Source organism: Paracoccus acridae, from assembly GCF_014642735.1.
GTDB lineage: Bacteria > Pseudomonadota > Alphaproteobacteria > Rhodobacterales > Rhodobacteraceae > Paracoccus > Paracoccus acridae.
The window spans coordinates 220934-275266 of sequence record NZ_BMIV01000001.1 but is presented as its reverse complement, the minus strand read 5'-3'; the positions used below and the strand labels follow the sequence as shown (position 1 = coordinate 275266).

Annotated in this window: 58 protein-coding genes and 1 tRNA gene (2 of these 59 only partly in view); 18 read left to right on the top strand and 41 right to left on the bottom strand. The window is 67.1% G+C overall.

What is annotated here, in order from left to right; all coding sequences use genetic code 11:
- Positions 1 to 129, top strand: the final stretch of a protein-coding gene (leuC, locus tag IEX25_RS01420) for a 3-isopropylmalate dehydratase large subunit (protein WP_188713725.1). Its footprint begins 1308 nt before the window's first position; only the last 129 of its 1437 coding nucleotides appear in the window; its start codon lies beyond the left edge, outside the window; the stop codon is at positions 127 to 129.
- A gap of 45 nt (positions 130 to 174) precedes the next feature.
- Here leuC and IEX25_RS01415 read toward each other — a convergent pair whose 3' ends face one another.
- Positions 175 to 759, bottom strand: a complete 585-nt coding sequence (locus IEX25_RS01415; protein WP_229664989.1) for a hypothetical protein — start codon at positions 757 to 759, stop codon at positions 175 to 177.
- Positions 760 to 858: 99 nt separating this feature from the next.
- On the opposite strand from IEX25_RS01415, the gene leuD reads away from it, so the two are divergent.
- Positions 859 to 1464: a 3-isopropylmalate dehydratase small subunit gene (gene leuD / locus IEX25_RS01410; protein ID WP_103171828.1), complete on the top strand. Its 606-nt coding sequence runs from the start codon at positions 859 to 861 to the stop codon at positions 1462 to 1464.
- 89 nt (positions 1465 to 1553) lie between these two features.
- Here the strand turns inward: leuD and IEX25_RS01405 are convergent, their stop codons facing one another.
- The 5 genes from IEX25_RS01405 to IEX25_RS01385 form a co-directional block, all read right to left on the bottom strand.
- Positions 1554 to 2684 carry a site-specific DNA-methyltransferase gene (locus IEX25_RS01405; RefSeq protein ID WP_188713724.1) on the bottom strand — a complete coding sequence of 377 codons (1131 nt, stop codon included), beginning with the start codon at positions 2682 to 2684 and terminating at the stop codon, positions 1554 to 1556.
- Between the two features lie 92 nt (positions 2685 to 2776).
- The gene (rnhB, locus tag IEX25_RS01400) at positions 2777 to 3409 is read right to left on the bottom strand and encodes a ribonuclease HII (RefSeq protein ID WP_188713723.1); all 633 of its coding nucleotides are present in this window, start codon (positions 3407 to 3409) and stop codon (positions 2777 to 2779) included.
- A complete protein-coding gene (locus tag IEX25_RS01395) occupies positions 3406 to 3885 on the bottom strand; it encodes an ureidoglycolate lyase (RefSeq protein WP_188713722.1) in 480 nt (159 codons plus the stop codon). The genes rnhB and IEX25_RS01395 overlap by 4 nt, the downstream gene beginning before the upstream one ends.
- A gap of 22 nt (positions 3886 to 3907) precedes the next feature.
- On the bottom strand, positions 3908 to 5608 hold the full coding sequence (locus IEX25_RS01390; protein WP_188713721.1) for a glycosyl transferase family 90: 1701 nt from the start codon (positions 5606 to 5608) through the stop codon (positions 3908 to 3910).
- Positions 5605 to 6813 (bottom strand): MFS transporter, encoded by a 1209-nt coding sequence (locus tag IEX25_RS01385; RefSeq protein ID WP_188713987.1) that lies wholly within the window; start codon positions 6811 to 6813, stop codon positions 5605 to 5607. The genes IEX25_RS01390 and IEX25_RS01385 overlap by 4 nt, the downstream gene beginning before the upstream one ends.
- 229 nt (positions 6814 to 7042) lie before the next feature.
- Between IEX25_RS01385 and hutC the strand changes: the two genes are divergently transcribed.
- Entirely contained in the window at positions 7043 to 7729 is a 687-nt protein-coding gene (gene hutC / locus IEX25_RS01380; RefSeq protein ID WP_188713720.1) for a histidine utilization transcriptional repressor HutC, read from the top strand.
- On the opposite strand, the gene IEX25_RS01375 is transcribed toward hutC, so the two are convergent.
- Positions 7726 to 8874, bottom strand: a complete 1149-nt coding sequence (locus tag IEX25_RS01375) for a TRAP transporter large permease subunit (protein WP_188713719.1) — start codon at positions 8872 to 8874, stop codon at positions 7726 to 7728. The two genes, hutC and IEX25_RS01375, sit on opposite strands and share 4 nt — an antisense overlap.
- A 234-nt stretch (positions 8875 to 9108) precedes the next feature.
- Between IEX25_RS01375 and IEX25_RS01370 the strand changes: the two genes are divergently transcribed.
- Together IEX25_RS01370 and IEX25_RS01365 are read left to right on the top strand one after the other, a co-directional pair.
- Positions 9109 to 10386: a L,D-transpeptidase family protein gene (locus IEX25_RS01370; protein WP_188713718.1), complete on the top strand. Its 1278-nt coding sequence runs from the start codon at positions 9109 to 9111 to the stop codon at positions 10384 to 10386.
- Positions 10383 to 11141, top strand: a complete 759-nt coding sequence (locus IEX25_RS01365) for an extensin-like domain-containing protein (RefSeq protein ID WP_188713717.1) — start codon at positions 10383 to 10385, stop codon at positions 11139 to 11141. The genes IEX25_RS01370 and IEX25_RS01365 overlap by 4 nt, the downstream gene beginning before the upstream one ends.
- Here IEX25_RS01365 and IEX25_RS01360 read toward each other — a convergent pair whose 3' ends face one another.
- The 20 genes from IEX25_RS01360 to pobA form a co-directional block, all read right to left on the bottom strand.
- Positions 11142 to 11882, bottom strand: coding sequence for a Crp/Fnr family transcriptional regulator (locus tag IEX25_RS01360; RefSeq protein WP_229664988.1), 741 nt, complete (start codon positions 11880 to 11882; stop codon positions 11142 to 11144). It lies immediately after the preceding gene.
- Positions 11883 to 11981: 99 nt separating this feature from the next.
- The gene (locus tag IEX25_RS01355) at positions 11982 to 13316 is read right to left on the bottom strand and encodes a FliI/YscN family ATPase (RefSeq protein WP_188713716.1); all 1335 of its coding nucleotides are present in this window, start codon (positions 13314 to 13316) and stop codon (positions 11982 to 11984) included.
- A 167-nt stretch (positions 13317 to 13483) separates the two neighbouring features.
- A complete protein-coding gene (locus tag IEX25_RS01350) occupies positions 13484 to 14704 on the bottom strand; it encodes a winged helix-turn-helix domain-containing protein (protein ID WP_188713715.1) in 1221 nt (406 codons plus the stop codon).
- Between the two features lie 396 nt (positions 14705 to 15100).
- Positions 15101 to 15811, bottom strand: a complete 711-nt coding sequence (locus IEX25_RS01345) for an SHOCT domain-containing protein (protein ID WP_188713714.1) — start codon at positions 15809 to 15811, stop codon at positions 15101 to 15103.
- Positions 15812 to 15902: 91 nt separating this feature from the next.
- The gene (gene uvsE, locus IEX25_RS01340) at positions 15903 to 17072 is read right to left on the bottom strand and encodes a UV DNA damage repair endonuclease UvsE (RefSeq protein WP_188713713.1); all 1170 of its coding nucleotides are present in this window, start codon (positions 17070 to 17072) and stop codon (positions 15903 to 15905) included.
- Complete coding sequence (locus IEX25_RS01335; protein WP_229664987.1) at positions 17065 to 18123, bottom strand: DHH family phosphoesterase; 1059 nt, start codon at positions 18121 to 18123, stop codon at positions 17065 to 17067. The genes uvsE and IEX25_RS01335 overlap by 8 nt, the downstream gene beginning before the upstream one ends.
- A 54-nt stretch (positions 18124 to 18177) precedes the next feature.
- On the bottom strand, positions 18178 to 18954 hold the full coding sequence (locus IEX25_RS01330) for an ABC transporter ATP-binding protein (protein ID WP_188713712.1): 777 nt from the start codon (positions 18952 to 18954) through the stop codon (positions 18178 to 18180).
- Entirely contained in the window at positions 18951 to 19928 is a 978-nt protein-coding gene (locus IEX25_RS01325) for an ABC transporter substrate-binding protein (protein ID WP_188713711.1), read from the bottom strand. Before IEX25_RS01325 ends, IEX25_RS01330 begins: the two co-directional genes overlap by 4 nt.
- A 25-nt stretch (positions 19929 to 19953) precedes the next feature.
- Positions 19954 to 20787 (bottom strand): ABC transporter permease, encoded by an 834-nt coding sequence (locus tag IEX25_RS01320; RefSeq protein ID WP_188713710.1) that lies wholly within the window; start codon positions 20785 to 20787, stop codon positions 19954 to 19956.
- A 4-nt stretch (positions 20788 to 20791) separates the two neighbouring features.
- On the bottom strand, positions 20792 to 22144 hold the full coding sequence (locus IEX25_RS01315) for an LLM class flavin-dependent oxidoreductase (protein WP_188713709.1): 1353 nt from the start codon (positions 22142 to 22144) through the stop codon (positions 20792 to 20794).
- Between the two features lie 75 nt (positions 22145 to 22219).
- The gene (gene msuE / locus IEX25_RS01310; RefSeq protein WP_188713708.1) at positions 22220 to 22777 is read right to left on the bottom strand and encodes an FMN reductase; all 558 of its coding nucleotides are present in this window, start codon (positions 22775 to 22777) and stop codon (positions 22220 to 22222) included.
- A 257-nt stretch (positions 22778 to 23034) separates the two neighbouring features.
- The gene (locus IEX25_RS01305; RefSeq protein WP_188713707.1) at positions 23035 to 24354 is read right to left on the bottom strand and encodes a TRAP transporter large permease; all 1320 of its coding nucleotides are present in this window, start codon (positions 24352 to 24354) and stop codon (positions 23035 to 23037) included.
- The gene (locus tag IEX25_RS01300) at positions 24351 to 24872 is read right to left on the bottom strand and encodes a TRAP transporter small permease (RefSeq protein ID WP_188713706.1); all 522 of its coding nucleotides are present in this window, start codon (positions 24870 to 24872) and stop codon (positions 24351 to 24353) included. The genes IEX25_RS01305 and IEX25_RS01300 overlap by 4 nt, the downstream gene beginning before the upstream one ends.
- A gap of 17 nt (positions 24873 to 24889) precedes the next feature.
- Positions 24890 to 25918, bottom strand: a complete 1029-nt coding sequence (locus IEX25_RS01295; protein ID WP_103171845.1) for a TRAP transporter substrate-binding protein — start codon at positions 25916 to 25918, stop codon at positions 24890 to 24892.
- Between the two features lie 25 nt (positions 25919 to 25943).
- Positions 25944 to 27206, bottom strand: coding sequence for a lyase family protein (locus IEX25_RS01290; protein ID WP_188713705.1), 1263 nt, complete (start codon positions 27204 to 27206; stop codon positions 25944 to 25946).
- Complete coding sequence (locus IEX25_RS01285; protein WP_188713704.1) at positions 27203 to 27349, bottom strand: hypothetical protein; 147 nt, start codon at positions 27347 to 27349, stop codon at positions 27203 to 27205. Before IEX25_RS01285 ends, IEX25_RS01290 begins: the two co-directional genes overlap by 4 nt.
- Before the next feature lie 11 nt (positions 27350 to 27360).
- The gene (locus IEX25_RS01280; RefSeq protein ID WP_188713703.1) at positions 27361 to 28053 is read right to left on the bottom strand and encodes a protocatechuate 3,4-dioxygenase subunit alpha; all 693 of its coding nucleotides are present in this window, start codon (positions 28051 to 28053) and stop codon (positions 27361 to 27363) included.
- A 1-nt stretch (position 28054) separates the two neighbouring features.
- On the bottom strand, positions 28055 to 28777 hold the full coding sequence (gene pcaH, locus IEX25_RS01275; RefSeq protein WP_188713702.1) for a protocatechuate 3,4-dioxygenase subunit beta: 723 nt from the start codon (positions 28775 to 28777) through the stop codon (positions 28055 to 28057).
- On the bottom strand, positions 28774 to 29175 hold the full coding sequence (gene pcaC / locus IEX25_RS01270) for a 4-carboxymuconolactone decarboxylase (protein ID WP_188713701.1): 402 nt from the start codon (positions 29173 to 29175) through the stop codon (positions 28774 to 28776). Before pcaC ends, pcaH begins: the two co-directional genes overlap by 4 nt.
- A gap of 168 nt (positions 29176 to 29343) precedes the next feature.
- Positions 29344 to 30513: a 4-hydroxybenzoate 3-monooxygenase gene (gene pobA, locus IEX25_RS01265; RefSeq protein ID WP_188713700.1), complete on the bottom strand. Its 1170-nt coding sequence runs from the start codon at positions 30511 to 30513 to the stop codon at positions 29344 to 29346.
- A 110-nt stretch (positions 30514 to 30623) separates the two neighbouring features.
- Between pobA and pcaQ the strand changes: the two genes are divergently transcribed.
- The 3 genes from pcaQ to IEX25_RS01250 all read left to right on the top strand — a co-directional run bounded on the left by pcaQ (position 30624) and on the right by IEX25_RS01250 (position 33638).
- Positions 30624 to 31574, top strand: a complete 951-nt coding sequence (gene pcaQ / locus IEX25_RS01260) for a pca operon transcription factor PcaQ (RefSeq protein WP_188713699.1) — start codon at positions 30624 to 30626, stop codon at positions 31572 to 31574.
- A 544-nt stretch (positions 31575 to 32118) separates the two neighbouring features.
- On the top strand, positions 32119 to 33087 hold the full coding sequence (locus IEX25_RS01255; RefSeq protein ID WP_188713698.1) for an XdhC family protein: 969 nt from the start codon (positions 32119 to 32121) through the stop codon (positions 33085 to 33087).
- Positions 33087 to 33638 carry an NTP transferase domain-containing protein gene (locus tag IEX25_RS01250; protein ID WP_188713697.1) on the top strand — a complete coding sequence of 184 codons (552 nt, stop codon included), beginning with the start codon at positions 33087 to 33089 and terminating at the stop codon, positions 33636 to 33638. The genes IEX25_RS01255 and IEX25_RS01250 overlap by 1 nt, the downstream gene beginning before the upstream one ends.
- 48 nt (positions 33639 to 33686) lie before the next feature.
- Here IEX25_RS01250 and IEX25_RS01245 read toward each other — a convergent pair whose 3' ends face one another.
- Complete coding sequence (locus IEX25_RS01245) at positions 33687 to 34640, bottom strand: 2-hydroxyacid dehydrogenase (protein ID WP_188713696.1); 954 nt, start codon at positions 34638 to 34640, stop codon at positions 33687 to 33689.
- Positions 34641 to 34984: 344 nt separating this feature from the next.
- On the opposite strand from IEX25_RS01245, the gene IEX25_RS01240 reads away from it, so the two are divergent.
- Together IEX25_RS01240 and IEX25_RS01235 are read left to right on the top strand one after the other, a co-directional pair.
- Entirely contained in the window at positions 34985 to 35929 is a 945-nt protein-coding gene (locus IEX25_RS01240) for a hypothetical protein (protein WP_188713695.1), read from the top strand.
- Between the two features lie 62 nt (positions 35930 to 35991).
- The gene (locus tag IEX25_RS01235; protein WP_188713694.1) at positions 35992 to 36480 is read left to right on the top strand and encodes a hypothetical protein; all 489 of its coding nucleotides are present in this window, start codon (positions 35992 to 35994) and stop codon (positions 36478 to 36480) included.
- A gap of 40 nt (positions 36481 to 36520) precedes the next feature.
- On the opposite strand, the gene IEX25_RS01230 is transcribed toward IEX25_RS01235, so the two are convergent.
- Positions 36521 to 36604: transfer RNA gene (locus IEX25_RS01230), tRNA-Tyr, on the bottom strand.
- 121 nt (positions 36605 to 36725) lie between these two features.
- On the opposite strand from IEX25_RS01230, the gene rlmB reads away from it, so the two are divergent.
- The 3 genes from rlmB (at position 36726) to IEX25_RS01215 (ending at position 38672) form a co-directional block, all read left to right on the top strand.
- On the top strand, positions 36726 to 37529 hold the full coding sequence (gene rlmB / locus IEX25_RS01225; protein ID WP_188713693.1) for a 23S rRNA (guanosine(2251)-2'-O)-methyltransferase RlmB: 804 nt from the start codon (positions 36726 to 36728) through the stop codon (positions 37527 to 37529).
- 93 nt (positions 37530 to 37622) lie between these two features.
- Positions 37623 to 38030: a YHS domain-containing (seleno)protein gene (locus IEX25_RS01220; protein WP_188713692.1), complete on the top strand. Its 408-nt coding sequence runs from the start codon at positions 37623 to 37625 to the stop codon at positions 38028 to 38030.
- A gap of 210 nt (positions 38031 to 38240) precedes the next feature.
- A complete protein-coding gene (locus IEX25_RS01215; protein ID WP_188713691.1) occupies positions 38241 to 38672 on the top strand; it encodes a CoA-binding protein in 432 nt (143 codons plus the stop codon).
- Between the two features lie 35 nt (positions 38673 to 38707).
- Here IEX25_RS01215 and IEX25_RS01210 read toward each other — a convergent pair whose 3' ends face one another.
- From IEX25_RS01210 to IEX25_RS01185, 6 genes are all read right to left on the bottom strand, one after another.
- Positions 38708 to 40834, bottom strand: coding sequence for an OmpA family protein (locus tag IEX25_RS01210; protein WP_188713690.1), 2127 nt, complete (start codon positions 40832 to 40834; stop codon positions 38708 to 38710).
- A 162-nt stretch (positions 40835 to 40996) separates the two neighbouring features.
- Positions 40997 to 41839 carry a ferredoxin--NADP reductase gene (locus IEX25_RS01205; protein ID WP_188713689.1) on the bottom strand — a complete coding sequence of 281 codons (843 nt, stop codon included), beginning with the start codon at positions 41837 to 41839 and terminating at the stop codon, positions 40997 to 40999.
- Positions 41840 to 41885: 46 nt separating this feature from the next.
- Positions 41886 to 42272, bottom strand: coding sequence for a DUF934 domain-containing protein (locus IEX25_RS01200; RefSeq protein WP_188713688.1), 387 nt, complete (start codon positions 42270 to 42272; stop codon positions 41886 to 41888).
- Positions 42269 to 43000, bottom strand: a complete 732-nt coding sequence (locus IEX25_RS01195; RefSeq protein WP_188713687.1) for a phosphoadenylyl-sulfate reductase — start codon at positions 42998 to 43000, stop codon at positions 42269 to 42271. Before IEX25_RS01195 ends, IEX25_RS01200 begins: the two co-directional genes overlap by 4 nt.
- A complete protein-coding gene (locus tag IEX25_RS01190) occupies positions 42993 to 44651 on the bottom strand; it encodes a nitrite/sulfite reductase (protein ID WP_188713686.1) in 1659 nt (552 codons plus the stop codon). Before IEX25_RS01190 ends, IEX25_RS01195 begins: the two co-directional genes overlap by 8 nt.
- Positions 44644 to 44985, bottom strand: coding sequence for a DUF2849 domain-containing protein (locus IEX25_RS01185; RefSeq protein WP_103171865.1), 342 nt, complete (start codon positions 44983 to 44985; stop codon positions 44644 to 44646). The genes IEX25_RS01190 and IEX25_RS01185 overlap by 8 nt, the downstream gene beginning before the upstream one ends.
- A 101-nt stretch (positions 44986 to 45086) precedes the next feature.
- Here IEX25_RS01185 and IEX25_RS01180 point away from each other — a divergent pair, with 101 nt between their 5' ends.
- From IEX25_RS01180 to IEX25_RS01170, 3 genes are read left to right on the top strand one after another with little or no spacing between them, the layout of a single operon-like run.
- Entirely contained in the window at positions 45087 to 45602 is a 516-nt protein-coding gene (locus tag IEX25_RS01180; protein WP_188713685.1) for an Lrp/AsnC family transcriptional regulator, read from the top strand.
- Between the two features lie 10 nt (positions 45603 to 45612).
- A complete protein-coding gene (arsC, locus tag IEX25_RS01175; protein ID WP_188713684.1) occupies positions 45613 to 45969 on the top strand; it encodes an arsenate reductase (glutaredoxin) in 357 nt (118 codons plus the stop codon).
- Positions 45969 to 46961 (top strand): GT-B fold glycosyltransferase domain-containing protein, encoded by a 993-nt coding sequence (locus IEX25_RS01170; RefSeq protein WP_188713683.1) that lies wholly within the window; start codon positions 45969 to 45971, stop codon positions 46959 to 46961. The genes arsC and IEX25_RS01170 overlap by 1 nt, the downstream gene beginning before the upstream one ends.
- Here IEX25_RS01170 and IEX25_RS01165 read toward each other — a convergent pair.
- The 3 genes from IEX25_RS01165 to ileS form a co-directional block, all read right to left on the bottom strand.
- Positions 46958 to 47371, bottom strand: coding sequence for an OsmC family protein (locus IEX25_RS01165; RefSeq protein WP_188713682.1), 414 nt, complete (start codon positions 47369 to 47371; stop codon positions 46958 to 46960). The genes IEX25_RS01170 and IEX25_RS01165 overlap by 4 nt on opposite strands.
- A gap of 54 nt (positions 47372 to 47425) precedes the next feature.
- Entirely contained in the window at positions 47426 to 48466 is a 1041-nt protein-coding gene (mgrA, locus tag IEX25_RS01160; RefSeq protein WP_188713984.1) for an L-glyceraldehyde 3-phosphate reductase, read from the bottom strand.
- An 81-nt stretch (positions 48467 to 48547) separates the two neighbouring features.
- On the bottom strand, positions 48548 to 51553 hold the full coding sequence (ileS, locus tag IEX25_RS01155) for an isoleucine--tRNA ligase (protein ID WP_188713681.1): 3006 nt from the start codon (positions 51551 to 51553) through the stop codon (positions 48548 to 48550).
- Positions 51554 to 51697: 144 nt separating this feature from the next.
- On the opposite strand from ileS, the gene IEX25_RS01150 reads away from it, so the two are divergent.
- On the top strand, positions 51698 to 52522 hold the full coding sequence (locus IEX25_RS01150; protein ID WP_229664986.1) for a DUF6635 family protein: 825 nt from the start codon (positions 51698 to 51700) through the stop codon (positions 52520 to 52522).
- On the opposite strand, the gene queF is transcribed toward IEX25_RS01150, so the two are convergent.
- On the bottom strand, positions 52519 to 52980 hold the full coding sequence (queF, locus tag IEX25_RS01145; RefSeq protein ID WP_188713680.1) for a preQ(1) synthase: 462 nt from the start codon (positions 52978 to 52980) through the stop codon (positions 52519 to 52521). The two genes, IEX25_RS01150 and queF, sit on opposite strands and share 4 nt — an antisense overlap.
- Before the next feature lie 87 nt (positions 52981 to 53067).
- Between queF and IEX25_RS01140 the strand changes: the two genes are divergently transcribed.
- Positions 53068 to 53499 (top strand): group III truncated hemoglobin, encoded by a 432-nt coding sequence (locus IEX25_RS01140; protein ID WP_229664985.1) that lies wholly within the window; start codon positions 53068 to 53070, stop codon positions 53497 to 53499.
- On the opposite strand, the gene IEX25_RS01135 is transcribed toward IEX25_RS01140, so the two are convergent.
- The gene (locus IEX25_RS01135; protein WP_188713679.1) at positions 53496 to 54143 is read right to left on the bottom strand and encodes a trimeric intracellular cation channel family protein; all 648 of its coding nucleotides are present in this window, start codon (positions 54141 to 54143) and stop codon (positions 53496 to 53498) included. The two genes, IEX25_RS01140 and IEX25_RS01135, sit on opposite strands and share 4 nt — an antisense overlap.
- Positions 54140 to 54333, bottom strand: the final stretch of a protein-coding gene (rnhA, locus tag IEX25_RS01130; protein ID WP_188713678.1) for a ribonuclease HI. It continues 274 nt past the right edge of the window; 194 of the gene's 468 nt are visible here — the last part of the coding sequence; its start codon lies off the right edge, out of view — the gene reads right to left on this strand; it ends in the stop codon at positions 54140 to 54142. Before rnhA ends, IEX25_RS01135 begins: the two co-directional genes overlap by 4 nt.

Sequence of the window (54333 nt, the reverse complement as noted above, 5' to 3'; positions counted from 1 at the left end):
AACCGCAATTTCGAGGGCCGCCAGGGCTACAAGGGCCGCACGCACCTGATGTCGCCTGCCATGGCGGCGGCGGCGGGCGTGGCCGGGCATCTGGTCGATATCCGGGAATTCGCGGCCCAGCCCGCCTGAGGGGCCGCGATGGCGGGGACATTCATCCGATTTGCGGCGGGGCGCTCAGCCCCGCCCCGTGGCGCGTGCCGTGCTGCGGCGCGCGGGATGGCGCAGCAATGCGGCGGCATTCAGGACGATCAGGGCAAGCCCGCTGTTCTCCAGCAGGAAATTTACGCTGATCCCGTGATCGCGAAGGCCGATCAGGCGGTCGACGTGATGAAAGCTCAGCGCCCTGATGGCGACAAAGGCGCACAGGACCGCCAGCCCGGTCAACGCCACCGCATTGCGCCGCATCTGCCCCCGCAGGCTGCGAAGCCCGGCCACCAAGCCCACCGCCAAGGCCAGCAGCACCCCGGCGATGAAGGCCAGCTGCACCAGGCGGCGGTGGTCATACCAGCCTTGGGCGCGCGCCAGGCATTTGCCGGTCATGGTCACGGCGGATTGCAGATCCAGTTGCTTGTTCACCGCAAGGAATGCCAGGATCAGCGTCACCACGGCCCAGAAGCCCCTGCCCTGCCCCTTGGGCAGGCGGCGCCAGGCCAGGAAGGCCATAACGGTGCCCAAGCCATAGATCAGGACCGTCAGCCATCCGGTTGCGGTCGGATCCCCGATTTGCGGCGTCCAGCGGGCGCTGACACAGTCGATCAACCAGCTTCCAACCACGATCCCATTCCGCCCCTTGCAATGACGCCTGCCCCGGGCCTCTGACGCAACGGGGGGCCGGATACAACCACCCAAGGAACCACAATGGACAAGTTCACCACCCTGACCGGCATCGCGGCACCCATGCCGCTGGTCAACATCGACACCGACATGATCATCCCCAAGCAGTTCCTGAAGACGATCCAGCGGTCGGGCCTTGGGGTCAATCTGTTCGACGAGCTGCGCTATGACCGTGACGGCAACGAACTGCCCGACTTCGTGCTGAACCAGCCTGCATACCGCGATGCGCAGATCCTGGTGGCGGGCGACAATTTCGGCTGCGGGTCGTCGCGCGAACACGCGCCCTGGGCACTGCTGGATTTCGGGATCCGCTGCGTCATCTCGACCAGTTTCGCCGACATCTTCTTCAACAACTGCTTCAAGAACGGCATCCTGCCCGTGGTGCTGCCCCAGGACGCCGTCGATGCGCTGATGGAGGATGCGCGCAAGGGGGCCAATGCCCGCATGACGGTGGACCTGGAAAACCAGACCGTCACGACGTCCGACGGCCTGTCCTTCGCCTTCGAGATCGACCCCTTCCGCAAGCATTGCCTGCTGAATGGGTTGGACGACATCGGGCTGACCATGGAAAAGGCCCCAAGCATCGACAGTTTCGAAACGCAGATGGCCCAGGCCCGGCCCTGGGTCTGACCGCGTGAAAAAGCCCCGCCACCCAAGGATGGCGGGGCAAGGGGGTTCCACCTTGGCGGCAGCCGGGGGAACCTGGCGAACCCTGGGTCTCAGTTCGGGCGGGACACCTCGCCCTCCATCTCGGCGCGGATCTGCTGGCGCAGGATGTCGATGGGGATCATCCGCCCCTCGCGCCGGTAATGCCAATAAGTCCAGCCGTTGCAGCTTGGCGCCCCTTCCAGAGCCGCGCCGACCTGGTGGATGGATCCCTTCACGTCGTTGCCGATCAGCGACCCGTCGGCGCGAACCTTGGCCTTGTGGCGGTTGTTCATGGAATAGAGTTCCTCGCCCGGGCGCAGCATCCCGCGTTCGATCACCTGGCCGAAGGGGATGCGCGGTTCCGCGCGTTTGGCCTTCGTCGTCGCCAGCGCCTCGGCGTCCAGGCGGCGGATGCGGCCGATGCGCTTTTCAGCCACGGTGCGATAGGCTTCCTCGCGCTCGATCCCGATGAAGTCGCGGCCCAGCATCTTGGCGACGGCACCCGTCGTGCCGGTGCCGAAGAACGGGTCCAGCACCACGTCGCCCGGATTGGTCGTGCCGATGATGACGCGGTGCAGCAGCGCCTCGGGCTTCTGGGTGGGATGGGCCTTGTCGCCCGCCGCGTCCTTCAGGCGCTCGCCGCCGTTGCAGATCGGGATCACCCAGTCCGACCGCATCTGCGTGCCTTCGTTCAGCGACTTCAGCGCCTCGTAGTTGAAGGTGTATTTCGAGGATTCGGACTTCGCCGCCCAGATCAGCGTTTCATGCGCGTTTGTCAGCCGCTTGCCGCGAAAGTTCGGCATGGGGTTCGACTTGCGCCAGATCACGTCGTTCATGATCCAGAAGCCCTGGTTCTGAAGCTCGGCCCCCACGCGGAAGATGTTGTGATAGCTGCCGATGACCCAGATCGCCCCGTTGGGCTTCAGCAGGCGGCGCGCGGCGGCCAGCCAGTCGCGGGTAAAGGCGTCATAGCTGGCGAAGCTGGAAAACTGGTCCCAATGGTCGTCCACCGCATCGACCTTGGAATTGTCCGGCCGGTGCAGGTCGCCCCGCAATTGCAGGTTATAGGGCGGGTCGGCAAAGATCAGGTCCACGCTGGCTTCGGGAAGCGCGTTCATCACCTCGATGCAATCGCCGGCCAGGATTTGATTTACGGGAAGCGGTCGCGCGGCTGCCATGCGCTGATCCTTGGTCTTTATCATCTTCGCCTCAGGGGGAAATCGCCGGCTTTCTGCCGGTCTGGTATCCCGTTAACATGATTCAGACCCGAATCGGCGTCAATTTGTTTTTTGAATCAAGGGTTTGCCTCTAGGGCTTTACACAAGATGTTGTGGACCGGCTGGAACGAACGCCTATGATAGGGGGTCACGCCCAAATCTAGCAGGGCCTGCCTGTGCGCGGGGGTGCCATAGCCCGCGTTCGCCTCCCAGCCATAGCCGGGATGTTGTTGCGCCAAATCCACCATCAGCCGATCACGCGCCACCTTGGCCAGGATGGACGCTGCGGCAATCGTCACGCAGCGCGCGTCGCCGCCCACGATGGCCTCGCCCGGACAGGACAGGTCGCGGGGAACGCGGTTGCCGTCCACCAGGACGTGACAGGGCCGATGCCGCAGGCCCTTCACCGCCAGGCACATCGCCAGATGCGAGGCGTGATAGATGTTCAGGCGGTCGATCTCCTCGACCCCGACATGGATGATGCAATGGTCGCAATTGGCGGCCAGCCATTCGGCCAGGGTCTCGCGCCGCCTGGGGGTCAGCTTCTTGGAATCGTTCAGCCCATCGGGGATGTTGTCGGGGTCCAGCACCACCGCGGCGGCGGTCACGGGACCGGCCAGGGGGCCGCGCCCGACCTCGTCCACGCCCGCCACGCGGCGGGCGCCGCGCGACAGGACGGTCAGTTCAAAGCTGAAATCGGGCAGAATCATGCGGTGATGGTTACAGGGGCGATGGCGACCTCTTCAAGGTTCGCGCCCTCGCCCTCGCGGTCCACGACCAGGAAATCCGCGGGCCGGTCCAGCGGCGTCAGCACGCCATGCCAGACCCCCGCGCGCAGGTTGACGCCCATGCCCGCCGGCACCAGGAAGGCGCGGGGCACGCCGGGCCTGCCGCCGTCGTCGGGGGCCACGACCGACAGCCAGGCATCCGGCCCCAGCGGCATGAAGGCCTGGCTGCCCAGCGGATGCCGTTCCAGCAGCGTGCAGTCATAAGGCAGGCTGACGGCTTCGGACCGGAAGATCGAGATGATCGCCTCGCCCCCATGCCGTTCCACGGTGGCAAGCGCATGGTGGCGTTCGCAGCGGCCCGCGTTGATCATGCGGTCGGGCGTGGCGCGGGGGGTCAGCAGGTCGCCGAAGGGGGCGAAGGCTTCGGCGGTGATGGGTTCGATGCGGATGGTGGTCATGGGTTCCTCCTTTGGCCTTGGCTTACCCCGCCGCCGCCAGACCGTCGAGGATGCGGGCCATGATCGCGCGCCGCGTGGCGGGACGGCGCAGCAACGCGGCCTCTTGCCGGGCGGCGGCGGACATGGCCTTGCATTTGCTGGGATTTGCGCGCGCCCAGGCCAGCTTCTCGGCGATGTCGGCGCAATAGCGTTCCAGCGGGATATAGTGTTTCCACGGCTGGAAGCAGCCGGAATAGAAGACTTCCCAGCCGTCCTCCTCGGCCAGCAGGACGGACTGGCTGTCAATGGCTGCGATGAAGTTCGAGCCGTGGTCATAGCCGGTCATGCACAGTTGATAGCGGAAGCGGTGGAAGAACCCGCGATCCTGGCGCGGCGTGCAGTAAGGCGCCAGAAACGGATCGCTTGCGAACTGGCGATAGCCCCAGGCCATCACCACGCCCAGGTCGAAATCGGGGTGATCGAACCATTGCCGCACGAAAGCCAGCCTGTTGGTGTTCGACAGCCGGTCCCAGGCCGCCTGCCGCCGCGCCGGATCGTCCCCCGCCGCCGCCAGGTCGCGCAGCAGCACATGCGAGGCGGGACCCGGCTTGACCCCGCCCGTCCTTTCGCTGCCCGAGATCATGCCCCGCCAGACGACCCGGTCCAGCTTGTCCTCCCACGGTATGGGGTCGGGCACGGCCGCGGGATCGAAGCCTGGCAGGCCGATGGCATGCTGGTCCGGCAAGGGCCACAGCACCGCATTCCGCGCGCCCCTGCGGCGGTTGTGGCACAGCACCGGCGCCGGAAGGGGATCGCCCTGCGGGGACCCGAACCACCGCGAATCCTCCATGTCGATGCGCAGGGGCATGGGGCGGCCCAGGCGCAAGGCATCGTTGATGACCCCTTCGACCCGGATCAGCTTGAAGGGCCGGTCAGGCGCGGACACCGCCACATCGTCCAGAACCGCCATGCGCCGCTTGTTGCCGTTCCGGTCCGTGACGGTCTTCCGACCATCCCAGATGGAAAAATATTCCGACAGGCCGCCCTGCCCCACGCTCGGCTCTCGGCGGCCCAGGCAGAAATCCGCAACCCGGCGCACATAATCCAGATCCAGCTGTTCGGCCTTATGCTTCGATGGGGCCGGCCCGGCATCCGGCGGATCGTCGGCCTTGGGGAACCAGCCCTGCTGCCAGCCGGCATCCGGCAGGGCCAGCAACGGGTCCAGCCTTGCCGCCAGATCCGCCGGACTGTCCCGACCCAGATCGACGCGGATCAGGCGCGGATCGTCCTTGAAAAACGCCTCGACCGCAGCCTGATGGGCGTGCCAGTCTGCCCTCCACAGCGCGGGAAGGTCGGCCGGATCATAGTTCCGGTGATGGGCATAACAGCGCGCCGCCGCCCCGTTGTCGCGGTTCAGCCGGTCGCGGATCCAGTCCTCGACCTGTCGCAGGGTCAGGATGAAGTGCGCCTGGGGGAAGCGGTCGGCCAGCCAGGGAAAATGGCGCCATGCCTCCAGCGGCGGACGCCAGTGCGGGGCATGGCGGTAGAGGCCCGAAAACAGCACCGTTCCCGGCCAGCGGGTCAGGGCATCGCCGCCGCTTGCCTTGGCAAACAGGATATCCTCGGCCAGGCGTCCCCCGTCGTGGCAGACGGCCGCATGGCCGTTTCGACGAAACAGGCGGGCCAGCCGCGCCTCTCCACAGCCATCGGGGCTGATGTGGAAGAACAGCGGCCCTGGCGTCATCCGCCGATCAGTCGCCCCGGTCGCGGCAGGAAGATCGTCAGAACCCCCAGGATCGGCAGGAACGAACACAGGAAGAACACCCGTTCGATCCCCTGCGCATCGGCCAGCACGCCCAAGGCGGCGGCGGCGATGCCGCCCATGCCGAAGCTGAAGCCGAAGAACAGCCCCGCGATGGTGCCGGTCCGGCCGGGCACCAGTTCCTGCGCAAAGACCACGATGGCCGGGAAGGCCGAGGCCAGGATCAGCCCGATGACGATGGCCAAGGCCCCGGTCGCCACCAGGCCCACATGCGGCAGCAGCAGCGTGAAGGGCAGCACCCCCAGGATGGAGAACCAGATCACCCGCAAGGGCCCGATCCTGTCGCCGACAAGGCCGCCCAGCATCACGCCCCCGGCCATGCCCCCCAGGAACAGGAACAGCATGATCTGCGCGCCCTGCGTGGACAGGCCGAACTTCTCGATGGTGAAGAAGGTGAAATAGCTGCTCATCGAGGCGGTATAGATGTTCTTCGTGAAGGTCAGGATGGCGAGCACGGCGATGGACCGCATCACGATGCCGCGCGGCAGGCGCAGGGCGGTGTCGGGCTTGGCGGTGGCGGCGCGGCGGCGCCCCTCGGCCCAGTGGCCCACATGCCACAGCAGGGCGGCGCCCAGGGCCGCGGCCACGGCGAACCAGGCCACCGCCGGGCGGCCCAGCGGCACCACGATGAAGGCCGCCAGCAGCGGACCCAGCGATTGCCCGAAATTGCCGCCCATCTGGAACAGCGACTGCGCCGTCCCGAAGCGCCCGCCCGACGCCAGCCGCGCCACGCGCGAACTTTCGGGATGAAACACCGCCGAACCGACGCCGATCAGCATCGCCCCCGCCAGAAGCATCCCATAATGATGCGCGAATGCCAGAAGCAGCACCCCGCAAAAGGTCGAGGCCATGCCGAAGGGCAGCGAACGCGGCTGGGGATGGCGGTCGGTCGCCATGCCGATCAGGGGTTGCAGCAGCGATGCCGTGACCTGGAAGGCGAAGGTCATCACCCCGATCTGCGCATAGGTCAGCGAGAATTCGACCTGCAGCAGCGGATAGATCGCCGCCAGCATCGACTGCATCACGTCGTTGACCATGTGGCACAGGCTGATGGCGGTCAGGATGCCCCAGGCGGTGCCGGGAACGGCCATGGAATTCGCGGCGGTGGCATTGGCATTGGCGCGCATCATCACCCCTGGGTTTGTCTGCATATCATGCAATAGCAGCCATGCGGGCGGGCGCAAGCGGGCTTTGGCCAAAGCACGCCCACTGACGATTTGGACAGCTTCCCTTAACGTCGCCCGCCGCCGACAGTAAGGATGTATATGTTTAGAGTAAAAAGTTAAAATGGCAAAGATCCCAGGCAACCTGGTGCGCTCGCTGCGTTCGTCGGGCGCGGCGGGGGGTGGAAGACGCATGAATACCTGGCAGTCCGTCCGGGCCGATGTCCTGGAACGGATCCGCAGCCGGGAATGGCCTCCGGGGGAGCTGATCCCCACCGAACAGGAACTGGCCGTCAGCCTGGGTTGCGCGCGCGCCACGGTGAACCGGGCGCTGCGGGAACTGGCCGACAGCGGCATCATCGAACGCCGCCGCAAGGTCGGCACGCGGGTGGCCTCGACCTCGGCCCGGCGCACGGTGCTGGACATGCCCGCGATCCGGACCGAGATCGAGGCCACGGGAGCGGTCTATTCCTATGAACTGGCCAGTTTCACGACCCAGCTTCCCACCCCGGCTGCCGCCCGTGCGCTGCAGGTGCCCGCATCCCAGGAACTGCTGCTGATCAAGGCCAAGTACACCGCCGACGGACAGCCGCATTGCTGCGAGGCGATCTGGCTGAACACCCGGCTCCTGCCGCCCCTGACGCGACGGGATGTCGAGGACCAGTCGGCCCATGAATGGCTGGCCAGCCGGGTCGCCCTGACGCATGGCCGGTTCTCGATCCTGGCGGATGCCGCCAAGGGGGACTGCGCCCGCCACCTGGAAATCGATGAAGGAACGGCGGTTCTGACGATCGAACGCACGAACTGTTCCGACACGACGCCGGTGTCCTTTGCCCGCCAGTTCTATCCGCCCCAGCACCGCCTGGTCTGCGAGGATTAGACCAGCGTCGGAAACAGCACCAAGGCCGCAAGGACCAGAAGGTCCGGGAAAAGGAACCGGCCCAGGCCTGCAAGAACGCTGCGCAACGGCAGGTCGCGGACCACTGCAGCGATCACCAGGGCGTTCAGCCCCAAGGGGGGCAGGATCAGCGCGATCTCGATCATCTTGACCATCAGGATGCCCGCCCAGACCGCATCAAGGCCATAGGCCCTGGCGATGGCCAGGGCGAAAGGCAGGGTCAGGACCAGCATCGCCATGGGCTTGGCCAGCAGCCCCAGAAGGACGCAGGCCAGGCCCAGCAACAGGATCACGACCAGGCGCGGCAAGCCCTGGGCAAGGCCTTGCGCCAGCAGATCCGGGGCGCCGGTCATGTCCAGAAAAAACAGGAACAGCCGCGCCGCGATCAGGGTCAGCAGGATCGTGGCCGTCTGCTGCAGGCAGTCGCGCAGGGCGGGCCACAGGGTATCAGGCGTCAGGCGGCCCTGGACGGCGGCGAAAGCCAGCGTCAGGATCGTGCAGGCCGACAGGGCGGCAGTCGGGGTCAGGCGGCCCGACCAGATCCCGCCCACCAGGATCCCGAACAGGACGGGCACAGGCCAGAGGGCGCGCAGCGCGTCATTGCGCGACAAGGGCATGGATCGCGACAGGGGCGCGGCGTCCGGGTCGTGCCGGACCCACCACAACACGACCGCGATCATTCCCGCCAGCGACAGGGCCGCAGGCAGCAGCCCCGCCAGGAACATCGCGGCGACCGGGGTGTCCGTCAGCAGGCCCCACAGGATCAGCAGCATCGAGGGCGGCAAGAGCGCCCCCAGCGTGCTGCCCACCGCGACCGAGGCACCTGCCAGTCGCGGATCATAGCCCGCGCGCAGCATCGGCGGGACGGCGATGCGCGACATGGTGACAGCGCAAGCGACCGATGATCCGCAGGTCGCGGCAAAGCCCCCGCATCCCAGGATCGCCGCGACGGCCAGACCGCCGCGCCTGCCCTGCAACAGCACGGCGGCGCCGTCATGGACCCGCGTGGCAAATCCCGCGTAAAAGGCCAGGTTGCCAAGCAGCAGGACCAGCGGCACCGCCAGCAGATCCGGCGCGGCAAGAAGCGCGGCTACCCGGTCCCAGGCCTGTTCCAGCATCAGCGACATCGACGCGGACGTTCCAGGGAAATCAAGGCGATCGTCGTGCCCACGGCGGCAAGTCCCATCATCTTCATGGTCGAATTGGTCCGCCCGTCCTGCCCCCGGATCCGCCGGCGCAGCGGCAGGCTAGTGCGGCGATGCGGCAAACTCAAACTGGAATTGACCGGAATGTGACTGGCGGTCTATCTGGCGGTTCCGCGAAAGACGCGGAATGCTGCGCCTGACCCGACGGAGATTCTGATGCCGCGATTCACCCTGCGAATCCCGCTTGCCCTGATCCTTGCGGCGCTGTCTGCGCTGCCCGCGACGGCCCAGACGGATCTGCCCTTCACCTCCGCCGATATCGAGGCCGCGTCCTATGCGGGGGGCGATCTGCCCTCGGGGCGGTCGGCGCTGACGACCAAGGTGCAGGTTCTGCTGGACAGGTCCGGGATCTCTCCGGGCGTGATCGACGGCTTCAAGGGCGGCATGAGCCAGAGCGCGATCATGGCCTTCGAACGCCGGTCGGGCCTGCCCATCGACGGGGTGATGGACCCGCATGTCTGGAACCTGCTGCAATCCTTCGCGGCCCTGCCCGCGACCAAGGATTACACCATCACGGCGGAAGACGCGCAGGGCCTTGTGGACGCGATTCCCACCGATTACGCCGAAAAGGCGCAAATGGCCGCCATGGCCCATACCAGTGTCGCCGAACGCCTGGGCGAGCGGTTCCACATGGATGAGAAATTCATCGCCTTCCTGAATCCCGGCGTCGATCTGGTGCCCGGCAACACGATCAAGGTCGTCGATACCGGCAGCCGGATGCGCGGCAGCGTCGCGCGGATCCTGGTCGATGTGAACACGCGGCGGGTCGCGGGCTTCGATGCGAACGGAAAACTGCTGGTCGATTACCCCGCGACCATCGGATCGTCGGCGACCCCCTCGCCTTCGGGGACGCATCAGGTGAAGACGGTCGCGCTGAACCCGAACTATACCTATGACCCGAAGAAGAACTTCCAGCAGGGCGACAACGACAAGGTGCTGGTGGTGCCGCCCGGGCCGAACGGGCCTGTGGGAACCGTCTGGATCGGTTTGTCCAAGCCCACCTATGGCATCCACGGCACCCCCACCCCGTCCACCCTGTTCCGCAATCAGTCGATGGGCTGCGTGCGGCTGACCAACTGGGATGCCGAGGAACTGGCCCGCATGGTCAGCGCAGACAAGACGACGGTGGAGTTCCTGCCCCAAGGCATGACCATCGCCGACGCGACCGGTGGCAACGTCGCGCCTGCCCCCGCATCCGCCGAACCGGCGGTCGCGGCGGAAACCACCACGGCGCCTGCGGAAACGGCCCCCGCCGCCCCGCTGGATTATGCCGATCCGCTGGCGGCCAAGCGCGCCCCGGCCGAGCCTGTCTATGAAAACACCTCCGAGGAGGAGGCGGATGCCCTGGCCCCGACGGGCGATCCGCTGACCGATGCCCTGACGGGCGCCCTTCCCAGCGGTTTCGTGCTGCCGCCCGTGGACGAACAACCGTGATCCGCTGGCGCGCGATCCTGTGCGCCCTGGCCCTGTGCCAGCCGGCATTTGCCGCCGCGCAGGACCGCCCGCCCGAACGTCCCGGTCCCGAGGAAGCGCAACCGCAGGCTGGGCCGGACGTTCCGCAGGAACCGGCTTTGGTCTTTGGTCCCCCTGCCCCGCCCGGCTGGTTCGTCGTGCAGGAAACGGATCAGGAATACGCCGCCTGCATGCTGGCCCTGTCCTTTCTGGGGACCGTCTATACCAAGGAACCGGCCATCACCGACCCCGAGGATCCCGACTGCGGCATTGCCCGCCCGATCCGGGTGGAACGGATCCTGCCCGACCTGAGCCTGGAGGGCGGTGCGGTCATGCGCTGCGACACGGCGCGTGCGCTTGGGTTCTGGGCGCGCGATTTCGTGCGTCCGGCGGCCATGATGCTGCCCGGCGCACCGCGTGTCACGGGCTTGCAGCTTGGCACATCCTATGACTGCCGGCCGCGTGTGGGAACCGGCGCGGACCAGCCCAAGCTGTCGGAACACGCGCTTGGCAATGCCATCGACATCGCGGGCTTCGTGCTGGATGGTGCCGATCCGCTGATCGTCCAGCCGCGCGCCGATTCAGGCGACATGGCCGAGGCGTTCCAGCGCACCGTGCGGGCGGCAGGATGCCTGTTCTTCACCACCGTGCTGGGACCCGGATCGAACGATGCGCATGACGACCACCTGCACCTTGACGTGGCGGCGCGGCGCAGCGACTGGCGGCTGTGCCAGTGATCAGCGGGGCGTGCGCTCCAGATCCAGATAGGACGGGTCGAAGCGCGCCAGCAGGGCCAGCCCGTTCCAGTCGATGATGGTGATATCCGCCCCCAGCCAGCGGATCAGCCCCCGGTCGCGCAGATCCCGGACCGCGCGGTTCACATGGATCGGCGAATAGCCCAGGATATCCGCCAGTTCGCGCTGCAGCAGCGGCAGGTGCAGCTGGCGGTCCGAGGCCACCCCCACAGTTTGCAGCCGGACGTAAATCTCGCACAGAAGATGGGCCAGATGGGCACTAGATCGCAGGGACGCGGCGGCAACCAGCCATTGCCGGTGGATCGCCGCATCCAGCATGGTGGTCATCCACAAGAGCCGGGCCAGATGGGGAAAGCTCCTGGTGGTTTCGATCAGTTCGGCATGATCGATGAATTCCACCTCGGCCGGACCGATGGCGATGATGGAATGATCCATCCTTGACATGATGAAGGCATGAAGATCGACAAAATCCCCCGGAACATGCAATGCCGTGATGACGCGGTCGTCGGGCCTTCCCACAAGGGCATGCGACCGGGCCGACAGGCCGCGCAGCATCATGCAGCTGCGGCTGGGGCTGCTGCCGGCGGGAACGATGACCTCGCCCGCGGCAAAGCTGGCATGTTCGGTCTTCAATGCGCGAAGACGTTCCAGGTCATTCGGGCCGAGACTGTCACGCCTTTGAAGATAGCGGATAAAATACTCGGTAATTGCCAATTCGGTCACCATCCTTTCGCGTGGTTTGGCAAATCACCCATTCCGGCGCAATGGCGCCGCGACCGACCTAACATTCATTAAGCTAACTCAGTTGCTTGGCTGTTGGTTTCAGCCCCGCGGCATTTGCCGGGCCTGGGCGGAAACCCGCAGGGCCGCGGCAAGCGCGGCAAAGCTTTCGGCGATGCCGGGGGTCTTGACCGTGACCAGATCGTCAAGCTGGGGAAACAGCTTCACCGCTTCGTCCAGGCGGGGATCGGCGCCCGCGGCGTAAAGGCCCGCGCGGATCATCAGTTCGGATTCGGCATAGGCGCCCAAGGCGGCCCTGGCCTTGCCGATCATCCTGTTCTCGTCAGGGGTGGCGGCATCGGGCAAGGACCGCGACACCGATTTCACCACGTCGATCGCCGGAAAGCGCCCGCGTTCCGCGATCGTGCGGTCCAGCACCACATGCCCGTCCAGCGTGCCGCGCAGGATGTCGGCCACCGGCTCCTCCATGTCGGAACCGGCCACTAGTACGCTGAAGATGCCGGTGATGTCGCCCGTTCCTTCCAGCCCCGGACCGGACCTTTCGGCCAGGGCCATGATCAGGTTCGACACCGAGGGAGGAAAGCCGCGATAGCTGGGGGGTTCGCCGGCAGCCAGGGCAATCTCTCGATGCGCTTCGGCAAAGCGGGTGATCGAATCGGCCAGGAACAGCACATGGCGGCCCTGGTCGCGGAAATGTTCCGCCACCGCCATCGCGGCCCAGGCGCAGCGCCGCCGGATCAAGGGGGATCGGTCGGATGTCGCGGCCACGATGACCGCCCGGGCCATGCCTTCCGGTCCCAGGGTCTTTTCCACGAATTCGCGCAATTCGCGTCCGCGTTCGCCGATCATGGCGATCACCACGACATCGGCCTGAACGCCCTTGGCCAGGCCCGACAGCAACGTGGACTTGCCGACGCCCGATCCGGCGAACAGCCCGATCCGCTGGCCCTTGACCAGGGGCAGCAGCGTGTCGAAGACCGCGAACCCCGTGGGCAGACGCGTCCCCAGCCGTTTTCGGCGCACCGCCGGAGGGGCTTCGCGGCGATAGGGCAAGGGTTCGCGGCCCAGGGTCAGGGGCCGTCCGTCCAGCGGCTGTCCCAGCGGGTCGATGATCCGCCCGATCCAGGCGTCGCAGGGCGCAATGGTCGGCGCGAACAGCAGCTCGACCTCTGCCCCCACGGACAGCCCCTCGGCGTCGCCTTCGGGCAGCACGTCGGCATGGCGCGGCGCAAGGCCCACGATCTCTCCGGCGACCTGGCCCTTTTGGAGGGAGATCATCACCCTGTCCCCGACCGAGGCATGGCTGTTCAGCCCCTCGACCCGGATCAGGCCGGCCTGCATCGAATGCACGCGGCCGAAATGCCGGGTCAGGCGCAAGTCGGCGATGCGCGCCGCGATCGAGGTCAGTTGGTCCATGTCCGCCTTCCGTTCGTCAGCCTGCATGGCATCACGGATCTTCGGTCAGCGATGATGGTGTATCCCGCATGCCTGCCGCCTGCCCGGCAGCACATGCCGCCATAGAGACATCTTGGCGCAGAATCAGAAAGAATGGGTTAACGACCGCCCTGCCCGGAACCCAAGGCTCAGGCCGGTGCCGCCTGGTCGCCCACTTCCTTCAGCCAGTCGGGCCCAAGGCGGACCTCGGTCGCCCCGGCCAAGGGCAGGACGCGTTGCAGTTCGGCCAGAAGTCCGGCCTGCCTGGCGCGACCCAGCCTGACCCCCTTCTCGGGCCAGAAGGCCCGCACGGTCAGCACGCCCCCGTCGCGTTTCGCGTCGAGCCGTCCGATAAGCCGGTCGCCCTGCATGACCGGGAACACGTAATAGCCGTATCGGCGGCGGGGCGCGGGCACGAAGATCTCGATCCGGTAATGGAAGCCGAACAACCGCCAGGCCCTTGCGCGATCACGCAAGGCGGGATCGAAGGGCGACAGCAGCCGCACCCGTTGCGATGGCGGGGGCAACATCGACAGCCTATCCAGCGATGCCACTGTCGAGACGCTGCGCCGCCGGGTTCCGTCGGCCATTTCCACGTCGATTTCGACGATCCGACCCGCGGCCAGGGCATCGGCGCACCATTGCTTCGCCTCGTCACGGGTGGCGATCTCGAAGAAGGCGGCCAGTTCGCCGCTTGTGGCAAAGCCAAGCCGGTCCAAGGCCGCCGACAAGGCCCAGTCGATGATCTGCGGCGGATCAAGCTGGATGTTGCGGTATTCGGCCGGGATCACCCGCTCCGACAGGTCGTAGATCTTGCGAAATCCTGTGCGGTGGCTGATCGCCAGCCGCCCCGATCGCCAGAGATATTCAAGCGCCGTCTTCGAGGGGTGCCAGTCCCACCATCCGCCCCCGCCGCCCCCCTTGTCCGGGCCGACATCCGTGGTGCTGGCAGGTCCCTGGTCGGCAATGCGTCGCAGGATGGCATCAATCTCTCGGTCCCAGCCCTCGCCGCGCCAGGCCGGCCAGCGTTGCTGCATCCTTGCCTCGTCGCGCGCGAATTTCAGCCGCCACATCGGATAGAACTGCATCGGGATGATGGCGGCATCATGGGTCCAGTGTTCGAAGGCAAGACGCTGGCGGGAGACAAGACGATCAAGCGCCAGGGGACGATACCGGCCCCGTCGCGACCACAGGATCAGGTCATGCGCGCGCGCCAGCGTGTTGACGCCGTCCACCTGGACGAAACCCAGATCCGTCAGCACGCCCGCCAGATCACCGCCCGTGGCTGGACCAGGCTGCGGCCGCAACAGCAGGTGTCGATCCAGGAACAGCCGGCGTGCATCGGCATTTGTCAGCAGGGGCGGATTCATGCGGGCAGATTAGACACATGGGGCAAAACCGCAATCGAACAGCGAAGGGCCGACTGCCTGCCGCGGTCAGGCAGGCCCGGCCGCTGGTGACGGCCTGGGCCTGGCCTTGCCCCAAGCGGTTCTCCCGTTCTCGTGCACCGCCATGACCCGCCATGCCGCCACGGGCTGCGGGATAAGCACGGCCGACAAAGCCGTATCCAGATGCGGTCTTGGCGGTGACAATCAGCCGTTGCAGAACCGGCACCAGGGCACCGGCGGATTCGGCTTGGGACTGCGCCGCCCTTATCCGGGCCAATCGGCCGGTCCGTTCGGTTGCCGGTCTAGCGGCTGGTCGGGGACGGCTTTCGCATCACCTCGAGAAGGTCGCGGGATCGGGACGGCGGCAAGCAGTCCCCCTTAAAGCCTGTTCAGCAGATCCGATTTTTTCGCGTCGAATTCGGCTTGCGTCAGGATCCCCCGGGACAGCAGGGCGTGAAGCTGCTCGATGGTGGCAAGGATCGCAGCATCCGTCGGGTGGGCTGCATCCGACCGCGCGGGATCGCCGGGCGTGTCGCCCGGCCCCGGCAAGGCGGCTATTGGAACCAGGCTGTCCAGCGGCACCGGGCCGTGCTGGCTGGTGAACAGAAGCGAAGATGTTCCGCCCTGCTGCTGGGACACGCCGCCGATCCGGTGATCGCCGGTATCATACAGCGACACCTGCCCGTTCCGGCGGATGGCCAAGCGGCGTGCGGCGGGAAAGACCGCATAATCCACGCCGTTCTGGCTTCCGCTTGCGGACGGCACCCCCAGGTCGGGGGGCCAGGCGGGATCGGACGCGTCCGGGACCGATGCGGGCGGGCGTTGCGCAAGGGCCTGCGCAAGGTCGGTCAGGTTGCGGATCAGATCGCCGACACGGGACTTGAGGGCGCTGTTGAACATGTCCCCGATCATCAGCATCCCGCCGCCGGACCATTGCCCCATGCCGCCGAATTCGGGATGGTCGAACTGCGCCTGCCGGGCATGGCCTCCGACAAGCGCGGACAGCATGGTCTCGGCCGCGCGGGGGCTGAAGCCGTGGCGGCGTGCGATGACCGCGACCGCTTCTCGATCCTCATCGGTGAATGACATGGTCCGGCCTCCGGTCCAGGGTGAAGGTTTCAGCGACACCGATGGCGCCTGCCCGGATGCAGGCCGGGACATTCGTTGCGTCGCGCAAGGTTCAGGCCCCCATTCGCCTGGGCGCGTCCAACTGATCGCCCTCGTCCACGTCCGGCATGTCCTGGGCCTCGGCCGCGTCTTCGCCCATGTCCCCGGCCTCTTCCAGGCCTGCCGCGTCGTCCGGGCCCAGGCCAAATCGGGCAGCCACATCGGAGGCATAGCGGAACAGGTCGCCCCGCAGCTTCAACAGCGACAAATCCTTGGTCTTGGCTTCCAGCATCACGTCGAAATCAAGCCCCTGGGCCTCGCGCATGAAGGTCGCGAATTCGAAGGGATTGGTGAAATCCGCATGGCCCGTCCAGATGGGCGGCAACAGCACCGTCTTGAAGCGGGATGTGGCCTTAACGACATCCCTGGTCAGCGCGCCGCCGCCGCTTGTCCCCTGGGCCCTCAGGGCCGCGCGTTCCTTGTCCGTCACCTTTCGCTTGATCTCGCGCAGTTCGGTCCTGGGAGAGGAAAAGTGGATCTTCGGCCGCACGCCCTGGGGCCAGGACCGGACAAAGCGTTCCAGGGTCGGCCGCAGCGCCAGCCCTTCGGGGTTCAGGCACCAGAAATGCTGGTAATCGAAGATCAGCGGCACCCCACAGCGGTCGTGGATCCACAGCACGTCGGCGGCGGAAAAGCGGATGTCGTCGTTTTCCAGCACCAGCCGGCGACGGACATGGTCGGGGCATTGGTTGTAGCCTTCGATCCAGCGGGCGCGGCTGGCTTCCCGGTCGTAATAGACACCGCCCACATGGGTCACCAGGACACCTTCCGGCCCCATGCCCATCCGGTCCAGCATCTCGGCCTGCGAGGCCAGGTCCCAGATGCTTTTCGCCGTCAGCGCCGGATCGGGGCTGTTCAGCAGCACGAATTGCGACGGATGAAAGGACAGCCGGATGTCCAGGTCGCGCGCCTTGCGGCCAAGCGCCGCCAGTTCGGCATCGCTTTCGGCCACCATGCCGTGGAACTGGGGCATGTCGGGGTGCGTGGCATAGGGCGCCAGATCCGAGGACAAGCGGTACATGTCGATCCCGACCTCGACCAGATAATCCAAGATCGCGTCCACATGTTCCAGCGAGGTCTTCAGGTGCGGGTTCTGCTGCCAGCGGCGGGTGTCGTTGCTTTTCATGCCCGGCCGTCCCATCACCTTGACGGGAAAGCCCAGGCGCAGCGGTCGATCAGTCATGCGCAATCTCCTCGGGGAAGCCGATCCTGGCGGCGAAGTCGGCCCAGTCGGCGGGACGCAGCGCGCCGCCCGTGGCCTGGGCATGGCCGCTGCCGTATTCCGTGCCCGCGCCGGGGGGGCGGTGATCGGCCAGAAACCGGATCAGGTCCGCGCCGGTCGCGCTGCGCGCGGCAAAGTGGACCCAGCCGGGGCGATAGCCGGTATTGACGGCCAGCACGATCTTGTCCCGCAGCCTGCCGCGCCAGGATTGCGCGACCAGCGGATGGATCTGGCATGGCGATGAAAAGCGGATCAGCGCGACGTCGCCCCGGACCTTGGGCGGCGCACGCCGGGCGGCCTCCAGTTCCGCCGCGACCTCGGCCTTGGCCGCCTGCAGCAGCGCGGTTTCGGGGTGGCCGCCCTTCAGCAGTTCCTTGGGCGAGGCGCATTTCAGCAGAAGCGCAAGCGCCGGGCTTGCATCGGCCCGGGCCGTCCGGCGCGGCGCGTTGACCAGCGACACCGCATCCCGCAGCGCCGTCTTGCCGTAGCGACCCTGCGCCTGGGCCAGTTCGGGAAAGCCATCGTCGGCCATGTCCCCGATCAGCCCCATGGCGGCAAGCCACAGCAGGTCGTCGGCCTCTCCCAACCCCTGCGCGCACCAGAAGGCCAGCAGCGACGAGGTCGGCTCGGGCGTCCAGCCGTTTCCCGATATCACCGCCGCCGCGCCAGGGGTGCCGGTGGGCACATGATGATCGACCAGGACCGTGGGCACGCCGGGCAGGATCTCGCCGTCGCGGATGCCCAGATCGGTGACGACCAGCCCGCCGGGGCGCCGCGGCTCAAGTTCCTTGCGGAGGTCGGGCGACCAGGGGTTTTCGCCCTTGCCGGTGATGCGGATTTCCGCCGGGCGGCCCGCGCGTTCAAGGGCCTGCGCCAGGATCGCGGCGGCGGACAGCCCGTCGGCGTCGAAATGTCCCAGCACCAGCACGGGCCGGTCAGGCGCGAAGCGGCCGACAGCCGCGCGAAAGGCAGCGGCCACATCGTCAGGGGTCTGGGGGCGGTGGCCGGACATGGTCCCCCAACGCGGCAACCCGCGCCCAGTTTCACGCAGCCGCCGCAGGGCAGGTCAGTGCAAGCCGAACTCTGCCATGAGGCGGCGGCGCATCGCGACGAAGCGGGCTTCGCTGCGGTCGCGCGGCCGGGGCAGGTCGATGTCGATCAGGCGGGGAACGCCGCCCTTCTCGCGCGGCATGACCAGCACCCGATCGGCAAGGAAGATCGCCTCCTCCAGGTCATGGGTCACCAGGATCATCGTCGCCTGCTGTTCCTGCCAAAGGCGGGCGAGTTCGTCCTGCATGGTCATGCGCGTCATGGCATCCAGCGCCCCCAGGGGTTCGTCCAGCAACAGGATCTTTGGCTGGACGGTCAGGGCGCGGGCAATGCCGACCCGCTGGGCCATGCCGCCGGAAAGCTGTCCCGGCAAGGCGTTCTCGAACGGGGCCAGTCCCACAAGGCGGATGTGGTGGCGGGCTTCTGCCTCTGCCTTGGCCTTGGGAACGCCGCGCGCCTCAAGCCCGAAGGAGACATTGCCCAGCACCGTCAGCCAGGGCAGCAGGCGCGGTTCCTGGAAGATGATCGCCCGTTCGGTGCCGACGCCCCGGACGGGGTGGCCGTCGATCAGGACCTGGCCTGCATCCGGCTGTTCCAGTCCGGCCAGCACCCGCAGCAGCGTGGTCTTGCCGCAGCCCGACGGACCCACGATGGCAAGGCTTTCGCCCGCGCGGATGCCAAGGTTCAGGTCGCGCAGGACCGGCAGCGTCTTGCCGCCAAGGGTGAAGGACTTCGACAGGCCGCGGATCGCGACCGCATCGCCCCGGCTGGCCTGATGCGCGACCATCGTCATTTGGCCGCCAGATCTTGCGCCGGAGCAAGCAGGATGTCCGCAGCCTTCAGCTTGCCACGTTCAAGCCGTCCCTCGCGTTCCAGGACGTCGATCCAGAATTGCAGGTCCCGTTCGGTGGCGCGGCCGCCCTCGCGCACGCCATAGCCCTGGAAGAACTGCGCGACCTCGGGGTTCTCTCCTCGGCCGTCCAGGACGCGGGCGAAGATGGCGCGGGTTTCTTCGGGATTGTCGCGCGCATAATCCAGCGCGCGGGCCGAACCCTCGACAAAGGCCTGTGCCTCGGCCGGGTGGGCCTCGACCCAGTCGCGGCGCAGGACGACAAAGCCGCCGGCGATCTCTCCCAGAACGTCGGTATCGTCGAAGACGGCGCGCAGACCTCCATGCTCGCGGGCAAGTCCCTCGAAGGTCGTCTGCCAATAGCCGAAGGCCGAGACATCGACCTGGCCCGACCGAAGCACCTGTTCCAGTTGCGGGCCGGGCACGGTGACAAGGTTGGCCGCGTCCTGCGGCAGCCCCTTCTGGTGCAGCGCCTCGCGCACGGTATAATCCAGGTGCGCGCCCAGCGTGTTCACCGCGACGGTCTTGCCCGCGATGTCCTCGATGGTCCTGATGGGGCTGTCCTCCAGCACATAGAAGATCGACTGGACCTGGTCGTTGATGCCGTTCGAGGGATATGCCGCGACGAAGTCGGCCCCTCCGGCGATGGAATTCAGCACGGCGGCGGTCGCGGCGCTGCCGAGTTCCACGCTGCCGCCCGCCAGGGCCATCAGCGATTCGGGGCCGCCGCTGGCATAGCCGGCATTTTCCAGCGTGATGCCGGTGCCCTCGAAATAGCCCAGTTCGGCGGCAAGTTCATGGGCTGACAGTCCGCCATGGCTGGCAAGATAGCGGATCGTCACATCGGCCTGCGCGGCGGGGACGAAGGCAAGGCCAAGGGCCGTGGTCAGGGCAAGATTGCGAAATGCGAAGGTCATGGTCGTATTCCTTGAAGGGGAAGGATCAGCGGGTGGCCTCGGCCCAGCGGCACAGACGGTGCTGCAAAAGGACGAGGACGGCGTTCGCGACAAGGCCAAGCGCGGCCAGCAGGAAGATCGCCCCGAACATCAGGGGGATCTGGAAGTTGTACTGGGCGTTCATCACCTGGAAGCCGACGCCCTTGTTCGCGCCGATCATCTCGGCCGCGATCAGAAGCAGCAGCGCGGTGGTGGCGGAAAGCCGCAGCCCCACGAAGATCGCGGGCACCGACGCGGGCAGGACCACCCGGCGGAACACCGTCAGGCGGCTGGCGCCGAAGGTCCGCGCCATCTCGACCAGCCTGCGGTCCACCTGCTTCACGCCGCCGATGGTCGCCAGAAGGATTGGAAACAGCGTGGCCCAGAAGATGACGAAGACCTTGGACGCCTCGCCCAGTCCCAGAAGCAGGATGAATACCGGATAAAGCGCTAGGGCCGAGGTCTGGCGGAACAGTTGCAGGATCGGCTCAAGCGCGCGTTCCACTGCGGCGATCTGGCCCATGAAAAGGCCCAGGGGAATGCCGATCACGACCGCCGCACCGAAGGCCAGCCCGGACCGCTGAAGGCTGATGGCGATGTCATCCAGCAGCGCGCCCGAGGCCAGACCCTTCCACAAGGCCGCCATGATTGTGTCCAGCGGCGGGAAGACCGCCGGGTTGACCCAGCCCCGCGTGCTGGACGCCTGCCACAACAGCAGGAAGGCGATCAGCAGGCCATAGCGGGACAGAAAGCCCTGTGCGCCGACCGCCGCCCGGCGCGAGACTGCGGCGACGGGGAATGGCCTGCCCTTGGCCGGGGTATCGACGGAATGCAGCGTCATCGCCTTACTCCGCCGCCTGCAGGGCCGCGCGGGCGGCGGCGTGGCGGTTGACGGGATAGGGCAGGCCCAGGTTCTGACGCAGGGTTCGGCCTTCGTATTCGGTGCGGAACAGACCGCGCCGCTGCAGTTCCGGGATCACCAGGTCCACGAAGTCGGTCAGCCCCGCCGGCAACCAGGGCGGCAGGATGTTGAAGCCGTCCGCGCCCTCGTTCTCGAACCACTCCTGCAGGGTGTCGGCGATCTGGACGGGCGTGCCCACCACGGTGAAATGTCCCCGCGCCGAGGCGACCCACTGGTAAAGCTGGCGGATCGTGAACCCGTTCTCGTCGGCGATCTGGCGGATCAGGGCCTGGCGCGACTGATTGCCTTCGGTATGTTCCAGTTCCGGCAGCGGCCCGTCCAGGTCATGGCCCGTCAGGTCCAGTGACCCACCGGTCAGCCCCTTGATCAGCGCGATGCCGTCCTCCTCCAGGATCAGGCTCGTCAGGCGGTCGTACTTTTCGCGCGCTTCGGCTTCGGACCGGCCGACGAAGGGCGAGACGCCAGGCATGATCAGGATGTGGCCGGGGTCGCGCCCCAGGCCACGGGCGCGGGCCTTGATGTCGCGATAGAATTCCTGGGCGGTATCCAGCCGCTGGTGGGCCGTGAAGATCACCTCGGCCGTGGCGGCGGCAAGGCCGCGCCCGTCGTCCGACTGGCCTGCCTGCACGATGACCGGATGGCCCTGCGGGCTGCGGCTGACATTTAGCGGGCCTTTGACCTTGAAATGCTCGCCCGCGTGATCGGCATGATGGACGCGTTCGGGGTGATAGAAAACACCGCTGTCCTTGTCGCGGATGAAGGCGTCATCCTCGAAGCTGTCCCACAGCTTGCGGACGACCTCGACATGTTCGGCCGCGCGCTTGTAGCGGTCGGCATGGGGAAGCTGCCGGTCCAGGTTGAAGTTCCGGGCCGCCGCCTCGGTCGCGGTCGTCACCACGTTCCACCCTGCCCGCCCGTCCGAGATCAGGTCCAGCGAGGCGAACTTGCGGGCGGTGTTGTAGGGTTCCTCATAGGTGGTCGAGGCGGTGGCGATGAAGCCCAGGTTCCTGGTCAGGGGCGCCAGGGCCGCGAACAGGGTCACCGGCTCGAAACCGGCGACCTTGGCATTGCCCCCTTCGGTGCTGCCGCCGAAGGCCACGGCCAGGCCGTCGGCCAGGAAATAGGCATCGAACAGGCCACGCTCCGCCTCTCGGGCCAGTTCGGCATGAAAGGCGAAGCTGGTCGCACCATCGGCAGGCTGGTCGGGATGACGCCAGGCGGCGATATGTTGGCCGCTGCCCGGCAGAAAGGCGCCAAGGCGGATTTTGCGGGTCATGATACACTCCTTCAGGATGCAGGGGGCTGCCCCACCGCGAAGGGTGGGTGGAAAGGTCATGGGTTTCGATCGGGATCAGGCGGCGGAAATGACCGCAGTCCGGGCGGTGGACAGCCAGGGCGTGAACTGCTCGACCGCCCGGTCCAGCCGCGCCAGCAGCGCGTCCGAGGCCGGAACCCCGTCGCGGAAGTCGCTGCCCTCGCCATAAACACCCGTCGGCAGGGTCGCGGCCTCGAAAAAGCCGAACAGCGGACGCAGTTGATGTTCGATCACCAGGGCATGCCTGCTGCCGCCGCCTGTGGCGGTCAGCAGCACGGGCTTGCCCGCCAGGGCGGCGGGATCGATCAGATCGATCATGTGCTTGAACAGGCCGGTGAAGCTGCCCTTGTAGACCGGCGTGCCCACGACCAGAGCATCCGCCAACAGGATCGCGTCCATGACCCTGCGCGCAAGCGGGTCCATCTGATCGAGTGACTGGCTCTGCCCCAGGGATGGCTGCAGGTCCGAAATCTCATAGGTGGCTGCGCTGCAGCCGAAACGGCGGGCGGCGCGAGACACGGCCAGATCCACAAGGGCCCGTGTCCGCGAGGGACTGCTGACGCTGCCCGAGAAGCCGATGATGCGTTGGGGCATTTCGCTTTCCTAATAACGACTGATATTGTCGATATTGGGCGTTCGAACTGCCAGAGGCCATTCCAAAGATCCCCGCCGAGGGGAACGGAATCGTCTGCGATGCAAAGGAACGGGGGATGTTCGTTCCCTGCTTCCCCGTTCCTGCCGCTTTGTCCTGCGATCCCCCGACGGAATACGGATCGGATCGGCGCGCGTGAGCAAGCGACCGATCCTGCCACCGGTCCGAAAGGGGACGCGCAGGGTGCTGCAGGAAGCCCTCAGTTCCAGAGCCGCACAAGGCCAAGGCTGATGACCGGAAAGGCGATCAGTATGGCGATGCGGATCATGTCGCTGATCAGGAAGGGCAAAACACCGCGAAAGCTTTCGATCATCGGCACGTCGCGCGCCAAGCCGTTGATGATGAAGACGTTCATGCCCACGGGCGGGGTGATCAGGCCGACCTCGACCACGACAACGGCCAGGATGCCGAACCAGATCAGCGTTTCCTCGCGCGACATCCCGAAGTCGAGACCGCCGATGATCGGATAGAAGATCGGGATCGTCAGCAGCAGCATGGACATGGAATCCATGACGCAACCCAGCACCAGGTACAGCGCCATTATCGCCAGAAGGATCATCATGGGCGACAGGCCCGAGTTCTTGATCGCCGAGGCCAGCAGCATCGGTGTCTGGGTCTGCGCCAGGAAGGCGTTGAAGATCTCGGCCCCCAGAAGGATCAGGAAGATCATGGCCGAGGTTCCGGCCGTGCCGCGCAGGCAATCCATGATGCCCGGCAGGCGCATTCCCCCGTGCAGGACCGCCAGAACGCCCGTGCCGAAGGCGCCGACGGCCGCGGCCTCGGTGGGCGTGAACCAGCCCCGGTACATGCCGACGATCACCAGCGTGAAGATCAGGATCAGCGACCATGTCTCGCGCAGGGCGGACAGCCGCTGGGACCAGGTGGCGCGGGGGCCGGCGGGGCCGTCCTGGGGGTGGCGGCGCACGAAGACCGCGACCGCCAGCATGTATCCCACCGCCGCCAGCACGCCCGGCACCATCGCGGCCACGAACATCTTGGCGATGCTCATTTCCGCCATCAGCGCATAAAGGACAAGAATGACCGAGGGCGGGATCAGGATCCCCAGCGTCCCCCCCGCCGCCAGCGATCCCGTGGCAAGCGCCCCGCTGTAGTTGTAGCGGCGCATTTCCGGCAGGGCGACCTGGCCCATGGTGGCGGCGGTGGCCAGGGACGACCCGCAGATCGCCCCGAAGGCCGCGCAGCCGCCGATCGAGGCCATGGCCAGCCCGCCCCTGCGATGGCCCAGGAAGGCCGCGGCCGTGCGATAAAGCGCGCGGCTCATCCCCGCCTTGGTCGCGAATTCGCCCATCAGCACGAACAGCGGGATGACCGACAGCGAATAGGTCGAGAACTGGTAGAAGGTCGAGGTCTTGAGAAAGGCGAGCAGCGGCGTGGTGCCCGTCCACATCGCATAGCCCCCCAGCCCCACGGCCAGCATCGCCACGCCGATGGGGATGCGCACGGCCATCAGGGCCAGCAGCACCGCGAAAGAGGTCAGTCCGGCGGCGATCCCCGTCATGTCCGGGCCTTTCGCAGATGGCCGACCATGGTGGCCGCGCAGGTCGCGACCAGCAGCGCCATGGCCGGGATGATGACAGGGAATGCCCACCAAAGGGGGATGCGCAGCACCATGGTCTGTTCGCCGTATTGCCGCATCTCGGCCCCGCCGTGGAACAGCCGCCAGGCCAGAAGCGCGGCGATCAGCAGAAACAGCAGGTCGCCAAGCGCCTCCAGCAGGTGATTGGTGCGGGGGTTGGCCTTGCTGGTGAAGAAGTCGACCAGCACGTTGCCGCCGCTGACCTGGCACCAGGGCAGGAAGCAGAAGATGGCGATGGCGCTGCCCAGTTCGACCAGTTCGAAGTCGCCGGGGACAGGCGCCCCCAGGACCGACCGCTTGATGACGCTGGCAACCGTCATCAGCATCATCGCCAGGATCACCAGCCCCCCGACAGCGGCGAAGAAGCGGCAAAGGGCGGCAAGCCAGCCCGGCACCGGGACCGGAAGGGCGTGTTCGCTCAGCGTCGCCGGGTTGGTCATGTCGCCCCCTGCCGGCTTCACTGCGCGCGCGCCTTGTCCAGCATCGCGCGGGCGTCGTCCAGCATCGCCTGGCCGTCATGGCCCGCATCGGTCATGGTCTTGACCCAGGCGTCGATCACCGGCTGGCTGGCGTCCCGCCATTCGGCCAGGTTGTCCTCGGGGATGACGGTGATGGTGTTGCCCGCATCGACGGCCTTCTGGCGTTCGGCCCTTTCGGCTTCGTCGAAGGCAGTGCCGGCAAGCGTCGCAAGGGCCGCGCCCGAATTGTCGTCGATGACCTTCTTCAGATCGTCGGGCAGCCCGTCGTAAACCGCCTGGTTCATCACCAGGGCCATCACGGCCGAGGACAGGCCGCCGTTCTCGGTCCCGAACTCGGTGTGGTTGCGGGTGACGCTTTCGATGCGCAGGCTGCCGAAAACCTCCCACGGGATGACGGCGCCGTCGATCACGCCGCTGGTCAGCGCCTGCGGCACCTCGGGGACGGGCATGCCGACGGCGGTCGCGCCCAGGGCGTTCAGCCCGTCGGTCATGGTGCGGGACGGCGCGCGGACCTTCAGCCCGGCCAGATCGGCCAGCGAGGCCACGGCCTTGTCCTTCGTGTGCAGCTTATAGGCCGAGGGCGCGTGGATCAGCAGCGGATGCACGCCCGCAAGCTCGTCGCCCATGTATTTCGCCTGGTATTCCTGCAAGGCCGCCGTGGTTTCCGCGGCGCTGCCCGACAGGAAGGGCAGTTCGAAGACCTCGGACACAGGGAAGCGGCCGGGGGTATAGCCGAACAGCGTCCAGGCCACGTCCACCACCCCGTCGCGCGCCTGGTCGAACAGTTGCGGCGGCTTGCCGCCCAGTTGCATCGAGGGATAGATCTGCACGTCGATCCGCCCGCCGGACTGTTCCTCGACCATCCTTTCCCAAGGCTCCAGCACCCCGGTCTGGATCGGCGCGTCCGCGGACAGGAAGTGGTGGACGCGCAGCGTCACCTCTTGCGCGGTCGCGGCGGTGCCCAGGCAAAGCGCGGCCACGGTGGCCAGCAGGGTCGTTCGTGTCATGTGGTTCTCCTCCCCATGGTGATCGTCAAGACTTGCCGGTGTTGCGGCCGGGCGCCAGGATGGCGGCCCAGTCATGGCCGGGCTGAAGGCGCGACAGCGCGGTCGCAAGGGTATCGGCATCGTTTGCCGCGACCTGCCGAAGCGCCTCGGCGACGATGCGCAGCGCGTCGGGGCGCGGCATGTGGCGCGCCAGGTAAAATCCCGCAGCCTCGGCCAGCATCGCGCCCCGGTCGGCATCGAAGGTCCGGGCGATGCGGCGGGGGTTGGGCGTCAGGCTGCGCGCCAACTCCAGGGCCAGCCGCAGGCCTGCGCCGGTGCGCACCACCATGTCGGGCAGCGTCTGCCATTCCACCGCCAGGGCCGAACCGTCGCGTTCCTGCGCGTGGATCATCGCGCCATGGATCATCCCCACGCCGCCCGCGTTCAGGCGGGCGATGCCGACCAGGGCCTCGGCCGCGACCGGGTTCGACTTCTGCGGCATGGTCGAGGATCCGCCGCCGGTGCCCGCGCTGATCTCGCCGATCTCGGACTGGCCCAGCAGGATCAGGTCGGCGCCGATCTTGCCCAGGCTGCCGGTGACCAGCGACAGCCAGCCCGCCAGTTCCGCCACCGTGTCGCGCGCCGCGTGCCAGGGCACGTCGGACGACGCGAGGCCCAACTGCCGCGCCACATCCGCCCGCAAGGCGGCGGCATCCGCGCCGAAGGCCGCACCGGTCCCCGCCGCGCCGTGAAGCGACAGGGTCAGCAGGCGCGGGCGCAGTTCGGCCAGGCGTGCAAGATGCCGCAACAGGGGTGCGCGCCAGACGGCGATCTTGGCCCCCAGCGTGGTCGGCGCGGCGATCTGGAAGCGGGTCCGGGCCGGGATCGGCTGGGCACCAAAGGCATCGCCCCTTGCGGCCAGTTCGCAGTCAAGGGCGGTCAGCCGATCCTCGATCACCGCCAGGGCATCGCGCAGTTGCAGGATCAGCGCGCTGTCCTGGATGTCCTGCGATGTCGCGCCGTAATGGGCAAAGGCGCCATCCTTGTCGCAGGCCTTTTTCAGCGCGGCGACATAGGCCTGGGCGGGAATGCCCGCCGTGGCGGCAGCGGCGATCAGCGTCGCGGGATCGGGGGCAAAACCGCCAGCGACCGCCGCGATCCGGTCGGCGGCGCCAAGGGGGATCATTCCAAGCCGCCCCTGGGCCTGGGCCAGGGCCGCCTCGACCCGGCCCATGGCGGCAACCTGGGCGGGGGCGCCCATGATGGCAGCCAGGTCGGGGTCGCTGAACTGCCCGTCGGTCAACATCATGCGGTCCGCAGTCCCGCCATCGCGCGCGCCTGCTGCCAGGGGGCTGCGGGACGTTCCTGCCCTTCGGCGATCCAGGCTGCGCGGCGCACCCTGGCGGGAAGCGATCCGGTGATCGCCACGCAGAGGATGCAGGGATCGGTCATGGCACGGTCCTTCAAATGTCGAAGAAGACGGTTTCGTCGTCCCCCTGCAGGCGGATCTCGAAACGATAGACCGGAAGGCCGGCCTTGTCCTCCCCGCGCGTGGCGATCAGGGTGGCGCGGCGCTTTTCCCACTCGATCAGGTTCAGAACCGGGTCGGCTGCATTGGCCTCGGCCTCGTCGGGGAAATACATCCGCGTGTTCAGCCCGATATTGATGCCCCGCGCCACCAGCCAGAAATTCAGATGCGGCGCCATCCTTGCCGCGGCCTCATCGGTTCTGCCCATCCAGTCGGGATGGGTATCCCGCACCCGCCGCGCCACGCTGGACACCGTGGGATGGCGGCCAGCGACCGCGCCGGGCTTCACCGTCTCAAAGGACCATTCGCCGGTCTCGAAATCGGTGATGACCCGGCCCCAGCCGCGAAAGCCATCCTCGACCGCGCCGCCGTCGGGCGTGGGATAGATGCCGTCGGCATTGGCTTGCCAGACCTCGATCAGCACGTCCTTGACGGGGCTGCCCATGCCGTCGATCACCAGACCCTCGACCCGGATCCGCTGCCCCCTGGCGTTCGGCCCCGCGATGTCGCGGCCCAGTTCCTCGCGGTAGATGTCGAAGCCCGCGGCACCGGGCGCCAGGCCGATATGGACATAAGGCCCTGCCGTCTGAGAAGCGGTCTCGCGCAGATAATCCAGCGTCTGGCGCATGTCAGTTCCCCTCCAGCCGGTTTTCGAACAGGGTCGAGCGTCGGCCCCGCAGCACGATGTCGAACTTGTAGGCGAGGCAATCCAGCGGCACCGAGGCGTTCATGTCCAGCCGCGCGATCAACTGCTGGATCGCGTCCGGGTCCGGGATCGTGTGGACGATGGGGCATTGCGCGATCAGCGGATCGCCCTCGAAGTAAAGCTGTGTGATCAGCCGCTGGCAGAAGGCCGTGCCGAAGACCGAGACATGGATATGCGCAGGCCGCCAGTTGTTGATCCAGTTGCGCCAGGGATAGGCGCCGGGCTTGACGGTGCGGAAGAAGTAATAGCCGGTCCCATCGGTCAGCGTGCGCCCGCAGCCGCCGAAATTCGGGTCGATGGGCGCCAGATAGCTGTCCTTCTTGTGGCGATACCGCCCGCCGGCATTGGCCTGCCAGATCTCGACCAGGGTGTTGGGGACGGGGCGGGCATTTTCATCCAGGACGCGGCCGTGGACGATGATCCGTTCGCCGATCGGGTCGCCGGTCCTGGCATGGTTCTTGATCAGGTCGTTGTCGATCGGGTCGATGTCGCCATGCCCGAATGTCGGGCCGGTGATCTCGCTTGCGGTGTTTTCCAGCGAGATCAGCGACAGGCGCGGGCTTCGCGCCACCGAGGTCTTGTAGTCGGGCGTCAGCGCGGGCGGCTGGAGGCGGCGGTCGCGCTGATAGAATTCGGCGGGCGTCATGGCTGGCCTTTCATCTGGGTGTCTTGCGCGTCCATCTCGGCATAGGTCTGCTTGGCCAGCTTCAGCGCGTGATTGGCGCAGGGCACGCCGGCATAGATCGCGACATGCTGGAACACCTCGGCCACGTCGCGGCGCGAGGCGCCAGTGCGGGCGGTGGCGCGGATATGCATGGGTATTTCGTCGAAATTGCCGGTCGCGGCCAGCAGCGCCAGCGTCAGCATCGACCGTTCGCGCCGGCTGATGGCATCGCTGGCCCAGACTGTGCCCCAGGCGGATGCGGTGATCAGGTCCTGGAAGGGCCGGTCCAGGTCGGTGGTGCCCGCCTCGGCGCGGTCCACATGGGCATCGCCCAGCACCTGCCGCCTGACGGTCATTCCCGTGTCATGCGGGTTGGACATGGCCAATCTCCTGAAGAAAGCGGGTAAGGATGGCTGGGTGACGCATGGGCGTTTCCACGCAGGGGATAGGGTCCGCATCCTTCGCGCCTGTCGTATCGCAGGATGCGCGGCCCTTGGGAAGGCGCGGCAGCGACATGCAGATCGACCCGTTCGCCCGCGTCGTTTCCATCAGTAAGGCAGCCCCACATAATTCTCGGCAAAGGCCTGCTGCTGCGCCCGGTTGTCGCGAAGAAAGGCGATGTCTGCCTGCTGCATCTTCAGGTCGAAGGGCGACATGTCGGGATAGCGGTGCAAAAGGCCGCTGAACCACCAGCTGAAGCGTTCCGCCTTCCAGACCCGCAAAAGGGCGCGTTCGGAATAGGCGTCGATGCCCGTGCAGTCGTTGTCGCGATAGAATTGCCGCAGCCCTTCGTGCAGGTAATGCACGTCGCTGGCGGCAAGGTTCAGGCCCTTGGCCCCGGTGGGCGGCACGATATGGGCGGCGTCGCCGCACAGGAACAGACGGCCCCACCGCATCGGCTCGGTCACGAAGGATCGCAGCGGCGCGATGGATTTCTCGATGCTGAGGCCGGTGACCAGCCGGTCGGCCACCTCGGGCGGCAGGCGGCGCTTCAGTTCGGCCCAGAAGGCGGCGTCGGTCCAGTCCGAAGGATGGTCGGACAGGGCGCACTGGATGTAGTAGCGCGACAGGTTGTCGTTGCGCATCGAGCAGAGCGCGAAACCGCGTTCGGAACTGACATAGATCAGTTCGTCATGGACCGGCGGCGTCCGCGACAGCACGCCCAGCCAGCCGAAGGGATAGGTTTTCTCGTATTCGCGCCGGACCGTCAGGGGGATCGTCTGGCGGCTGATGCCGTGAAAACCGTCGCAGCCCGCCACGAAATCGCAGTCGATGCGATGCCCGGTTCCATCCCGCGTGAAGGTGACATGGGGGCTGTCGGTGTCGGCGCCGTGGATCGCCACGTCCTCGGCCCGGAACTCGGTCGGCAGGCCCGCAGCCTCGCGGGCGTCGTAAAGGTCGCGCGTCACCTCGGTCTGACCATAGACGACGACCGGGGTTCCCGTCAGTCCGCTGAAATCCACATGGAACATCCGGCCGTCCACGGCGATCCGGGTGCCGTGATGAACGTGCCCCTCGGCATGGAGACGGTCGGCCACGCCCGCCTCCTCCATCAGGCGCACCAGCCCGGCTTCAAGGACGCCGGCCCTGATCCGGCCCAGGACATAGTCGCGGGTCTTGCGTTCGATCACCACGGCGTCGATGCCCTGCCGGTGCAGCAATTGCCCCAGCAGCAGACCGGCCGGACCGCCGCCGATGATGGCAACCTGTGTGCGCATGATCCCCCGCTGCCGCCGCGAACGCCCCCCATTCGCAGGACCACGATTGCATGTGCAAAGCGCCATGTAAAATGAGATAACAGCGCGGATACTTACCAGAATTGGCAAGCGTGGACCGTCGCATCAAGATCCGCCACCTGCAGGCCTTCACCGAGATCCTGCGCCAGCAAAGCCTGAAGCGCGCGGCCGAGCGGCTGTCGCTGACCCAGCCCGCCATTTCCCGCACCCTGGCCGAACTCGAGGCCATTCTGGGCGTCCAGCTTCTGACCCGCGACAGGGGCGGCGTTGCCCCCACCCCTCAGGGCACGTTCTTTCTGGCCCATGCCCAGGCCAGCCTGTCCGCGCTTGAACAGGGGATGTCGGGGCTGCGGGACGGCGGCAAGGGCGTCCTGGCGCTGACGGTGGGGGCGCTGCCCTCGGTGGCGGCGCGCCTGATGCCGCAGATCGCGATCGAGATGGCGCGGCTGGCCCCCGACCTGCACCTGACCGTGGCCGACGGATCGCATGAGGCGCTGACCGACCAGTTGCGGGGCGGCGGGCTGGATCTGGTGATCGGGCGGCTGGGGGATCCCGCCACGATGCGCGGCCTCAGCTTCACGCAGCTTTACCTCGAGGAGGTGGCGGTCGTCGTGCGACCCGGCCATCCGATCCTGTCCGACCCCGACCTGCGGCGGATCGGGGACTGGACGGTGCTCTATCCCCCACCCTGGGCCGCGATCCGGCCCATCGTCGAAAGGCTGCTGATCGCCGAGGGCGTGACCCTGCCCCCGCGCCGGATCGAAACGGTCTCGGGCGCCTTCGGCCTGGCCTTGACCGCCCAAAGCGATGCGGTCTGGCTGATCTCGGCCGGGGTGGTGGCGGGCGAGGTCGCGGCCGGGCGGCTGGTGCGCCTGCCTGTCGCGACCCGCCTGACCGAGGGTCCGGTGGGCCTGATGGCGCGGGCCGCACCCGGGCCGGCGGACCATTCCGGCACGGCGCGGCAATTGTTCACGACCGCCGTCAACCGGGCGGTCGCGGTGCTTAGCCTGGATGACAGCGCGGCGGGACCGGCGGCGTCATAGTCGGGACATGCCCCGGGGCCGCCAAAGCCGCCTCGGCGTGGGTGCGTTACCCCCATGGTGATCCCCTGGCGTATGCGGCATCTGCCATGGGTCCAGCCTATCCGACCACGGCCCGAAGATCCCCGAATTGCTTGCTCGCTCGGGTCTCAGCCATCCGCGGATCTCAACGAACAGGGTCGCAGCCAGCAGAAAAATGCCGTCGCTCAAGGTTTTCATCGACCCGAATGCCCCCTGCAGCGTTGTCGGTTCGTGATGTTCGAACCTTTTCATTTCGTGCCTGCCTGGGTGGCCGCAAGCCTCTGTCTTGCCGCCCGACCTCTTGCCATTCCGGGCTGCGCGGGGTTGTCGGGTGTCTGTGCCTTTCCTCGGGCAAGGCCAGCCGTGCCGTGGGGATCGGCTGGCCCGCGCCAGTCGCCTTGGCCCCACGCCCCTTTGCGCGGTTCGTCAGACTCGATCCGGGGGCGATGATGGAAAGATGTGTCCCCTTCATGCTAGGCCGGATCGTCAACGATGTTCCTGCGTCCCCACAATGAAAGATCGTGCCATGGACCTGCGACCCAGCCCTGCCTGGACGGCCCGGACCGCCAGCCACCCTGCCCTGCTGGACCCATGGGAGGCGGCCCTTGCGGCAGGGCCGGGAACGGTGATGGCGATTCTGACCGCCACCCATGGACCCGCCTATCGCAACCCCGGAACGGCCATGGCGATCGCGGCGGATGGCAGCTTCGCCGGCACCCTGACATCAGGCTGCATCGAGGCCGACCTGATCCTGCAGGCGCAGCGCGTCCGGGCCGACGGCAGGCCCCTGCACCTGCGCTATGGCGAAGGGTCGCCCTTTATCGACCTGCGCCTGCCCTGCGGCGGCGCGATCGAGGTGATGCTGTTCCGGGTCGGCGACTTCGACGTGCTGGCGGACCTGTCCGCCGCCCGCGCCGACCGCCGCCCCGTCTCGCTGAGACTGTCGCCTGACGGCCGCCTGTCCCTTGATGCCGCGCCCGGCAGGGCGGCGGGCGATGTCGTCATCCCCTTCAAGGCGCCCATCCGGTTCGTAATCTTCGGTGCCGGCGCCGAGGCGGCCGTCTTTGCGGATCTGGTGAAATCCATGGGGTACGAGCATGTGCTTCTGTCGCACGAGGATCGCAACCTGGACGCGGCCCAGGCGATGGGCTGCACCGTCCGCCGCCTGGGTCCGATGCCCGATTTCGAGGAGCTTGTCCCCGACGACCGCTGCGCGGCGCTGCTGTTCTATCATGACCACGACTACGAACCCCAGATCCTGCGCGCGCTTCTGGACCGACCCGCCTTCTATATCGGCGCCCAGGGCAGCCGCGCGACCCAGGCCACCCGGTTGGCGCATCTGGCCCGGATGGGCGTGCCGCCCGATCTTCTGGAACGGGTGCGCGGTCCCATCGGGTTGATCCCGTCGTCGCGCGACCCCCGGCTTCTGGCGATCTCGGTCCTGGCCGAGGTGGTGATGGCCGCGGGCGATCCGGTCGTGGCCGTGACGCCCTGATGCGCCTGGGCATGATCCTGGCGGCTGGCCGGTCGCTGCGCTTCGGCGCGGATGACAAGCTGCTTGCCCCCTGGCAGGGGCGGCCGCTGATCACCTGGGCCGCCGAGGCGTTGAAGCAGTCGGGCTGCGACAGCCTGGGGGCGGTGATTTCTTCACCCGATGTCGGCGCAGTCCTGCCGGGCGGTTTTGCCCTGCATCCCTTGCCGCCCGGACTGTCCATGTCGGCATCCTTCGGCCTTGCCTTGCGCAAGGCCCGGGATGCGGGCGCGGATGGCCTGCTGATCTGCCTGGGCGACATGCCCAACGTCCCGGCCGCGCTGTTGCAGCGGTTGCTGGCGTCAGGGGAAAGCTGCGCCTGTCTGCGGGGCGACAGGCGGATGCCGCCGGCCCATATCGCCGCCGCCGATTTCGGCCGCGCCCTTGGCCCGTCGGATGGCGATCAGGGCGCGCGGGATTTCTTGGCGACCCTGCCGCTGGATCGGCTGATCCCCATCGACGCGCGCATGGCCCATGACGTTGACCGGCCCGGCGATCTGTCGGGGCCGACTTGATACGGGATCAGACAGGCGCAAGCCGATACGGCCAGCGGACCTCCCGCCTCAGTTGACCGGCGTCAGAAGCGGCTTGCCGGCGAAAAAGGCGTCAAGGTTGTCGATGGTCAGTTGCGACATGCGGTCGCGGGTTTCCTCGGTCCCGCTGGCATGATGCGGAAAAAGCGTGACATTCGGCAGGGCGGTCAGTTCCGGATCCGGGTCAGGCTCGTTCAGATAGACGTCGAGGCCCGCATTGGCGATGCGGCCATCGCGCAGGGCCGCGATCAACGCGGCCTCGTCCACCACCGAACCGCGCGAGACGTTGACCAGCGTGCCCTGCGGTCCCAGCGCATCCAGAACCGTGGCCGAGATCAGGCCCGTGGTTCCCGCCCCGCCCGGCGTCGCCACCAGCAGGATGTCGGCCCATGATGCCAAGGCCGCCGGATCGCCGAAATAGTCATAGTTCACGCCCGGCTTGGGATTGCGCCCAGAGTAGCCGATCTTCAGCCCCATCGCCTCGCAGCGCCGGGCGATCGCCAGGCCGATATTGCCAAGGCCCAGGATCCCCGCCCGCTTGCCCGCGGTTGACATGGTCAGCGGGAACATCCCCTTGCGGGTCCAATCGCCCGAACGGACATGGGCGTCGCATTCGACCAGCCGTCGGCGCGCCGCCAGCATCAGCAGGACCGCCATGTCGGCGACGTCATTGACCAGGGCGACCGAGGTGTTGGTCAGCGTGATGCCCCGCCGCGACATCTCCTCCAGGTCGATCATGTCGAACCCCGCCGAGGAACAGGCGGCCAGCTTCAATGCGGGCAGCCCGTCCAGCATCGCCGCATCGACCGCGACATGCCCGTTCACCACCATCGCGGTGCAGACCGGGCCGGCCATCTCCAGCAGCGCGCCCTTGTCCGTGGCCAGGTCAAGACGGTGCAGGGTATAGCGCGCCTTCAGCACCTCCATGAAACGGGGGCGCAGCGGATAGGCGATCAAGACATGTGGCTTTTCTGCGGGCTTCATGCGTTCTCCTGGTGGCGGGCGACTGCACCGCCGGGTCGGGCCCAGACTGGCCGAGAGCCGCGCCCGCGTATAGGGGTGATGGGCCACGTCGAGGATCCGGCGCTCTCGGTGTCCACGGGCGCCGTTCGGGAACGGTCGGGCTAGCGCACCTCCCCCAAGGCAGTGGGTCGGAGGTCCGGTATTTGCGACAGGTGACAAATTCCTGATCCCACGCCCACAATGTTCTTGTTTCGTTCTATTTGTTAACGTGCAATACTGTTCCAGAATCAACCAGGAGCAGTGCATTGCCGAAACGGGCGACCATTCAATACCGGGAAGCCAGGGCGGATGGCGCGTTGCGGGGAATGGACCTGAAGGCAACCCTGGTCGATGTCCTGCGCCGCCGGGCCGAGAATCACCTGATCGGAGAGAACGCCCGGCTGAGGGCGATCGACCTGGACGGGGATGGCAGCCACGTCGTCCTGAACAAGGTTTCCTCGCCCCCCACCTGGGACGGGCCGGTCTTTTGCGGCCAGATCATCCATGTCAAGGCGGGGGCGGATATCCAGGCGGTGCTGCAGTCGCTGGACGACGACACGGACGAGTTCCTGGTCCAGAACGTCGATATCGGACGGGGCGCGCGGGTGGTGAAGGGGGTGCTGTATTTCGCGGTCAACCGGAACCATGTCGGGTTGATCGAAAGCACGGCCGTCAAGGCATCCATGCTGGAACGCTATGTCACCGCCCTGCTGCGGCAGGCGGGGGAACTGGACGCCGAGGAGCGCATCATCCTTCTGGCACGGTTTCTGGCGGCCGGGGAAAAGGGGCTTAGCGAATTCAGCGACCTGACCCTGTCCGCCCGCCCCCGGTACCGCAGCCCCGGGGCGGGGGACCTGTTCACCCGGCCCGTGGGCGAGGCCCGCGACGAAGGGGCCACGGTCTTCGACATGCTGCGCATGATGGGCTGGCAGGACGAGGCGCTTGCCCGGCTCGAGGCCGAGGTGCCCGAAGGGGGCCGGGTCGAAGGGCTGCTGAAGGTCTTCATCAAGGACCGGCGCCACAAGGTCCGCATCCCCAGGGCGGCCATTGAAGAAGTGCTGCGCAATCTTGATCCCGCCGATCTGGGCCTGCAGGGCGACGGTCGGGAACAGGGCGGCATGGTCAAGCTGTCGGTCGTGAAGGACATCGCAACGGAAGGATCGCTTCTTGATCCGACCGATGCTATGCTCAGGATCGTCGAGGCCCTGAGGGAATGGGCCGCTGCCGGGAAGATAGATTGCCGCTTCGAGGGCCAAGAGTTGTTGCACTGACCGCAGGCCTGGCAGCCGGCGCAATCCTGCCGCCGGCGCTTCTGATCGGCGATCCGTCCCGGATGCTCGTGACCTTTCTGGGGCTGGTGTCGGCCAGCATCCTTCCGACGGTGTCCCTTGTGATCGGCAGCCTGTCGTCATCGGGACGTTCGGTCATGAAGATCGACGAACTGGCGCAGGAACTTTCGCGCGCCGTTCATACCCTGTTTTCGATCCTGGGCCTTGTCGCGGCTGTCGTGGCGCTGCTGATGGTGATCGCGGTCGTCCCCGATACCCCGTGGCGGCTGCCCTATTTCCTGATCCAGGTTCCCGATGCGGCGCGGCGCGCCCTGCAATCGCTGGCCTTGCTATTCGCCGTTGCCGCCACGCTGGAAGCGGTCAAGATCCCGCGGATCCTGGCCCGCGTCCTGGCGATCAAGAAGGACATCGCGATCTTCGAGGCGCGCAAGGCCCTGGCCGACAAGTCACCCTCGGACGCCGATGTCAGGCAGATGTTCCCCAAGAAGGAAGGCTTCGGAAAGACCATCCCGCTGGACAGCCTTCGATCCTGACCCACGGGCAGGGTATTCCGAATCTGATGACCAGGGGAAGTGGTGGGCGACCCTGGAATCGAACCAGGCATGGGTCTCCCCGGCGGAGTTACAGTCCGCTGCCGCACCTTGCAGCACGTCGCCCGCCGAGCCAATCGGCGTGGGGGGTCATTAGCGGGCCGGGCACGGGGCGTCAAGCGGATTTCGGGGCCTTGCGCCCGGTGCGCATCCCGCGCGATGAAGGGGCCAGCCGAAAGGATGCGCGCATGACCGAGCGACCGGGAAAATCCAAGAAACCCACCTGGGTGATCGACAAGGAACGCGCTCGCCGTGCGGCTGCGGCGGAAACCGTCTGGCTGTTCGGCCTGCACGCGGTGCGCGACGCGCTGGCCAATCCCCGTCGTGAAAAGCTGCGGCTGGTGGTGACGCCCAATGCGGTGGACCGGCTGGGCGATCTTCATGGCATGGCGCCCGAGATCACCGATCCGCGCGTCTTTGCAAAGGCCGTGCCCTTGGCACCGGACAGCGTCCACCAGGGCGCCGCGCTGGAAGTGAAGCCCCTGAAATGGGGCGGTCTCAGCGATGTCGTTCTGCGCGAGGCTGCGGGCGAAAGGCGGCCCCTGCTGGTGGCGCTTGACCGCGTGACCGACCCCCACAACATCGGCGCCATCCTGCGGTCGGCCGAGGTGTTCGGCGCGCGCGCGGTCATCGCGCCCGCGCGCCATTCCGCACCCGAAACCGGCGCCCTGGCCAAGACCGCATCGGGCGCCCTGGAACGCCAACCCTATCTGCGCGTGCCGAACCTGGCCGAGGCGCTGTCGCAACTCAAGGGCATGGGCTTCATCCTGATCGGCCTGGACGGGACCGGAACGACCGCCCTGCCCGACTTGCTGGGCACGCTTCCCGGTCGGGCGGTCTGCCTGGTCCTGGGGGCGGAGGGGCCGGGAATGCGCGAGCTGACCATGAAAAGCTGCGACCATGTCGCGCGCATTCCCTTTGCCGCCGATTTCGGATCGCTCAACGTGTCGAACGCGGCGGCGGTCGCGCTCTATGCGGCCAGCATGGCATAGGGATCACATCGCTGCGACATTTTCCGCCGCAGCGTTGAGAATCGCGGCCTGCGGTGCCAATTAGGCATCCTGCCGCCAAGAAAACGCTGAATCATGAAAACGCTGCTTCTCTCGCTGATCCTGACTTCGGCGTCTGCCCTGCCGGTCCTTGCCCAGGACTGGGCCATCGACGGATTCGATCCTGTCGGCTTTGTGGAAAACGGTCGGGCCGTTCCCGGAAGGGGCGACATTTCGACGCTGTGGAAGGGCCAGCTCTGGCACTTCGCCTCCGAGGAGAACCGCAACCGTTTCGAGGCCGATCCGCGCAGCTTTGCCCCGGCATTCGGCGGATTGTGCCCCGTCGCCCTTTCGGAAGGGCGCAGGGTGCAGGGTGACCCCCGACACTTCGTCGTGATCGGAGAAAAACTATATCTTGTCGGGTCGCACCGGTCCGCCCGCAAGCTGCAGCAGGCTCCCCAGGACATTCTGGCACGCGCCCAGGAAAGCTGGAAAACCCGCTAGGGTTCGCGCGGCGATTTCAATCACGAACCTGCGATATCTCTGGAACTTTTCCGGGGTGTTGCCCATTTACCATTTGGAACATGACCTCGGAACCGTCATGTTCAGATCACTGTCCCTCGTTCCGCGACTTGCGCCCGGCCAGGCTTCTGGACCGGGCGCCTTTTCTATGCAAGTGTTCTACAACTTTTGGACGAGGAGGGGAGGTCCGTCATGGAAGTCGACTTCAAGGACGACGAGGATATCGCACGGATCGCCCGCACTGTGAGGATCGTGGCAATCGTCGGACTTTCGCCCAACGAGATGCGGCCAAGCTGGGGCGTGGCCCGCTATTTGCAGGCCAACGGCTTTCGGATCATCCCGGTCAATCCCGGACATGCGGGCGGCACGATCCTGGGCGAGACCGTCTATGCCCGCCTGGCGGATATTCCGAAATCGGCCCATGTGCAGATGGTCGACATCTTCCGCCGGTCCGAGGCGGTCGGACCCATCGTGGATGAGGCCCTGGCTCACCTTCCCGACCTGAAGTCGATCTGGTTGCAACTGGGCATCCGCGACGACATCGCCGCCGCCAAGGCACGGGCAAGGGGCATCACGGTCATTCAGGACCGCTGCCCCAAGATAGAATTCCCCCGCCATCTTTGACGAAAAGGCCCCGGCAATCGCCGGGGCCTTGGTCGTTACTGCGCTTCCGCCGTCTGCAGCAGGCCGGTGATCCGCCTGACCGCCGCACGGCGGTTTTCGCGGACATCGCCTTCCTGGCGAACCTGCAGGAATTGTTCGCCGTAACCCTGGACGACCATGTTTTCCGGCGGCACGTCGAAATACTCGGTCAGGGCCAGGGCGACCGATTCGGCCCGCCGGTCCGACAAGGCCAGGTTGGCGGCATCCGCCCCGACCGTGTCGGTATGGCCTTCGATCAGGAACATCTCGCGCGGGTTCTGGGCGATCGCATCCTGGATCACGTTGCCCAGGGTCGAAAGCTGCCGTGCCTGATCGGGGGAAATCGCTGCCGAACCGGTGTCGAAGGTGATGGCGTCGATCGTCACCGGCGGAACCAGGGCGCGCACTTCGGGAATGCTGCGGATCTGGCCCAGGGTGAAGCGGCGGTCGATGGCGACCTCGCTTTGCAGGGCTTCGCGCAGCGCGGCTTCGTCCTGGAAGGCGGCGGTGGGCGCGACCGGGGCCGGGCGGGGCAAGGTCGCCACGTCCACGGGTTCGACCGGCGCGGTGTCGTCGATCAGCCGGGTCTGCGTGCCGTCTGCCGATACCAGCGTGCGCCGCAGCACCCGCAAGTCGGCATCGCGGATGGTCACGACGCGGCTGCCGTCGCTGCGGGTCACCACCGTCCGCGACGAGCCGTCGTCGAAGTTTTCGGTCGTCACGGTCGATCCCGGCTGGCGCAGCAGCGCGACCTCGTCCTTGATCAGTTCCTGGCTGCCATCGGGACGCGTTACGACCACCCGGTCAGGGGCGGACAGCGCGACCTGCCGGTTGTTGTTCAGATAGGTTCCGACGGCGACCGCGCCCAGGCCCAGCAACAGGGCCTTGGCCAGGTCGTTGTCATCGTCATCGTCATCATTCCGTTGCGCAGCCTGCTGGTCCCCTTGCGGGGCCAGGGCGTCGCGCAGGCTGGTCGCGAAATCCTCGTCGGACGAACGGCTGTTTTCTTCGGTGATCTGCTGTTCGACGACCTCGCCTTGCTGATCCTCGTTCAGGGCCGCTGCGGTGGGGGCGGCGGTTTCCTGGGCCGCCTGCCGGGCAGCTTCGGTCACAGGGGCCCCGGATTCAGGAGCGTCGCCAGGGGCAGCGGCCTGTGTGGACCCGGCCGGTTGTCCGGCTGCGGCCGGGGGCTGGGCCTGACCTTCGGCAGCCTGTTCCGGGGCGGCGGGCGGGGTCGCCTGGTCGCGGGTCAGGGCGTCTTCGTCAGCCGCATTGTCGGCGGCAGGTGCGTCCTGGGCCTGGGTCTGGGCCGGATCGTTGCCGGGGGCCGCGGCCTGTGCGTCGCCGTTCTGTTCCGCCTCCAGCGCCTCGCCCAAGGGGTCGCTGCCGGCCGCCGGGGCGGCCTGCGGGCGTTCGGCCTGTTGTTCGCGGGCGGCCGCGGCGGGACGTTCCTGGTCCTGCTGCCTTGCCGCCTCGGCTTCCGCCGGAGGTTCCTGCTGTTGCTGCCGGGCTGCGGCGGCAGGACGTTCGGCCTGACCCTCACGGGTTGCTTCCTCCTGATCCGCCTGACGCGCGGCGCGTTCCTGGGCGCGCTGCGACTTGCCCTCCTGATCGGCGGGACGGTTTTCGGCCTGTGCGGGACGCTCTTGCTGCTGTTCCCGCTGGGCAGGCGCGGGCCGTTCCTCCGGCTCGGCCGGGGCCTCGGCTGCCTGGGGTTCAGGCTGGGTTTCGGGCTGGGGCGCGGCGGCCGGTTCCGGGGCCGACGCGGCTTCCGGGGCCTCGGCAGGTTCAGGCTCGGGTGCGGCCTGTTCAGCCGGGGCAGGTTCGGCAGCCGTCTCGGCCGGGGCTGGTTCGGGGGCTGGTTCGGGTTCCGGTTCGGCCTCGGGGGCGGCAGCCGCCTCGGGCGCGGGTTCCGGCTGTGCCTCGGCCTCGGGGGCAGGTTCCGCTGCGGGTTCTGCCTCGGCGGCCGCCGGGGGTTGCTGTTCAGCGGTCGCTTCGGCTGCTTCCGCTGCGGGCTGTTCCTGGACCGGCGGCACCGGCGGCTGTTCGCCACCGGCAGGCGCGCCCTGAGCCAGGGCGGCATGCGGCACCAGCAGCGACAGGCAGGCGGCGATGGCAGTGGTGTTGTTGATCATGCGGCGCATGGGGACTCCTCTCCCTCGAACGGATCATCGGTTGCCGGAATAACCAGCATGCCGGGAACCCGGTTCCAAACATGCGCGTGACCAAGATGTGATCGGAGGAATGTCTCAAACGAAAAAAGGCGCGGTCCTGCCGCGCCTTTTCCGTGTCTTGCCGGCTTTCTTCTAGACGCCGTCGCCGACGAAAGCCTTCTCCACCACGAACTCCTTCGGGTCCGAATTCGCCCCCTCGCGCAGGCCGAAGCCTTCCAGCACCGCCTTCACATCCACGTTGAAGGCCAGGCTGCCGCAGACCATGGCGCGGTCGGTGTCCGGGCTGATCGGCGGCAGGCCCAGATCCGCGAACACCTTGCCCGAGGTCAGGTTGTCGGTGATCCGGCCCATCCGCGGCGATTGTTCCCGCGTGGTGGTGGGGTAATAGACCAGGCGGTTGGCGAAATCCTCGCCATAGATCTCGCCCAGCAGGGGATCGTGCTTCAGGTTCTCGACCAGTTCGCGGCCATAGGCCAGTTCGTCCGCCGTGCGGCAGGTGTGCATCATGATGACCTGCTCGTAACGCTCGAATGTCTCGGGGTCGCGCATCAGCGACGCGAAGGGCGCGATGCCGGTGCCGGTGGCCAGGAACCACAGCCGCTTGCCCGGCAGCAGCGCGTCCAGGACCAGCGTGCCCACGGGCTTGGGGCGCAGGATGATCTCGTCTCCCGGCTGGATGTGCTGCAATTTCGAGGTCAGCGGCCCGTCCGGCACCTTGATGGAATAGAATTCCAATTCCTCGTCCCAGTTGGGCGAGGCGATGGAATAGGCCCGCAGCAACGGCTTGCCGTTGTCGCCAAGCAGGCCGATCATCACGAATTCACCGGACCGGAAGCGCAGGGACGCGGGGCGCGTCACGCGGAACGAAAACAGGCTGTCGGTCCAGTGCCTGACCGCCGTCACGGTCTGTGCGTCGGGCAGCGTCTTGGGGGTGGTCTGGTGGGCGGCGTCGGCCACGGGAATGTCCAGGGTCATGGGAAGTCCTGCGTGTTCTAGTCTATGGGGCGGCGGGGCGAAACCCCTAGCCTACCAGCTTGGCGCGGTGATCGAAGTCCCGCCAGTCGGCGCGCGCGATCCATTGTTCGGCGGGCTGGCGGGCGGCGATGTCGGGGGCGACCTCGACCTCGTCGAAGCCGACGCGGCGGGCCATGGCATATTGATCGGCGATCAGGCGCCCCGCCGCGCGCAGACGGCCGGTATAGCCCAGCTCGCGCAGCCGGCGGGCCAGGGAAAAGCCGCGACCGTCGCTGAAGGTCGGGAAGTCGATGGCGATCAGGTCGCGGTGCAAATGATCCGCCAGTTCGTCAAGCGGGGTGTCGGGCGCCAGCACCACCCGCGCCTCCTCGGTCAGGGGGTGAAAGCCGTCGTCGCGCGCGATGACGCGTTCGCTGTTCAGTCGTTCGCTCATGCCGGAACCTTTCCGCGGACGATCTTGCCGCCAATGAAGTGGATGCCGCATTCGGTCTTGTCCTGCCCACGCCAGCGTCCGGCGCGCGGATCCTCGCCCGGCTTGACGGGCGATGTGCAGGGCGCGCAGCCGATGGACGGATAGCCCCGCGCGACCAGAGGGTGACGCGGCAGGTTGTTCTCGACCATGTATTCCTGCACGTCCTCGGCCCGCCAATGGGCCAGCGGGTTGATGCGCAGGCGCGAGGGCGGCTCGGGCTCGAAGAATTCAAGCGCGGCGCGGTCGCTGTTCTGGAAGCGCTTGCGGCCCGTGATCCAGGCGTCATAGCCCGACAGCGCCCGTTCCAGCGGCACCGTCTTGCGCAGGTCGCAGCAAGCATTGGCGTCGAACCGGTGCAGCGTGCCGTCGGGATCCTGGCGCGCGACTTCGGCATCGGCGGCACGGATCACCTGGACATTGGTCAGGCCCAGCCTAGCCGACACCTCGCGCTGGTATTCCAGCGTTTCGGGAAACAGCATCTGCGTGTCGATGAACAGCACCGGCAGCCCCGGCGCCGCGCGGCTGACCATGTGCAGCAGCACCACCGATTCCGCGCCAAAGGACGACACCAGCGCCACACGCCCCAGGTCGGGGTCGCTGACGGCGCGGCGCAGAACCTCGGTCGCGGCATGGTGGCGATAGCGGTCGTTCAGCCGCCCCGCCCGCGTGTCCAGGTTTCCGTCAAGCATCGGCAGGCTGGGGGTAGAGCGCGGCCTTGAAGGGGGCGGGACCAAGACGGCGATAAGCGTCGATGAAGCGTTCGGAGGCATCCGCGCGGACCTCCAGATAGGCGCGCAGCAGCCGGTCGATGGCGGGCACGACCTGGTCATAAGGGAAGCCCGCGCCCGCGCGTTCGCCGATGGCCGGGATGTCGTATCCGTCGCCGCCCAGCGTGATCTGATAGTTTTCCACCCCTGCCCGGTCCAGGCCCAGGATGCCGATATGACCCAGGTGGTGATGCCCGCAGGCGTTGATGCAGCCCGAGATGCGGATGTTCAGCTTGCCGATCTCGTCCTCGAGCCCCGCATCCTTGAAATGCGTCGCGATTTCCTGGGCGATGGGAATGGATCGCGCGGTGGCCAGCGTGCAGTAATCCATCCCTGGGCAGGCGATGATGTCGCTGGTCAGCCCGGCATTGGCCACCGCCAGCCCCGCCTGTTGCAGCGCCGCATAGACGGCGGGCAGGTCCGACTTGTGGACATGGGGCAGCACGACGTTCTGGTCATGGCTGATGCGCAGGTCGTCATGGCCGTATTGTTCCGCCAGATCGGCCAGCAGGCGCATCTGGTCGGCCGAGGCATCGCCCGGCGTCTCGCCATGCGTCTTGAAGGTGACGATCACGCTGGCATAGCCGTCGATCTTGTGGGCGTGCAGGTTGGTGTCGGTCCAGCTGCGGAAAGCGCCGTTCCTGGCCCGTTCGGCCTCATAGCCATCGGTCGGGCCGTTGCGGAAGGCGGGCGCGGCGAAACGGTCGCGGAAGATCGCCAAAGCCTCGCGGTCGGCGCCTTGGAAGTCGCGGCGGCGGTTCTGGAATTCCTCCTCGACCTCGGCCTTGAAGACATCCAGGCCGCGTTCGTGGACGGTGATCTTGATGCGGGCCTTGTACTTGTTGTCGCGCCGTCCCGACAGGTTGTAGGTCGAGATGATCGCCTCGATATAGGCCAGCAGGTCGCCCTCGGGCAGGAAGTCGCGGATCACCTTGCCCAGCAGGGGCGTACGCCCCAGGCCGCCGCCGACCCAGACCTCGAACCCGGTCTGGCCGTCCTTCTGAATCAGGCGCAGCCCGATGTCATGGGCGGCGACCAGGGCACGGTCGCGTTGCGCGCCGCTGATGGCGATCTTGAACTTGCGCGGCAGGAACTGGAATTCGGCATGGTCGGTGGACCAGCTGCGCAGCAGCTCCGCATAGGGACGCGGATCCATGTATTCATCGGCCGCCGCGCCTGCGAAGGCATCGGTCGTGACGTTGCGGATCGTGTTGCCCGACGTCTGGATCGCGTGCATCCCGACGGATGCCAGCTTGTCCAGCATGTCGGGGATTTCCACCAGCTTGGGCCAGTTGAACTGGATGTTCTGCCGCGTCGTCCAGTGGCCATAGCCCTTGTCATAGGTTTCGGCCAGATGGGCCAGCATCCGCATCTGGTCGGGGCTGATCGTGCCATAGGGAATGGCGATCCGCAGCATATAGGCGTGCAGTTGCAGATAAACGCCGTTCATCAGGCGCAGGGGCCGGAATTCGTCTTCCGTCAGGCTGCCGTCCAGGCGGCGTTCGACCTGGGCGCGGAACTGGGCCGCGCGGTGGCGCACATAGTCGGTATCGACGGGACGGACGTCAAACATTGCTGGCCTCGGACTGCTTGGCTTGCTTCAGGGTCTGGATGCCGTGGAAATAGTTGGACGGCCCGCGCTGCCGGAAGGCCTCGCGGAAATGGGTCGGCTCGGGGCCGTTGGGACCGCGCCGCGCCTCGACCAGATAGGGACCGACGACGATGTTGGACTGGCCCACCGCCTTCAGCAGCGCCAGATCGGCGATGGCCTCGTCCTCGAACAGGGTCGCCTGCGCGGGATCGGCGGTCCATCCGTCCTCGCACATCCACACGTTATGGCCTTCGCGCAGATCGTTTGCGGTGATGACGCCGGGTTTCGCGGCCGTCGGGACGAAGGCTTTGCTCATGATACGGACCCTTTCGGATTGGTCTATCCAATATAGAATTTTGTTCTGGATCTTTACGATAGGGTCGGGAAAATAAGGACATTCAGCCCTTATGGTCGGACATGACGGAACAGCTTCCACAGATTTCGGCTTCCCCGAAAACCAATTTCCGCCTGGACGAGGTGGATCGCAAAATCCTGTCCCTGTTGCAGGAGGACGCGAGCCTGTCGCTGGACCAGATCGCCGACCGGGTGGGCGCGTCCAAGACCCCCGTCTGGAACCGCATCCGCAAGCTGCGAGAGGCCGGCGTGATCCGCCGCCAGGTGGCGATTCTGGACCCCGAGGCGCTTGGGCTGGAAGCCTGTTTCTTCGTGCTGATCCGCACCAGCGAACACGACAAGACCTGGGCCGCGCGCTTCCTCAAGGCGCTTCGCGAACGCCCCGAGGTGATCGAGGCGCACCGCCTGGCGGGCGACATCGACTATATCCTCAAGGTGCAGGTTCGGAACGCGCGCGCCTATGACCGCTTCTACCAGTCGCTGATCGGCGAGGTGAAGATCCACAACGTCACCGCCCTTCTGTCGATGGAGGAGATCAAGGCGACCAGTGCGCTTCCCATCCCCGACGGCACACGCTAGGGTTGCGATCATGGCTGACTATACCATCTGGCATAATCCGAAATGCTCGACCTCGCGCTTCGTCCTGCAGGCCCTCCAGGATGCCGGCGTGGATCTGGAGGTGCGCGATTATCTGGCCCGGCCCCCTTCGGCCAGCGAATTGCGCGACGCGCTGGATCGGCTGGGGATCGCGCCGCGTGCCCTGTTGCGGCGCAGGAACACGCCCCATGACGACTTGGGCCTGGGCGATCCGGCGCTGTCCGACGATGCGCTGATCGCGGCCATGGCCCAACACCCGGCGCTGATCGAACGTCCGGTGGTTTTCGGCCCCCAGGGCGCGCGCCTGTGCCGGCCCAAGGAGGCCATCTTCGACCTGCTGGCAGAGTGATGGGGCCGGACACGTTGCCCCCGAACGTGCTGATCGTCGCCCAGGCCGGTCGGCTGGAGTTCGAGGCGATCATCTTTGCCGCCAGCCTGCGCCATGCCGCCCCCGGCTTCACCGGCCGCCTGATCGTGGCCGAACCGCGTCCCGAAGGCGCCTGGGCCGGTCACGACACGCTGATGGGCGATGACACGCGCACCATCCTGGAAAGCCTGGGTGCCGAGACCCTGCCCTTCACCGCCCGTCATTTCGGCGCGGCCTATCCCTATGGCAACAAGATCGAGGCGCTGTCGGTCCTGCCTGCCGGGGAACCCTTCGCCTTCTTCGACACCGACACGCTGGTGACGGGTCCGCTGGACCGGGTGCCCTTCAACGGCCCCCCCGCGGCGTCGATGCGGCGCGAAGGCACATGGCCCGAACCGCCGCTTTACGGGCCGGGCCATGGGGCCATCTGGAAATCGCTTTACGACCGCTTCGGCTTGGATTTCCCGTCCTCGCTGGACCTGTCGCAGCCGGACGAGCATTGGGAACGATACCTGTATTTCAACGCGGGCTGGTTCTTCGGTCCCGACCCGGCCGTCTTCGGCAAACGCTTCCTTGACTGGGCCTTGTCGGTGCGGCGCGACCCGCCCGAGGAACTGGCCTGCCAGAGCCTCGATCCCTGGCTGGACCAGGTGATCCTGCCGCTGGTGATCCACAGCCTTGGCGGCGGGCGACCCGGTCCAGAACTGGCGGGCCTGGATGGCGATGTCACCTGTCATTACCGCAAGCTGCCGCTGCTCTATGCGCGCGAATCCGACAGGGTGCTGGACGTGCTTGAGGCCGCGGTAACCCCCAACCGCATCAAGCGGCGGCTGAAGGACTGGGAACCGGCAAAAAAGCTGATCTATCAGGGCAAGGGGCGCGACAAGGTCCGGCCCCTGTTCGCAGGCGGGCTGCCGCCCAGGGAAAAACCGATCCGGCAGGCGCTGAAGAAGAACGGCTGGTGGTGGGACTAGCCGCCCTGCCCCGTCGATACCGAAACGGGTATGCCACGGGGAAGCGAACAGCCGACCATCGAACTGTCCCTCGCCTCGTCGATCAGCGATTGCGGGTCCGATCCATCCTCCATGGTGCAGTTCACCACCATCTCGGCCGCCGTGGCGATCGGGGGATCGCCCTCCAGCGTCAGATGCACCTTGACCGCGACCGAGGCGATCCCCACCCCTCGTCTGTGCGCGATATAGCGCAGGTCGTTGCAGAAGCAGCCCCCGATCGCCAAGGCCAGCAGTTGCGCGCCGTTGAAGCCCAGGCCCATGCCGCCCGCGCGACCCTCGGGCCGGTCGGCGATGATGCAATGGCTGCCCGCCCAGCCCACGGCGGCCTCGGTCCCCGGCAGGTTCATCAGGCTGACGCTGACCACGGGCATGGCGATCCCCTTGCTGACCGATCCCAGCCTAGCACGGTCGGGGCGCGCTGTCTGTCACCCCTCGCCCGCGTCCTCGGTCGAGCCGCGCCAGATGTTCACGTCGCCGCCCACCGACAGGTCGTCGATGCGGGCCAGTTCCTCGGCGGTGAAATCCAGCCGGTCCAATGCGCCCACGCAATCCGCGACCTGAGACGCGCGCGACGCCCCGATCAGCGCACTGGTCACGCGGCTGTCGCGCAGGGTCCAGGCCACGGCCATCTGCGCCAGCGTTTGTCCGCGTTCCGCCGCCAGGTCGTTCAGCCCGTTCAGCCGCCGGACCAGGTCATCGGTCAGCCAGTCCGGCGCCAGCGACTTGCCTTGTGCCGCGCGGCTGTCGGCGGGAATGCCCTTCAGGTATTTGCCGGTCAGCATCCCCTGCGCCAGGGGCGTGAAGACGATGCTGCCCATGCCTTCATGCTCCAGCGTGTCCAGAAGCGCGTCGCGTTCGATCCAGCGGTTCAGCATGTTGTAGGAGGGCTGGTGGATTAGGCAGGGCGTGCCCAGGTCGCGCAGGATTTCCGCGGCTTCCCGCGTGCGCGCGCTGTTATAGCTGCTGATGCCGACATACAGCGCCCGGCCCGACCGCACGATGTGGTCCAGCGCGCACATGGTTTCCTGCAGGGGCGTGTCGGGGTCGAAGCGGTGCGAATAGAAGATATCGACATAGTCGAGGCCCATCCGCTTCAAGGACTGGTCGCAGGACGCGATCAGGTATTTGCGGCTGCCGAATTCTCCATAGGGACCGGGCCACATGCGCCAACCGGCCTTGCTGCTGATGACCATCTCGTCCCGGTGGCCCGCGAAATCGGTCCGCAGGATCTCTCCGAAAGCCTCCTCGGCGCTGCCGGGGGGCGGGCCATAGTTGTTGGCCAAGTCGAAATGCGTGATCCCCAGGTCGAAGGCGGTGCGGCAGATGTCGCGCTTGGTATCATGCGGGGTGTCATGGCCGAAATTGTGCCACAGCCCCAGGCTGATCGCCGGCAGCAGCATCCCTGACTGGCCGCAGCGGCGGTATTGCATCCGGTCATAGCGGGCGGGGTCGGGGCTTTGCATCATGTCCTGCCGGTCGGTTTGCACATCGTGCAGGATGGGCCGGGGCCTCGCCCGCGTCAAGCGGGCGAGGCATGGTCGATGGCTTCAGGCCAAAACGTCCTCGCAGCGGGCGCAGACACCCGGATGCTTGTGCGTGCCGACATCGGGCAGGATCTTCCAGCACCGCTGGCATTTTTCCCCTTCCGCCAGTTCGAAGACCACGCCGATGCCGGGGGTTTCCGCCATGCGGAAGGCCTCGGCCGGGGCCGGGTCGGCGGTCAGCGACAGGTCCGAGGTGATGCAGACATCCGCGAAATCCACCGATTTCAGCGCGGCCAGCATGTCGGCGTCCTCGACATGGACAACCGGCGCGGCCTCCAAGCTGGCGCCGATGGTCTTGTCGGACCGCCTGACCTCCAGCGCGGCCGTCACCACGCGACGGGCGCGGCGCACATGGTCCCACTTGACCGCCAGCGGCTCGTTCAGCCAGTCGGCGGGGGTGTCGGGGAAATCGTGCAGATGCACGCTGTCGTCATCAGACGGGAAGCGCGACAGCCACACATCCTCGGTCGTGAAGGGCAGGATCGGGGCCAGCCAGGTCACAAGCCGATGGAACAGGATGTCCAGCACCGTCCGCGCGGCCCGGCGGCGCGGGTCCGTCGCGGCGTCGCAGTAAAGCGAATCCTTGCGGATGTCGAAATAGAAGGCCGACAAATCCACGGTGCAGAACTGGAACAGCGTCTGGAACACGCCCTGGAAGTCGAACTGGTCATAGCCCTTGCGGACCGCATGATCCAGTTGCGCCAGCCGGTGCAGCACCCATTGTTCCAGTTCCGGCATCTGGTCGGGCGCGATCCTTTCGGCATCCGTGAACCCGTCCAGCGCGCCCAGCAGGAAGCGCAGCGTGTTGCGCAGCCGACGATAGCTGTCGGCGGTGCCCTTCAGGATCTCCGGCCCGATCCGCTGGTCGGCGGTGTAATCCGCCTGCGCCACCCACAGCCGCAGGATGTCGGCGCCGTATTGCTCGATCACCTTGGCGGGAACGATGGTATTGCCCAGCGACTTGGACATCTTCATGCCCTTCTCGTCCAGGGTGAAGCCATGGGTGACCACATTGCGATAGGGCGCGCGGCCCCTGGTCGCGCAGCCCTGCAACAGCGAGGACTGGAACCAGCCGCGATGCTGGTCGGTGCCTTCCAGGTACACGTCGGCGACGCCGTCGGGCGCGCCATCCGCCCGGTCGCGCAGCACGAAGGCATGGGTCGAGCCGCTATCGAACCACACGTCCAGCACGTCCATGACCTGGTCGTAATCGTCTGGGTTCACGATGCCGTCCAGAACCCGGGCCTTGAAGCCGTCGCGGTACCAGACATCCGCGCCCTCGGCCTCGAAGGCCGCGATGATGCGGTCGTTCACGCGGGCATCGCGCAGCAGGAAGTCGTCGTCGGTGGGCTTGGCACCGCGACGCACGAAGCAGGTCAGCGGCACGCCCCAGGCCCGCTGGCGCGACAGCACCCAGTCGGGGCGGTTCTCCACCATGGAATGGATCCGGTTGCGCCCGGTCTGCGGCCACCATTTCACCAGCTTGTCGATCGAGGTCAGCGCGCGGGTGCGGATCGTCTGGCCGTATTCGTTCATGCCGTCGGTCAGCGGCTTGTCGATGGCCGCGAACCATTGCGGCGTGTTGCGATAGATCAGCGGCGCCTTGGATCGCCAGCTGTGCGGATAGGAATGCTTGATCTTGCCTTTGGCCAGCAGCGCGCCGGCATAGGCCAGCTGCTTGATGACGCTGACATTGGCCGGGCCGTCCTTGCCGTCCGCGTCGATGATCGCCTGCCCGCCGAACAGCGGCAGGTCGGCGCGATAGCTGCCATCCGGTTCGACGTTATAGGTCATGGGCAGCCTGAAGCGCAGGCCCATCTGATAGTCGTCGTCGCCATGGCTTGGCGCGGTATGGACAAAGCCCGTGCCCGCGTCGTCGGTGACGTGATCGCCCGGCAGCAGGGGCACGTCATAGTCCCATTCGCCATTGCCGCCCTCGACGCCGCGCAGGGGGTGGGCAAGAGTTATTGTGGCTAGAGTATCAGCCTCAAGGCCACGAACTTTAGTATATTCCTCTACCTTGCCTGCCTGCATAACATCCGCAGCAAGCTTGTCTGCCAAGATGACGAGTTCACCTTCGGCAGCCTGCGAGCCCTCACCAACTTTGATGATCTTATATAGCCCGTACGTCAGCATAGGCCCGAATGCCACTGCACGGTTCTGTGGAATAGTCCACGGAGTGGTCGTCCAGATAACCACCGACGCCCCGCGAAGCTCATGATTTCTTGCCTGTAGTGCGTCAGCCATTTCGGCCTGAGTCATCTCACCTCGAGAATACTCGGCGTCATTGACCTCAACGATCTTGAACCGCACCCAGATCGTATGGCTGGTGTGGTCCTTGTATTCGACCTCGGCCTCGGCAAGCGCGGTCTTCTCCACCGGCGACCACATCACGGGCTTGGACCCCTGATACAGCGCGCCGTTCATCACCAGCTTCATGAACTCGGCCGCAATCACCGCCTCGGCGTGGAAATCCATCGTCAGATAGGGATCGTCCCACTTGCCGGTGATGCCCAGGCGCTTGAATTCCTGCCGCTGGATGTCGATCCATTCATCGGCGAAGCGGCGGCATTCCTGGCGGAACTCGACCACGTCCACGGCGTCCTTGTCGCGGCCCTCGGCGCGGTATTTCTCCTCGATCTTCCATTCGATCGGCAACCCGTGGCAATCCCAGCCGGGCACGTATCGCGCGTCGCGGCCCATCATCTGGTGGCTGCGCACGATGATGTCCTTGATGGTCTTGTTCAGCGCGTGGCCGATATGCAGGTGCCCGTTCGCATAGGGGGGGCCGTCGTGCAGGATGAAGGGCGTGCGGCCCCCCTCCTGATTGGCGGCGCGTTCGCGCAGCCGGTCATAGATGCCGATGCTCTCCCAGCGGGCCAGCCATTCGGGCTCTCGCTGCGGCAGGCCCGCGCGCATGGGAAAATCCGTCTGCGGCAGGAACACGCTGTCGCGGTAATCGGGGGCGTCGGTCGTGGAAACGGTGTCGGCGGTGGTATCGGCGGCCATCGGGGCATCCTTCGAGGGCATGAGATCGGTCGGGGGGTTCGGACATGCGGCGACCCGGCGGCGCGAAACCTCACGCCACCGGGTTGCTAATTCGGGGTCCGAACGCCAGAAATTCCATGCCGACCTCTATAGAAAGCCGCCCGCTTGCCCGCAACCCTGACCGACGATGCCATGGCCCGCCGCCGCGCCGCCGTGTCGCGCTTTGTCCGCGCCCGATACGGGCCGCGGGGCACGCTGCGGCTGCACCGCGCGGCGCTCGGCTGGGATCTGCTGCGCGCGCCGGTCAACGTGATGCTGTCGCCGGTCTTCCTGCTGACCCGGCTGGGGGGCTGGGCGCTGCCCCGGCTGGGACTGCGGCGCGCGGGGGCCTGGCTGTCAACGCGGCGGGTCTTTCTGCCATCGGACATGGGGCGGGTGATCCAGGCCGACCTGGAAGGCCTGGTGGCCGATCTGGACGCGCAGGGCATCGGCCCCGCCGCCCCGCCCGCCATCACCCGCCAGGCGGCGGCCGCCCTGGCCGAGACCCGCAATGCCGTGTCCGAGATCACGACCTCGGTCATCGTGCTGGCCTCGGGCTGGCTTCTGTTCAACCGCGCCACGCCCGGCGTGATCTCGCTGGCAGGCCCGCTGGCCGAGATGCGCGCCCATTCCACCGCCGTCGGCGACTTCCTGCTGGGCGAGCGGCTGGGCCGGGCCTGGTACTGGGCCTTCCCGGTCGAGCTTTCGCCATGGGAGGTGATCCTGACGGGCCTGGCGCTGGCGGTGCTCGGATCGCTGGTCACGACCTTCGCGGGACTGATCGCCGATCCGCTTCAGGTCGCGACCGGCACCCATCGCCGCCGCATCCTGCGCCTGCTGGACCGGTTGGACCGCGCCCAGGCCGGGCCCGGCCTTGAACGCGAACACCTGCTGGCACGCGCGGGCGATCTGTCGGACGCCCTGCTGATGATCTGGCGGAACCTGCGCTAGCCCCGCCCGCGATAGCCCGCCACGCCCTGGTCGGGCAGCCACAGCCCGGCGGGCGCGGCGCCCGTCTGCCAGAAGACGTCGATGGGCATCCCGCCGCGCGGATACCAATACCCGCCGATCCGCAGCCATTGCGGCGCGATGGTCTCGGCCAGCCGCTTGCCGATGCCGACGGTGCAATCCTCGTGAAAAGCGCCGTGGTTGCGGAAGCTGCCAAGAAACAACTTCAGCGACTTCGACTCGACCAGCCAGTCGCCGGGGACATAGTCGATCACCAGATGCGCAAAGTCCGGCTGGCCCGTGATCGGGCACAGGCTGGTGAATTCCGGCTGGGTGAAGCGCACGGCGTAAAGCTCGCCCGCCTGGGGGTTCGGCACGCGTTCCAGCACGGCCCGGTCGGGGCTTGCGGGCAGGTCGGTCCTGGCGCCAAGCTGGGTCAGGGCGTCGGTGTAATGGGTCATGGGGACTTCCTTTCGCAGGCCGCGCGGGTAGCAGCCACCGCCCGCCGGGTCAAACCGCGCCTTGCGCCAGGCCGCGCGCCACGCCACATGAAGGGCCTGACCAACGGACCCGCCGCCATGATCCCGCCCCGCTTCGACGTCACCCCCGCCCAGATCGACCGCGTCGTCGCCGTCTTCTACCGCGCCGTCCGCCGGCACGAGGTCCTGGGCCCGGTCTTTGCCCGCCATGTGACCGACTGGCCCGCGCACGAGGCCAGGATCGCCGCCTTCTGGCGCAACGCGATCCTTTACGAACGCAGCTATGACGGCAATCCGATGCGCGTCCACATGCAGGCGGGCGACGTGCGGGCCGATCACTTCCCGATCTGGCTGGCGCTGTTCGACGAAACCCTGCGCCGCAGCCTGCCGCCCGGTCCGGCGCGGGCCTGGTCGGCCCTGGCGCATCGGATCGGCGCCGGACTGCGCATGGGGGTCGAGGACCTGCGCGAACGCCGGATGGGCCCGCCCGTCCTGCGCTAGCTGTTGTTCCTGTCGGTCCTGGGCGGACGGGCGCGATAGGTCGGCAGGCTCCACCCCAGCAACAGGCTGCCCGCGCGCAGGGCCATGACCACAAGCCCGCAGAAGATCAGCGCCATCGGCCGGGGCATCCCCACGCCGATCAGCGCCACGGCGACGACCGCGCCGCCAAAGGCCGCGGTGACATAAAGCTCTCCCTGCCTCAGGACCATGGGCAGTTCGTTGCCCACCACGTCGCGGATCAGCCCGCCGAAGGTGCCGGTGACGACGCCCATCGCCACCACGACGACCGGGCTGACGCCCATTGCAAGGGCAGCCCCCGCGCCTGCCGGGACGGCCACGGCCAAGGCAAAGGCATCCAGCCAGACGATCAGGCGATAGCGGCTTTCGAACAGATGCGCGGTGAAGAAGACCAGCACCGCCGCGCCCGAGGTCAGCAGGATCAGTTCCGGTTGGCCCACCCAGAAGACCGTGTCGCGGTTCAGGACCAGGTCGCGCACCGTGCCGCCGCCGATCCCGGTCAGGGTGGCGAAGAAGATGAAGCCCACCAGATCCAGCTGCGCCCGGCTGGCGACCAGGGCGCCGGTCAGGGCAAAGACCAGAACCGCCGCGTAATCCAGCAGCGGGATCAGGACGCCCTGCGTCACCCGGCGGCCTTGGCGGGCTTGAAGGGCGCCATGCCGCCCCGCGCCAGTTCGTCGGCGCGCTCGTTTTCGGGATGGCCGGCATGGCCCTTGATCCAGGCCCAGGTGACGGTGTGGCGGCGCTGCGCCTCGTCCAGGCGCTGCCACAATTCGGCGTTCTTGACGGGCTTGCGGTCGGCGGTCTTCCAGCCGT

What these genes read in the sequence shown, in the direction of transcription:
- IEX25_RS01390 (WP_188713721.1), bottom strand. Translation starts at nt 5,608, where the DNA reads ATGACGCCAGGGCCGCTGTTCTTCCACATCAGCCCCGATGGCTGTGGA.
- IEX25_RS01385 (WP_188713987.1), bottom strand. Translation starts at nt 6,813, where the DNA reads ATGCGCGCCAATGCCAATGCCACCGCCGCGAATTCCATGGCCGTTCCC.
- rnhB (WP_188713723.1), bottom strand. Translation starts at nt 3,409, where the DNA reads ATGATTCTGCCCGATTTCAGCTTTGAACTGACCGTCCTGTCGCGCGGC.
- IEX25_RS01170 (WP_188713683.1), top strand. Translation starts at nt 45,969, where the DNA reads ATGGGGCCGGACACGTTGCCCCCGAACGTGCTGATCGTCGCCCAGGCC.
- IEX25_RS01305 (WP_188713707.1), bottom strand. Translation starts at nt 24,354, where the DNA reads ATGACGGGGATCGCCGCCGGACTGACCTCTTTCGCGGTGCTGCTGGCC.
- ileS (WP_188713681.1), bottom strand. Translation starts at nt 51,553, where the DNA reads ATGGCCGCCGATACCACCGCCGACACCGTTTCCACGACCGACGCCCCC.
- IEX25_RS01255 (WP_188713698.1), top strand. Translation starts at nt 32,119, where the DNA reads ATGGACCTGCGACCCAGCCCTGCCTGGACGGCCCGGACCGCCAGCCAC.
- IEX25_RS01235 (WP_188713694.1), top strand. Translation starts at nt 35,992, where the DNA reads ATGCTCGTGACCTTTCTGGGGCTGGTGTCGGCCAGCATCCTTCCGACG.
- leuD (WP_103171828.1), top strand. Translation starts at nt 859, where the DNA reads ATGGACAAGTTCACCACCCTGACCGGCATCGCGGCACCCATGCCGCTG.
- rlmB (WP_188713693.1), top strand. Translation starts at nt 36,726, where the DNA reads ATGACCGAGCGACCGGGAAAATCCAAGAAACCCACCTGGGTGATCGAC.
- IEX25_RS01250 (WP_188713697.1), top strand. Translation starts at nt 33,087, where the DNA reads ATGCGCCTGGGCATGATCCTGGCGGCTGGCCGGTCGCTGCGCTTCGGC.
- IEX25_RS01220 (WP_188713692.1), top strand. Translation starts at nt 37,623, where the DNA reads ATGAAAACGCTGCTTCTCTCGCTGATCCTGACTTCGGCGTCTGCCCTG.
- IEX25_RS01290 (WP_188713705.1), bottom strand. Translation starts at nt 27,206, where the DNA reads ATGATGTTGACCGACGGGCAGTTCAGCGACCCCGACCTGGCTGCCATC.
- pcaC (WP_188713701.1), bottom strand. Translation starts at nt 29,175, where the DNA reads ATGTCCAACCCGCATGACACGGGAATGACCGTCAGGCGGCAGGTGCTG.
- IEX25_RS01240 (WP_188713695.1), top strand. Translation starts at nt 34,985, where the DNA reads ATGGACCTGAAGGCAACCCTGGTCGATGTCCTGCGCCGCCGGGCCGAG.
- IEX25_RS01205 (WP_188713689.1), bottom strand. Translation starts at nt 41,839, where the DNA reads ATGACCCTGGACATTCCCGTGGCCGACGCCGCCCACCAGACCACCCCC.
- IEX25_RS01285 (WP_188713704.1), bottom strand. Translation starts at nt 27,349, where the DNA reads ATGACCGATCCCTGCATCCTCTGCGTGGCGATCACCGGATCGCTTCCC.
- IEX25_RS01335 (WP_229664987.1), bottom strand. Translation starts at nt 18,123, where the DNA reads ATGTCCGGCCACCGCCCCCAGACCCCTGACGATGTGGCCGCTGCCTTT.
- IEX25_RS01295 (WP_103171845.1), bottom strand. Translation starts at nt 25,918, where the DNA reads ATGACACGAACGACCCTGCTGGCCACCGTGGCCGCGCTTTGCCTGGGC.
- IEX25_RS01180 (WP_188713685.1), top strand. Translation starts at nt 45,087, where the DNA reads ATGACGGAACAGCTTCCACAGATTTCGGCTTCCCCGAAAACCAATTTC.
- IEX25_RS01300 (WP_188713706.1), bottom strand. Translation starts at nt 24,872, where the DNA reads ATGACCAACCCGGCGACGCTGAGCGAACACGCCCTTCCGGTCCCGGTG.
- arsC (WP_188713684.1), top strand. Translation starts at nt 45,613, where the DNA reads ATGGCTGACTATACCATCTGGCATAATCCGAAATGCTCGACCTCGCGC.
- msuE (WP_188713708.1), bottom strand. Translation starts at nt 22,777, where the DNA reads ATGCCCCAACGCATCATCGGCTTCTCGGGCAGCGTCAGCAGTCCCTCG.
- IEX25_RS01245 (WP_188713696.1), bottom strand. Translation starts at nt 34,640, where the DNA reads ATGAAGCCCGCAGAAAAGCCACATGTCTTGATCGCCTATCCGCTGCGC.
- IEX25_RS01190 (WP_188713686.1), bottom strand. Translation starts at nt 44,651, where the DNA reads ATGTTTGACGTCCGTCCCGTCGATACCGACTATGTGCGCCACCGCGCG.
- IEX25_RS01405 (WP_188713724.1), bottom strand. Translation starts at nt 2,684, where the DNA reads ATGATAAAGACCAAGGATCAGCGCATGGCAGCCGCGCGACCGCTTCCC.
- IEX25_RS01350 (WP_188713715.1), bottom strand. Translation starts at nt 14,704, where the DNA reads ATGAATCCGCCCCTGCTGACAAATGCCGATGCACGCCGGCTGTTCCTG.
- IEX25_RS01210 (WP_188713690.1), bottom strand. Translation starts at nt 40,834, where the DNA reads ATGCGCCGCATGATCAACAACACCACTGCCATCGCCGCCTGCCTGTCG.
- mgrA (WP_188713984.1), bottom strand. Translation starts at nt 48,466, where the DNA reads ATGATGCAAAGCCCCGACCCCGCCCGCTATGACCGGATGCAATACCGC.
- IEX25_RS01315 (WP_188713709.1), bottom strand. Translation starts at nt 22,144, where the DNA reads ATGACCCGCAAAATCCGCCTTGGCGCCTTTCTGCCGGGCAGCGGCCAA.
- IEX25_RS01355 (WP_188713716.1), bottom strand. Translation starts at nt 13,316, where the DNA reads ATGGACCAACTGACCTCGATCGCGGCGCGCATCGCCGACTTGCGCCTG.
- IEX25_RS01395 (WP_188713722.1), bottom strand. Translation starts at nt 3,885, where the DNA reads ATGACCACCATCCGCATCGAACCCATCACCGCCGAAGCCTTCGCCCCC.
- IEX25_RS01200 (WP_188713688.1), bottom strand. Translation starts at nt 42,272, where the DNA reads ATGAGCGAACGACTGAACAGCGAACGCGTCATCGCGCGCGACGACGGC.
- pcaH (WP_188713702.1), bottom strand. Translation starts at nt 28,777, where the DNA reads ATGACGCCCGCCGAATTCTATCAGCGCGACCGCCGCCTCCAGCCGCCC.
- IEX25_RS01280 (WP_188713703.1), bottom strand. Translation starts at nt 28,053, where the DNA reads ATGCGCCAGACGCTGGATTATCTGCGCGAGACCGCTTCTCAGACGGCA.
- IEX25_RS01165 (WP_188713682.1), bottom strand. Translation starts at nt 47,371, where the DNA reads ATGCCCGTGGTCAGCGTCAGCCTGATGAACCTGCCGGGGACCGAGGCC.
- IEX25_RS01185 (WP_103171865.1), bottom strand. Translation starts at nt 44,985, where the DNA reads ATGAGCAAAGCCTTCGTCCCGACGGCCGCGAAACCCGGCGTCATCACC.
- pobA (WP_188713700.1), bottom strand. Translation starts at nt 30,513, where the DNA reads ATGCGCACACAGGTTGCCATCATCGGCGGCGGTCCGGCCGGTCTGCTG.
- IEX25_RS01195 (WP_188713687.1), bottom strand. Translation starts at nt 43,000, where the DNA reads ATGCTTGACGGAAACCTGGACACGCGGGCGGGGCGGCTGAACGACCGC.
- uvsE (WP_188713713.1), bottom strand. Translation starts at nt 17,072, where the DNA reads ATGACTGATCGACCGCTGCGCCTGGGCTTTCCCGTCAAGGTGATGGGA.
- IEX25_RS01215 (WP_188713691.1), top strand. Translation starts at nt 38,241, where the DNA reads ATGGAAGTCGACTTCAAGGACGACGAGGATATCGCACGGATCGCCCGC.
- IEX25_RS01345 (WP_188713714.1), bottom strand. Translation starts at nt 15,811, where the DNA reads ATGTCATTCACCGATGAGGATCGAGAAGCGGTCGCGGTCATCGCACGC.
- hutC (WP_188713720.1), top strand. Translation starts at nt 7,043, where the DNA reads ATGAATACCTGGCAGTCCGTCCGGGCCGATGTCCTGGAACGGATCCGC.
- IEX25_RS01370 (WP_188713718.1), top strand. Translation starts at nt 9,109, where the DNA reads ATGCCGCGATTCACCCTGCGAATCCCGCTTGCCCTGATCCTTGCGGCG.
- IEX25_RS01140 (WP_229664985.1), top strand. Translation starts at nt 53,068, where the DNA reads ATGAAGGGCCTGACCAACGGACCCGCCGCCATGATCCCGCCCCGCTTC.
- queF (WP_188713680.1), bottom strand. Translation starts at nt 52,980, where the DNA reads ATGACCCATTACACCGACGCCCTGACCCAGCTTGGCGCCAGGACCGAC.
- IEX25_RS01375 (WP_188713719.1), bottom strand. Translation starts at nt 8,874, where the DNA reads ATGTCGCTGATGCTGGAACAGGCCTGGGACCGGGTAGCCGCGCTTCTT.
- IEX25_RS01325 (WP_188713711.1), bottom strand. Translation starts at nt 19,928, where the DNA reads ATGACCTTCGCATTTCGCAATCTTGCCCTGACCACGGCCCTTGGCCTT.
- IEX25_RS01320 (WP_188713710.1), bottom strand. Translation starts at nt 20,787, where the DNA reads ATGACGCTGCATTCCGTCGATACCCCGGCCAAGGGCAGGCCATTCCCC.
- IEX25_RS01330 (WP_188713712.1), bottom strand. Translation starts at nt 18,954, where the DNA reads ATGACGATGGTCGCGCATCAGGCCAGCCGGGGCGATGCGGTCGCGATC.